General features: G+C 72.6%; 47 protein-coding genes (2 of these 47 running past the window's edge). 26 read left to right on the top strand and 21 right to left on the bottom strand.

All coding sequences use genetic code 11. The features are described from left to right. The 4 genes from cydB to DEJ48_RS06590 form a co-directional block, all read left to right on the top strand. A protein-coding gene (gene cydB, locus DEJ48_RS06605) for a cytochrome d ubiquinol oxidase subunit II (protein ID WP_150215273.1) crosses the window boundary here: on the top strand, positions 1 to 104 show its final stretch. 919 nt of this gene lie to the left of the window's left edge; 104 of the gene's 1,023 nt are visible here — the last part of the coding sequence; its start codon lies off the left edge, out of view; it ends in the stop codon at positions 102 to 104. A gap of 52 nt (positions 105 to 156) precedes the next feature. Continuing rightward, complete coding sequence (gene cydD / locus DEJ48_RS06600) at positions 157 to 1,959, top strand: thiol reductant ABC exporter subunit CydD (protein WP_150215272.1); 1,803 nt, start codon at positions 157 to 159, stop codon at positions 1,957 to 1,959. Beyond that, the gene (gene cydC, locus DEJ48_RS06595) at positions 1,956 to 3,695 is read left to right on the top strand and encodes a thiol reductant ABC exporter subunit CydC (protein ID WP_150215271.1); all 1,740 of its coding nucleotides are present in this window, start codon (positions 1,956 to 1,958) and stop codon (positions 3,693 to 3,695) included. The genes cydD and cydC overlap by 4 nt, the downstream gene beginning before the upstream one ends. 170 nt (positions 3,696 to 3,865) lie before the next feature. Beyond that, positions 3,866 to 4,864: a TIGR03842 family LLM class F420-dependent oxidoreductase gene (locus tag DEJ48_RS06590; protein WP_150215270.1), complete on the top strand. Its 999-nt coding sequence runs from the start codon at positions 3,866 to 3,868 to the stop codon at positions 4,862 to 4,864. A 13-nt stretch (positions 4,865 to 4,877) separates the two neighbouring features. Here DEJ48_RS06590 and DEJ48_RS06585 read toward each other — a convergent pair whose 3' ends face one another. Continuing rightward, positions 4,878 to 5,942, bottom strand: a complete 1,065-nt coding sequence (locus tag DEJ48_RS06585) for a biotin/lipoate A/B protein ligase family protein (protein ID WP_150215269.1) — start codon at positions 5,940 to 5,942, stop codon at positions 4,878 to 4,880. Positions 5,943 to 6,132: 190 nt separating this feature from the next. Between DEJ48_RS06585 and DEJ48_RS06580 the strand changes: the two genes are divergently transcribed. Beyond that, positions 6,133 to 7,506, top strand: a complete 1,374-nt coding sequence (locus DEJ48_RS06580) for a cryptochrome/photolyase family protein (RefSeq protein ID WP_150215268.1) — start codon at positions 6,133 to 6,135, stop codon at positions 7,504 to 7,506. 16 nt (positions 7,507 to 7,522) lie between these two features. On the opposite strand, the gene DEJ48_RS06575 is transcribed toward DEJ48_RS06580, so the two are convergent. After that, entirely contained in the window at positions 7,523 to 8,254 is a 732-nt protein-coding gene (locus DEJ48_RS06575) for an SDR family NAD(P)-dependent oxidoreductase (protein WP_150215267.1), read from the bottom strand. Positions 8,255 to 8,299: 45 nt separating this feature from the next. Next, positions 8,300 to 8,935, bottom strand: a complete 636-nt coding sequence (locus DEJ48_RS06570) for an RNA polymerase sigma factor (protein WP_150215266.1) — start codon at positions 8,933 to 8,935, stop codon at positions 8,300 to 8,302. A 99-nt stretch (positions 8,936 to 9,034) separates the two neighbouring features. On the opposite strand from DEJ48_RS06570, the gene DEJ48_RS06565 reads away from it, so the two are divergent. The 7 genes from DEJ48_RS06565 (at position 9,035) to DEJ48_RS06535 (ending at position 17,023) form a co-directional block, all read left to right on the top strand. Next, positions 9,035 to 10,015 carry a MerR family transcriptional regulator gene (locus DEJ48_RS06565; protein ID WP_150215265.1) on the top strand — a complete coding sequence of 327 codons (981 nt, stop codon included), beginning with the start codon at positions 9,035 to 9,037 and terminating at the stop codon, positions 10,013 to 10,015. Positions 10,016 to 10,077: 62 nt separating this feature from the next. Continuing rightward, positions 10,078 to 11,916, top strand: a complete 1,839-nt coding sequence (locus DEJ48_RS06560; RefSeq protein ID WP_150215264.1) for a gamma-glutamyltransferase family protein — start codon at positions 10,078 to 10,080, stop codon at positions 11,914 to 11,916. Between the two features lie 140 nt (positions 11,917 to 12,056). Further along, a complete protein-coding gene (locus DEJ48_RS06555) occupies positions 12,057 to 12,884 on the top strand; it encodes an inositol monophosphatase family protein (RefSeq protein WP_150215263.1) in 828 nt (275 codons plus the stop codon). An 85-nt stretch (positions 12,885 to 12,969) separates the two neighbouring features. Continuing rightward, positions 12,970 to 14,382 carry a phytoene desaturase family protein gene (locus tag DEJ48_RS06550; protein ID WP_150221008.1) on the top strand — a complete coding sequence of 471 codons (1,413 nt, stop codon included), beginning with the start codon at positions 12,970 to 12,972 and terminating at the stop codon, positions 14,380 to 14,382. Further along, a complete protein-coding gene (locus DEJ48_RS06545) occupies positions 14,379 to 14,900 on the top strand; it encodes an O-acetyl-ADP-ribose deacetylase (RefSeq protein ID WP_150215262.1) in 522 nt (173 codons plus the stop codon). Before DEJ48_RS06550 ends, DEJ48_RS06545 begins: the two co-directional genes overlap by 4 nt. Before the next feature lie 75 nt (positions 14,901 to 14,975). Further along, positions 14,976 to 16,472 carry an AlkA N-terminal domain-containing protein gene (locus DEJ48_RS06540; protein WP_150215261.1) on the top strand — a complete coding sequence of 499 codons (1,497 nt, stop codon included), beginning with the start codon at positions 14,976 to 14,978 and terminating at the stop codon, positions 16,470 to 16,472. 47 nt (positions 16,473 to 16,519) lie between these two features. Further along, entirely contained in the window at positions 16,520 to 17,023 is a 504-nt protein-coding gene (locus DEJ48_RS06535; RefSeq protein WP_150215260.1) for a methylated-DNA--[protein]-cysteine S-methyltransferase, read from the top strand. 1 nt (position 17,024) lies between these two features. Here the strand turns inward: DEJ48_RS06535 and DEJ48_RS06530 are convergent, their stop codons facing one another. The 6 genes from DEJ48_RS06530 to DEJ48_RS06505 all read right to left on the bottom strand — a co-directional run bounded on the left by DEJ48_RS06530 (position 17,025) and on the right by DEJ48_RS06505 (position 26,658). Next, the gene (locus DEJ48_RS06530) at positions 17,025 to 17,525 is read right to left on the bottom strand and encodes an NUDIX domain-containing protein (protein ID WP_150215259.1); all 501 of its coding nucleotides are present in this window, start codon (positions 17,523 to 17,525) and stop codon (positions 17,025 to 17,027) included. Between the two features lie 25 nt (positions 17,526 to 17,550). Continuing rightward, positions 17,551 to 21,285 (bottom strand): SAV_2336 N-terminal domain-related protein, encoded by a 3,735-nt coding sequence (locus tag DEJ48_RS06525; RefSeq protein WP_150215258.1) that lies wholly within the window; start codon positions 21,283 to 21,285, stop codon positions 17,551 to 17,553. Positions 21,286 to 21,287: 2 nt separating this feature from the next. Continuing rightward, a complete protein-coding gene (locus tag DEJ48_RS06520; RefSeq protein ID WP_150215257.1) occupies positions 21,288 to 22,271 on the bottom strand; it encodes an AAA family ATPase in 984 nt (327 codons plus the stop codon). After that, positions 22,268 to 24,460, bottom strand: coding sequence for a trypsin-like peptidase domain-containing protein (locus DEJ48_RS06515; RefSeq protein ID WP_190537237.1), 2,193 nt, complete (start codon positions 24,458 to 24,460; stop codon positions 22,268 to 22,270). The genes DEJ48_RS06520 and DEJ48_RS06515 overlap by 4 nt, the downstream gene beginning before the upstream one ends. 2 nt (positions 24,461 to 24,462) lie before the next feature. Next, positions 24,463 to 24,864, bottom strand: a complete 402-nt coding sequence (locus DEJ48_RS06510; RefSeq protein WP_150215255.1) for a CU044_2847 family protein — start codon at positions 24,862 to 24,864, stop codon at positions 24,463 to 24,465. Between the two features lie 69 nt (positions 24,865 to 24,933). Then, the gene (locus tag DEJ48_RS06505) at positions 24,934 to 26,658 is read right to left on the bottom strand and encodes a BCCT family transporter (RefSeq protein ID WP_150215254.1); all 1,725 of its coding nucleotides are present in this window, start codon (positions 26,656 to 26,658) and stop codon (positions 24,934 to 24,936) included. Between the two features lie 155 nt (positions 26,659 to 26,813). Here DEJ48_RS06505 and DEJ48_RS06500 point away from each other — a divergent pair, with 155 nt between their 5' ends. The 3 genes from DEJ48_RS06500 to DEJ48_RS06490 all read left to right on the top strand — a co-directional run bounded on the left by DEJ48_RS06500 (position 26,814) and on the right by DEJ48_RS06490 (position 29,486). Then, entirely contained in the window at positions 26,814 to 27,998 is a 1,185-nt protein-coding gene (locus DEJ48_RS06500; protein ID WP_411757428.1) for a glycerate kinase, read from the top strand. Between the two features lie 94 nt (positions 27,999 to 28,092). Next, the gene (locus DEJ48_RS06495; protein ID WP_150215252.1) at positions 28,093 to 28,734 is read left to right on the top strand and encodes a hypothetical protein; all 642 of its coding nucleotides are present in this window, start codon (positions 28,093 to 28,095) and stop codon (positions 28,732 to 28,734) included. Beyond that, entirely contained in the window at positions 28,731 to 29,486 is a 756-nt protein-coding gene (locus tag DEJ48_RS06490; RefSeq protein ID WP_150215251.1) for a DUF4239 domain-containing protein, read from the top strand. The genes DEJ48_RS06495 and DEJ48_RS06490 overlap by 4 nt, the downstream gene beginning before the upstream one ends. On the opposite strand, the gene DEJ48_RS06485 is transcribed toward DEJ48_RS06490, so the two are convergent. Next, positions 29,476 to 30,699: a PucR family transcriptional regulator gene (locus tag DEJ48_RS06485; RefSeq protein WP_150215250.1), complete on the bottom strand. Its 1,224-nt coding sequence runs from the start codon at positions 30,697 to 30,699 to the stop codon at positions 29,476 to 29,478. The genes DEJ48_RS06490 and DEJ48_RS06485 overlap by 11 nt on opposite strands. 313 nt (positions 30,700 to 31,012) lie before the next feature. Between DEJ48_RS06485 and DEJ48_RS06480 the strand changes: the two genes are divergently transcribed. The 5 genes from DEJ48_RS06480 to DEJ48_RS06460 are packed head-to-tail and all read left to right on the top strand — an operon-like array spanning position 31,013 to position 35,906. Beyond that, complete coding sequence (locus DEJ48_RS06480) at positions 31,013 to 31,804, top strand: ABC transporter ATP-binding protein (protein WP_150215249.1); 792 nt, start codon at positions 31,013 to 31,015, stop codon at positions 31,802 to 31,804. Then, positions 31,801 to 32,619, top strand: coding sequence for an ABC transporter ATP-binding protein (locus tag DEJ48_RS06475; protein ID WP_150215248.1), 819 nt, complete (start codon positions 31,801 to 31,803; stop codon positions 32,617 to 32,619). The genes DEJ48_RS06480 and DEJ48_RS06475 overlap by 4 nt, the downstream gene beginning before the upstream one ends. Further along, positions 32,616 to 33,506 carry a branched-chain amino acid ABC transporter permease gene (locus DEJ48_RS06470; protein ID WP_150215247.1) on the top strand — a complete coding sequence of 297 codons (891 nt, stop codon included), beginning with the start codon at positions 32,616 to 32,618 and terminating at the stop codon, positions 33,504 to 33,506. Before DEJ48_RS06475 ends, DEJ48_RS06470 begins: the two co-directional genes overlap by 4 nt. Then, positions 33,499 to 34,647, top strand: coding sequence for a branched-chain amino acid ABC transporter permease (locus tag DEJ48_RS06465; protein WP_411757427.1), 1,149 nt, complete (start codon positions 33,499 to 33,501; stop codon positions 34,645 to 34,647). Before DEJ48_RS06470 ends, DEJ48_RS06465 begins: the two co-directional genes overlap by 8 nt. Then, complete coding sequence (locus tag DEJ48_RS06460) at positions 34,644 to 35,906, top strand: ABC transporter substrate-binding protein (protein ID WP_150215246.1); 1,263 nt, start codon at positions 34,644 to 34,646, stop codon at positions 35,904 to 35,906. The genes DEJ48_RS06465 and DEJ48_RS06460 overlap by 4 nt, the downstream gene beginning before the upstream one ends. 110 nt (positions 35,907 to 36,016) lie before the next feature. On the opposite strand, the gene pssA is transcribed toward DEJ48_RS06460, so the two are convergent. The 9 genes from pssA to DEJ48_RS06415 all read right to left on the bottom strand — a co-directional run bounded on the left by pssA (position 36,017) and on the right by DEJ48_RS06415 (position 46,947). Beyond that, entirely contained in the window at positions 36,017 to 36,871 is an 855-nt protein-coding gene (gene pssA, locus DEJ48_RS06455) for a CDP-diacylglycerol--serine O-phosphatidyltransferase (RefSeq protein WP_150174018.1), read from the bottom strand. Continuing rightward, positions 36,858 to 37,514 carry a phosphatidylserine decarboxylase gene (locus DEJ48_RS06450; protein WP_150215245.1) on the bottom strand — a complete coding sequence of 219 codons (657 nt, stop codon included), beginning with the start codon at positions 37,512 to 37,514 and terminating at the stop codon, positions 36,858 to 36,860. Before DEJ48_RS06450 ends, pssA begins: the two co-directional genes overlap by 14 nt. Before the next feature lie 169 nt (positions 37,515 to 37,683). Next, positions 37,684 to 38,889 carry an acyl-CoA dehydrogenase family protein gene (locus DEJ48_RS06445; protein WP_150215244.1) on the bottom strand — a complete coding sequence of 402 codons (1,206 nt, stop codon included), beginning with the start codon at positions 38,887 to 38,889 and terminating at the stop codon, positions 37,684 to 37,686. Between the two features lie 2 nt (positions 38,890 to 38,891). After that, entirely contained in the window at positions 38,892 to 39,416 is a 525-nt protein-coding gene (locus DEJ48_RS06440) for a MaoC family dehydratase (RefSeq protein ID WP_150187061.1), read from the bottom strand. A 5-nt stretch (positions 39,417 to 39,421) separates the two neighbouring features. Further along, positions 39,422 to 40,396 (bottom strand): HpcH/HpaI aldolase/citrate lyase family protein, encoded by a 975-nt coding sequence (locus DEJ48_RS06435; protein ID WP_150174024.1) that lies wholly within the window; start codon positions 40,394 to 40,396, stop codon positions 39,422 to 39,424. Then, positions 40,393 to 42,420, bottom strand: a complete 2,028-nt coding sequence (locus tag DEJ48_RS06430; RefSeq protein ID WP_150215243.1) for a protein meaA — start codon at positions 42,418 to 42,420, stop codon at positions 40,393 to 40,395. The genes DEJ48_RS06435 and DEJ48_RS06430 overlap by 4 nt, the downstream gene beginning before the upstream one ends. Before the next feature lie 22 nt (positions 42,421 to 42,442). Beyond that, positions 42,443 to 43,804, bottom strand: a complete 1,362-nt coding sequence (gene ccrA / locus DEJ48_RS06425; protein ID WP_411757426.1) for a crotonyl-CoA carboxylase/reductase — start codon at positions 43,802 to 43,804, stop codon at positions 42,443 to 42,445. Positions 43,805 to 44,246: 442 nt separating this feature from the next. Continuing rightward, positions 44,247 to 45,053 carry a TetR family transcriptional regulator gene (locus DEJ48_RS06420; protein WP_190537236.1) on the bottom strand — a complete coding sequence of 269 codons (807 nt, stop codon included), beginning with the start codon at positions 45,051 to 45,053 and terminating at the stop codon, positions 44,247 to 44,249. Positions 45,054 to 45,165: 112 nt separating this feature from the next. Beyond that, positions 45,166 to 46,947, bottom strand: a complete 1,782-nt coding sequence (locus DEJ48_RS06415) for a 3-hydroxyacyl-CoA dehydrogenase family protein (protein ID WP_150215242.1) — start codon at positions 46,945 to 46,947, stop codon at positions 45,166 to 45,168. Between the two features lie 355 nt (positions 46,948 to 47,302). On the opposite strand from DEJ48_RS06415, the gene DEJ48_RS06410 reads away from it, so the two are divergent. After that, positions 47,303 to 47,890, top strand: a complete 588-nt coding sequence (locus DEJ48_RS06410) for an adenylosuccinate lyase (protein ID WP_150215241.1) — start codon at positions 47,303 to 47,305, stop codon at positions 47,888 to 47,890. A gap of 31 nt (positions 47,891 to 47,921) precedes the next feature. Here DEJ48_RS06410 and DEJ48_RS06405 read toward each other — a convergent pair whose 3' ends face one another. Continuing rightward, positions 47,922 to 49,475 carry an alpha/beta hydrolase gene (locus DEJ48_RS06405; RefSeq protein ID WP_150215240.1) on the bottom strand — a complete coding sequence of 518 codons (1,554 nt, stop codon included), beginning with the start codon at positions 49,473 to 49,475 and terminating at the stop codon, positions 47,922 to 47,924. A gap of 121 nt (positions 49,476 to 49,596) precedes the next feature. Then, positions 49,597 to 50,631: an Rv2578c family radical SAM protein gene (locus tag DEJ48_RS06400; RefSeq protein ID WP_150215239.1), complete on the bottom strand. Its 1,035-nt coding sequence runs from the start codon at positions 50,629 to 50,631 to the stop codon at positions 49,597 to 49,599. A 249-nt stretch (positions 50,632 to 50,880) separates the two neighbouring features. On the opposite strand from DEJ48_RS06400, the gene DEJ48_RS06395 reads away from it, so the two are divergent. The 5 genes from DEJ48_RS06395 to DEJ48_RS06375 all read left to right on the top strand — a co-directional run. Beyond that, the gene (locus DEJ48_RS06395; RefSeq protein ID WP_223831933.1) at positions 50,881 to 51,429 is read left to right on the top strand and encodes a GNAT family N-acetyltransferase; all 549 of its coding nucleotides are present in this window, start codon (positions 50,881 to 50,883) and stop codon (positions 51,427 to 51,429) included. A gap of 96 nt (positions 51,430 to 51,525) precedes the next feature. Next, positions 51,526 to 52,773, top strand: coding sequence for an arsenic transporter (locus tag DEJ48_RS06390; RefSeq protein WP_150215237.1), 1,248 nt, complete (start codon positions 51,526 to 51,528; stop codon positions 52,771 to 52,773). Positions 52,774 to 52,869: 96 nt separating this feature from the next. Beyond that, the gene (locus DEJ48_RS06385) at positions 52,870 to 53,313 is read left to right on the top strand and encodes an SRPBCC family protein (RefSeq protein ID WP_150215236.1); all 444 of its coding nucleotides are present in this window, start codon (positions 52,870 to 52,872) and stop codon (positions 53,311 to 53,313) included. A 221-nt stretch (positions 53,314 to 53,534) separates the two neighbouring features. Further along, positions 53,535 to 56,051: an MFS transporter gene (locus DEJ48_RS06380; RefSeq protein WP_223831932.1), complete on the top strand. Its 2,517-nt coding sequence runs from the start codon at positions 53,535 to 53,537 to the stop codon at positions 56,049 to 56,051. A 177-nt stretch (positions 56,052 to 56,228) separates the two neighbouring features. Then, positions 56,229 to 57,671: the 5' portion of a SpoIIE family protein phosphatase gene (locus tag DEJ48_RS06375; protein WP_150215235.1), read on the top strand. The gene runs 1,032 nt beyond the window's last position; the window shows 1,443 of its 2,475 coding nt (coding positions 1-1,443); its start codon is at positions 56,229 to 56,231; the stop codon falls past the right edge of the window.

Raw genomic sequence — 57,671 nt, 5'->3', positions numbered from 1 at the left:
GCGGCTTCGGGGTCCTGGTGGTCCCGACGATCCTCGCCTACCAGTTCTGGAGCTGGTGGGCCTTCCGGGGGCGGACGGGCCAACGCCACCCCAGCTACTTCTGAGCCCGGACAGCAGTCACTTCTGAGCCCGGACAGCGACGAGAGGCACCCCACGATGAAGCCCGTCGAACGCCGCCTGATGCGGGAAGTCCCCGCACTGCGGCGCCACGTGACGTACTCCTCGGTACTGGCCCTGACGGGCGCCGGGCTCATCGTCGCCCAGGCGGTCCTGCTGGCGACGGCGCTCGCGGACGGCTTCGCCGGACACGGGATCCGCACCGGCACACTGGCCGCACTGGGCACCGTCATGGCGCTGCGGGCCCTGCTCACCTGGGCCCGCGGCACGCTCGCGCAGCGCGCCGCGGCCGATGCCAAGGCCACCCTGCGCGACCGGATCACCGGACAGCTGCACCGGACCGGACCCCTGCGGCTCGCGGACCGCCGCCACGGGGAGACGGCCACCCTGCTCACCCGCGGCCTCGACGCGCTGGACCCCTACGTCGTCGGCTACCTGCCCACCATGGCGGGCGCCGCGGTCGTCCCCCTCACCGTCGTCGCCTGGGTGGGCTGGACCGACTGGAGCTCGGCGCTGATCATCGCCATCACCCTGCCGCTCATCCCCGTCCTCGGCGCACTGGTCGGCATGCACACCGCCCGACGCACCGCCCGCCAATGGCGGCTGCTCTCCCGGCTCGGCGGGCACTTCCTCGACGTCGTGTCCGGGCTGCCGACGCTGCGCGCCTTCGGCCGCGAGCACCACCAGACCACCGTGGTACGCGACATGGCGGACGCGCACCGGCGTGCCACCATGCGGACCCTGCGCCTCGCCTTCCTCTCCTCCCTCGTCCTGGAGACCGTCGCCACCCTCTCCGTCGCCCTGGTCGCCGTCCCGGTCGGACTGCGGCTGCTGGACGGCGACGTCGGCCTCCAGACGGCGCTCGTCGTCCTCTTCCTCGCCCCCGAGGCCTATCTGCCGCTCCGGGCCATGGGCGCCGCCTTCCACGACAGCTCCGAGGGCATCGCGGTCGCCGAACGGGTCTTCGCCGCCCTCGACGACGCGGACGCGGCCCCGGCCGACGCGGGCCGCACCCCGGTGCCCGACGCCCGCACGGCGTCGCTCGCCCTCCACGGCGTGACCGTCCACTACCCGGGCCGCGCCGAACCCGCTCTGCGCGACGTCTCCCTGACCATCCGCCCCGGCGAGCACATCGCCCTGGTCGGCCCGAGCGGCGCGGGCAAGTCCACGATCCTGTCCCTGCTCCTCGGCTTCGTCACCCCCCTCTCGGGCCGGATCGAGGCCGACGGCACGGACCTCGCCGGCCTCGCCCCCGACGACTGGTGCACCCAGGTGGCGTGGGTGCCGCAGCGCCCGCACCTCGTCGCGGGGACCGTCGCGGACAACATCCGCCTCGGCCGCCCCGACGCGAGCGACGCCGAGGTGCGGGACGCGGCCCGCGCCGCCTCCGCCGACCTCTTCGTGGAGGGGCTGCCCCACGCGTACCACACGCTGCTCGGCGAACAGGGCGCGGGGCTCTCCGCGGGACAGCGCCAACGGATCGCGCTGGCCCGTGCGTTCCTCAAGGACGCGCCCGTGCTGCTGCTCGACGAACCGACCGCACACCTCGACCCCGAGAGCGAGGCCGCCGTGACGGGCGCCACGGTCGCCCTCATGCGCGGCCGCACGGCGATCGTGGTCGCCCACCGCACGAGCCTGCTGCCGCACGCGGACCGCGTCATCACGGTGCGGGCAGGCACGATCAACGACCCCGCCGGTGACCCCGATCCTGCTGGTGAACCCGACCCCGCCGGTGACCCCGATCCCGCACGCGAACCCGATGGCACCCGTGAACCCGGCAGCACCCGTGATCCCGATCCCGGCCCCGAGTGCGCCCCCGCGGAAAGAATGGTGGTCCGATGACCTCGTACGACAGTGGGCGACAGGGGCGGCCCACCGTCCGTCTGCTGCGCCACCTCCTGCCGTACTGGCGCAGGCTGCTGCCCGCCGCCCTCGCCGCGGCCGGCAGCGAGCTCGCCGCCGTCGGGCTCATGGCCACCGCCGCCTGGCTCATCACCCGCGCCGCCGAACAGCCGCCCCTCGCCGCGGTGAGCGTCGCGATCGTCGCCGTACGGGCCCTCGCCCTCAGCCGCGGCGCGCTCCGCTACGTCGACCGGCTCCTCGGCCACGACGGCGTGCTGCGCGCCGTCGCGGGCTTCCGCGCCCGGGTGTTCGAGGCGCTCGTGCCGCTCGCCCCCGCGGGCACCCCCGCCTTCCGCAGCGGTGACCTGCTGACCCGCCTCGTCGACGACGTCGACGCCGCACAGGATCTGCTGCTGCGCGTCATGATCCCGGCCACGGCTGCGTTCGTGGTCGCCGCGGCCGCCACCGGCACGGTCGCCGTACTGCTGCCCGGAGCGGGCGTGCTGCTCGGTCTGCTGCTGGCCGTGGCGGGCATCCTCGTGCCCGCCGGGGTTCTGGTCCTGTCCCGCCGCGCGGGCCGCGCGGAGAAGGCGGCGCGCGCCGAACTCGCCGCCGTCACCGTCGATCTGACCCGGGGCGCCGCCGACCTCGCCGCGTACGGCGCCCGCGGCCGCACCCACGACCGGGCCCGCGCCGTCACCGCACGGATCGCCGCGCTGGAACGCCACAAGGCGCTCACGACATCCCTGGCCCAGGCGCTCGTGCTCGTGCTGCAGGGCGTGGCGACGGTCGGCGTCACCTGGCTCGCGCTGCGCGCCCACGCGGCGGGCGACCTGCCCGCTGTGCAACTCGCCGTCCTCGCCGTCCTCGCGCTCGTCTCCTTCGACGCGCTCGCGCCGCTGCCCGCCGCCGCCCGTCGCTTCGTCGAGGTTCGGGCCTCCGCACAGCGCCTCGCCGACCTCTTCGACACCCCGGCGCCCGTCGCCGACCCACGGACCCCGGACCCGCTGCCCACCGACGTACCGCTCGACGTGACCATCACCGACCTGCGGGTCCGCCACGTCCAGGACGGCCCCCCGGCACTGGACGGCGCGAGCCTGAGCCTGCCTGCCGGCCGCCGGGTGGTGCTCGTCGGGGCCAGCGGCTCCGGCAAATCCACCCTGATCGCGGCACTCATGCGGTTCGTGCCGTACGAGGCGGGGAGCATCCGCGTCGGCGGGCGGGAACTCAGCGACTGCACGGGAGCCGACGCCCGCCGGGCCATCACCGGCATGACGCAGGACGCGCACCTCTTCCACGCCACGATCCGCGCCAACCTCGTCCTCGCCGCCCCCGACGCCACCGACGCCGAACTGCGCGAAGCGGCCCGCAGAGCCAGGATCCTGGACTGGATCGAATCGCTGCCACAGGGCTGGGAGACCGTGCTCGGCGGCGACGGCGCCACCGTGTCGGGGGGGCAGCGCCGCCGTCTGCTGCTGGCCCGCGCGCTCCTCGCCGACCCGCCCGTCCTCGTCCTCGACGAACCCACCGAGGGCCTGGACCCGGACACCGCGGCCGAGGTGCTCGCCGACATCCTCGACGCCACCCGCGGCCGCACCACGCTCCTGGTCACGCACGAGCGCGCGGGCCTCGCGGACGCCGACGAGATCGTCACCGTGGACCGGGGCCGCATCCGTCCCGCCACCCCGGAGGACCTCGAATCCGCGACGGACGGCCTGGCCGCCGCGGCGCTCTGACACACGCTCGGAACCGCAGCCGGATGGCCCGCCGAGTCCCTCTTGCCAAGGCCCGGCGACACGTCCAGGATTGTCCCTCCTCGGACGACCTTCGAGGTGCTCGACCTGTGGGTGCTCGAACCGTGGGCGCGCGACCCGAGGGTGCGCGATCGGAGTGAGGAGCGAAGGCCATGGATTTTGGACTCGTACTGCAGACCGACCCGCCCGCATCGGAGGTCGTCGGGCTCATGAGGCGAGCGGAGCGCAACGGCTTCCGCCACGGCTGGACCTTCGACTCGTCCGTGCTGTGGCAGGAGCCGTTCGTCATCTACAGCCGCATCCTCGAACACACCACACGGCTGACCGTCGGCCCCATGGTCACCAACCCCGGCACCCGCACCTGGGAAGTCACCGCGTCGACCTTCGCGACCCTCAACGACATGTACGGCAACCGGACCGTCTGCGGCATCGGACGCGGCGACTCCGCGATGCGCGTCGCGGGGCGCAAGCCCAACACGCTGGCCAGGCTCGGCGAGGCCATCGACGTCATCCGCGACCTCGCCGAGGGACGCGAGGCCGACATCGGCGGCCAGACGCTGCGGCTGCCGTGGGTCAGGGACGGCAGGCTGCCGGTGTGGATGGCGGCGTACGGCCCGAAGGCGCTCGCCCTCGCCGGGCAGAAGGCCGACGGATTCATCCTCCAGCTCGCCGACCCGTATCTGACCCAGTGGATGATCAAGGCCGTGCGGGACGCGGCCGCCGACGCCGGACGCGACCCCGCGGACGTCAAGATCTGCGTGGCCGCGCCCGCCTACGTCGGCGACGACCTCGCGCACGCCCGCGAACAGTGCCGGTGGTTCGGCGGCATGGTCGGCAACCACGTCGCCGACCTGGTCGCCAAGTACGGCGAGCACTCGTCGATGGTGCCCGAGGCCCTCACCGCGTACATCAAGGCGCGCGAGGGCTACGACTACAGCCACCACGGCCGCACCGGGAACCCCGACACCGCCTTCGTGCCCGACGAGATCGTCGACCGGTTCTGTCTGCTCGGGCCCGTCGAAGCGCACCTCGAACGGCTGCGTGAGCTACGGGAGTTGGGCGTCGACCAGTTCGCCGTGTACGCGATGCACGACGCGCGCGAGGACGTCATCGACGCGTACGGCTCCTCGATCGTCCCGGAGTTCTCCTAGGGACTGTGCCGGATCAGGGCACGCGGGCCGTCCACTCCGCGGTCGTGAACTTGGTCCGCACGAGCTCCTGGGCGCGCGCCATCTCCTCGTCGGTGACCTTCCCCTCGGCGAGGCCGTACCGGCCGCGGAACGAGTCGATCATCCGCTCGATGACCGCCTCGCGGGGCAGCCCGGTCTGGCGGCGCAGGGGATCGACGCGCTTCTTGGCGCTCCGCGTGCCCTTGTCGGAGAGCTTCTCCTTGCCGATGCGCAGCACCTCCAGCATCTTGTCCGCGTCGATGTCGTACGACATCGTCACGTGGTGCAGCACCGCGCCCGGCGCGCCGCCCGGCGCCACCGTCCGCTTCTGCGCGGCGCCCGCGATCTTCCCGGCGTCCGTCGCGATGTCGTTGAGCGGCTGGTACCACGCCTTGATGCCCATGTCGGCGAGGGCGCCGAGCACCCAGTCGTCCAGGTACGCGTAGCTGTCCTGGAAGGAGAGGCCCTGCACGAGGGCGTCGGGGACGGAGAGCGAGTACGTGATGGTGTTGCCCGGCTCCACGAACATCGCGCCGCCGCCCGAGATGCGGCGCACGACGTCGATGCCGTGCCGGGCCGCGCCCTGAGCGTCCACCTCGTTGGCGAGCGACTGGAAACTGCCGATGATCACCGAGGGGGACGCCCACTCCCACACGCGCAGCGTCGGCGGCCGACGGCCCGCCGCGACCTCCTGGGTCAGCACCTCGTCGAGGGCCATGTGCAGCGCGGGCGGCTGCGGGCCCTCGTGGATCAGCTGCCAGTCGTAGTCGGTCCAGTCCGTCGCGTGCGCGAGCGCGCGGCGGACGGCGACCCCGATGCCCTCCGACGTCAGGCCGTACATGACGGTGCCCTCGGGGAGCGCGGCCTCGACACGGGCGGCGAGGCCCGGGGCGTCCGTGTCGGTCGGCGCGCCGTTCAGCGCCCCGTTGATCGCGTCGAGCGCCTCGTCGGGTTCCAGGAAGAAGTCACCGGCCACACGGGTGTTCCGCAGCTCGCCGCCCTCGACGTCCAGGTCCACGACGACGAGCTTGCCGCCGGGAACCTTGTACTCACCGTGCACCGTACCGCCTCCATGCCACGTTCCGAATCATCCCCCAACGCTAGCCGAGGAAGGGAATGTCCCTCTTGTGCGGTCCGTACGGGGAACATGTGCTCCGTGCGGGGGACCGTGCCCCGGACGGCGCATCCGTCGGCCGCCGACCGTCCGAAGAACAGTGGAAGCACCGGCCCGCCCCCCTGGAGTCCGCCCCATGCACATCTCGGTCGTCTTGTTCACCTCCGACCTGCGGGTGCACGACCATCCGCCGTTGCGTGCCGCCGTCTCCGGAGCGGACGCCGTGGTCCCGCTCTTCGTCCGCGACCGGGCCATCGCCGACCTGAGCGACGCGGGCCCCAACCGGGAGGCGTTCCTCGCCGACTGCCTGGCCGACCTCGACCGGCAGCTGCGGGAGCGCGGCGGGCGGCTCGTGGTGCGCGCCGGGGACCTCGTCGAACAGGTGCGGTCGGTCGTCGAGGCGGCGGACGCCGACGAGGTGCACATGGCGGCCGGGGTCAGCAGCTACGCGCACGCCCGCGAACGGCGGCTGCGCGAGGCCCTGGAGCGGGACGGCCGCCGCCTGTACGTCCACGACGCCGTGGTCACCGCCGTCGCCCCCGGCGCCGTGACCCCCACGGGCTCCGACCACTACGCCGTCTTCACCCCCTACTTCCGCCGCTGGACCGCGGAGGGCGTACGGGCCGTGCTCGCCGCCCCGCGCACCGTGCGCGTCCCGGACCACGTGCGCTCCCAGCCGTACCCCTCCCGCGAGGACATGGACGGCCTCTCGACGGGGCTCGCCGAGGGCGGCGAGAGCGCGGGCCGGGCCCTGTGGAAGGCGTGGCTGCGCAACGGCATCGACCAGTACACCGACACCCACGACGACCTGGCGGGCGACGCCACGTCGAAGCTGTCGCCGCATCTGCACTTCGGCACGCTGTCCTGCGCCGAACTCGTCCACGGCGCCCGCAAGAGGTCGTCCCAAGGCGCCGAGGACTTCGTCCGGCAGCTGTGCTGGCGCGACTTCCACCACCAGGTGCTCGCCGCCCGGCCGCGCGCGGCCGCCGCCGACTACCGCACGCGCGGCGACCGCTGGCGCTCGGGGAAGTCGGCGGACGCCGACATCCGCGCCTGGCAGGACGGGGTCACGGGCTACCCGGTCGTGGACGCCGCCATGCGTCAGCTGCGGCACGAGGGCTGGATGCACAACCGCGGCAGGCTCCTGACCGCGAGCTTCCTCACCAAGACCCTCTACGTCGACTGGCGGGTCGGCGCACGCCACTTCCAGCGTCTCCTGGTCGACGGCGACCTCGCCAACAACCAGCTCAACTGGCAGTGGGTGGCGGGCACCGGCACGGACAGCCGACCCAACCGGGTGCTCAACCCCGTGACGCAGGCCAAGCGTTACGACCCCGACGGCACGTACGTGCGCCGCTGGGTGCCCGAACTGGCCGACCTGCGCGGCGCGGCTGTCCACGAACCGTGGAAGCTCCCGAAGGAGACACGCGCGGAGTACGACTACCCCGAGCCGATCGTCGACCTCTCCGACGGACTCCAGCGGTTCAGGCGGGCCCGCGGCTTCGAGTGAGGCCCGGCCCGCGTGGTCAGGCCGCGGCGATGCTGTCCATCAGGCAGTGCACCGCCTTCAGCGCGTCGGCGCCCGGCGGCAGGGCGAGCGCCTGCCCAGCCAGGGGCCGTTCGGTGAAACCGGTGTCCAGATGCGGCGAGCGGATGTCGAGGACCTTCACGGATCGCGGCGCGAGCTCCTCGGACAGCACACCCAGCCAGCCGCTCAACGCCTCCTTGGACGCGGTGTAGTCGGCGGTGCCCGCGATGTGGTCGGTCTGCGCCGGCCCATGCGGCCGGCCGGGGTGTTCCACGGGCACCGGTACGTCGACGGTGGCGTCCGTACGAGCCCGCTCGGGCACTCCTCCCGTCATCGCCAGCACGAACCCCTTGTCCGCGACCAACGGTGCAGCGCCCCGCAACACCGCCATGGGACACAGCGCGTTGACCGTCAGGAGATGCCCCGCCAGCGCGTTCGACACGTCCTCCACCGCGCCGAAGGCCGCCGCCCCGACCGTCACGAGCACCCCGTCCAGGCCCGACAGCGCCCGCTCCGCCCACGGCCCGAGCGTGGAGCACTGGTCCAGGTCGCACGCCTCGAAGCACCGGGCGGGCGGGCCCCCGAGGTCGCGTGCCAGCGCGGCGAGACGCACGGGGTTGCGTCCGGCGAGCGCCGGCCGCGCGCCGCGCTCCGCCAGCGCGCACGCGATGAGGCCGCCCAGCACGCCGGTGGCTCCGACCACGAGGACGCGGGCACCCGAGATTTCCATTCGTCTTCCTCCAGAGGGCGAAGGGTTGAGGGGATGCCCGGTACTTCACGCCGACCGTGCGGATCGGATGCGCTCCCCGCGCACTGTCTCGGGAACGTCGGCTCGTGGCGGCCCGGCCGACGCCAACCCCTCGCGCAGCGCGCGCAATCCGCGCCGCGTATGGCTCTTGACCGTGCCGAGCGGCAGCCCCGTCCGCTCCGAGATCTGGGACTGCGTCAGGTCTCCGTAGAACGCGAGACGCAGCACCAGTTGCTGCGGGGAAGGCAGGAGGGCCAGCTCCCTCTGCACCAGGACCCGGTCCAGCACCTGTTCCGCGCCGGGCCCGCCGACGGGCGGCGTCTCCTGCCAAGCGCCCACGGCGGCCAGGAGGGCGGCGCGCCGCGCCCTCGCCGCGAGCGCGTCGGCGACCTTGTGCCGCGTGATGCCGACCAGCCACCCCGCCACTCCGCCCGCGCCCGGCCGGTACCCGTGCCGGCCGCGCCAGGCGGCGAGGAACACCTGCTGCGTCACGTCCTCCGCGTCAGGACCGTCGCCCAGGGCGCGCCGGGCGAGCTGGTGGACGAGGCGCCCCCAGCGGAGATAGGCCGCGGCGAGCTGATCATCGCCGAGCGGATGGCCGGGGGCCGCGGACTCGTCGGAGGCCCGGGAGTCATCGGAGAAGGCAGAGTCAACCACCACCATGGCACGTACTCCTCGTGCGGGGACCGGAGTTCACCCCAGATTGGTGACAGAACGTGAGAGGCGACAACTCGCAGCGATTGTGCGTCGTATCGTCGCGGCATGGCAGCCGCACGGCAGAGCGAGTTCGAGGGGGTACGGATGGCGGGCACCGCGCTGACCACAGGAACCGTCGCCCGAAGACTGGGCGTCGCCCCTACCACGCTCCGCTCCTGGGAACGGCGGTACGGCATCGGCCCCGCCGACCGCGAGCAGGGCCGCCACCGCCGCTGGAGCCCCACCGACGTGGGGCGCGTGGAGGAGATGTGCCGGCTGACCGCGCTGGGCGTGCCGCCCGCCGAGGCCGCGCGTGCCGCGCTCCATGAGGCGAAGGCCGAGATCCCGCGCCCGCGGCGCGGCGGCGACTCCGGCGCGCTGTCGCTCGGCAACGTACGCCAGGAGTGCCGCGGCCTCGCCCGGGCCGCGGTGCGGCTCGACGCACCCGCCGTCGAGACCCAACTGGCCACCACCGTGGGGGAGTACGGCTACACCACCGGGTGGGAGGAGGTCATGGCGCCGGCCCTGCACGCGATCGGACGGAAGTGGGCGTCATCCGGCGAGCGGTACGTGGAAGTGGAGCACCTCCTCTCCTGGCACGTCTCCTCCGCGTTGCGCCGCGCGCCGGGAGCGGCACCCAAGGACCCCGCGGCGCCGACACCGGCCGGCCCGGTGCTGCTCACCTGCGTGCCGGGGGAGCAGCACACCCTCCCGCTGGAGGCCCTCGTCGCCGTCCTCGGCGAACGACACGTCCCCACGCGGATGTTCGGCGCGGCCCTGCCCGCCGAGGCCCTGTACGAGGCGGTCCGGCGCACCGGCCCCTCGGCGGTGGTGCTCTGGGCACACTCACGGAACACCGCGGACCGCGCGCTGGTACGCCTCATCACGGAGACGGAGTGGGGCATGCGGGGCGCCCGGACCCACCCCGCCGTACTGGTCGCGGGACCCGGCTGGTCACCGGGCGCGGGAACGTACGGCCCGGGGGTGGAACGCCTCACCGGCCTGCGCACGGCGGCGAACCGGATCGAGTCGCTCTTCGCGGCGTGATGGGTGGTCGTGCGCGGTGTGACCGGTCGACCGGCGCGGCGGCGGAAGTTAGCCTGCCGATCATGTTCACGACTCGACCCACCCTCCAGGGCACCTTCGGCATGGTGTCGTCCACCCACTGGCTCGCCTCGCAGTCCGCGATGGCCGTTCTGGAGGACGGGGGGAACGCGTTCGACGCCGCCGTCGCCGCCGGGTTCGTCCTGCACGTGGTCGAGCCGCATCTGAACGGACCCGCGGGCGAGGTCCCCGTCGTCCTCGCGCCCGCGGGCGGAGAGGTGCGCGTCCTCTGTGGCCAGGGCGTCGCACCCGCGGGCGCGACCGTGGACCACTACCGCTCGCTCGGCCTCGACCTGGTGCCCGGCACCGGGCCCCTCGCCGCCGCGGTGCCCGGAGCCTTCGACGCGTGGATGCTGCTCCTGCGGGACCACGGCACGAAATCCCTCGCGGACGTCCTGAAGTACGCGATCGGGTACGCGGAGGACGGGCACGCCCCCGTGGAGCGGGTCTGCGAGACCGTGGAGACGGTGCGGGAGCTCTTCGAGCGGGAGTGGCCGTCCTCGGCCGAGGTCTACCTGCCGGGTGGCACGCCCCCGCGGCCCGGCGAACTCTTCCGGAATCCCGCGCTCGCCGCGACGTGGCGGCGGCTGATAGCGGAGGCAGCGGCGGCCGGTGGTGTGGGTGGCGGTGCGTCGCGCGTGGCGGAGATCGAGGCCGCGCGCGAGGTGTGGCGCCGCGGATTCATCGCCGAGGCGCTCGTGCGGCAGGCCGGACGGCCGACCATGGACACCAGCGGCGAGCGGCACGTGGGCACGCTTGCCGCGGACGACCTGCGCGGCTGGGAGGCGTCGTACGAGGCTCCCGTCACGTATGACTGGGGTGGGTGGACCCTGTGCAAGGCGGGTCTGTGGAGCCAGGGTCCCGCGTTCCTGCAGCAGTTCGCGCTGTTGCCGACGAGCGTCGCGGAGCTCCCGGAGTACGGGTCCGCCGAGTACGTCCACCTCCTGGTCGAGGGCTGCAAGCTGGCGATGGCGGACCGGGAGGCCTGGTACGGCGACGCGGCGGCGGACGGCGTGGCCGCGCGCGAGCTGCTGTCCGCCGAGTACAACGCGGAGCGGCGGCGACTCGTCGGGGAGAAGGCGTCGCGCGACCTGCGGCCCGGAGCGCCCGGCGGGCGCGAGCCGCGGCTCTCCGCGCACGCGCTCGCGGTGGCGGCCGGGGACACGCCGGGGGCGGACGCGTGGGGCGGTACGGCGATGGCGGGGGCCGGGGAGCCGACCGTGGCCGGCGACGGCGGAACCCGCGGCGACACCTGTCACATCGACATCGTCGACCGCTGGGGGAACATGCTGTCCGCCACACCCAGCGGCGGCTGGCTGCAGTCCAACCCCGTCGTGCCCGAACTGGGCTTCCCGCTGGGCACGCGGCTCCAGATGACGTGGCTGGAGGAGGGCCTCCCGAACTCCCTCACCCCCGGCAGGCGCCCGCGCACCACGCTGTCGCCGTCGCTCGCGCTCAAGGACGGGGTGCCGGTGCTCGCCTTCGGTACGCCCGGGGGAGACCAGCAGGACCAGTGGCAGGTCCACTTCTTCCTGGGAGTGGTCATGCGGGACGCGGTGCGCGGCGGACTCGACCTCCAGGGCGCGATCGACGCCCCCAATTGGCACACGGAGGCGTTCCCCGGCTCCTTCCACCCCCGCGAGATGCGGGCGGGCAGCCTCACCGTCGAGTCCCGCACGCCCCCTGAGGTGGTCGAGGAGCTGCGCCGCAGGGGGCACGTGGTGACGGTCGGGGGCGCGTGGTCGGAGGGCCGGTTGTGCGCGGTGGCGCGGGAGCCGGGGTCCGGAGTGCTGTCGGCGGGGGCGAATGCGCGAGGGATGCAGGGGTACGCGGTGGGGCGATGAGGTGAGGGCCCGATGAGGCCCGATGCGGTGAGGGCTCTGTGCGGGGCCCTCAGGGGGGCGCCCCAGGGGTTCCCCTGGGGTTAACCCCACGTTCGGCTCGGGCGTACGGGATGTCAGTGGGGCGTGCTCTCATGGGAGGCATGATCGAAGAGTTTTTGACGCACGGGGTACGCGACGTCGAGGAGGCCCTCCGGAAGGCCGCCGCCGCGGAGGTCACCCCCCGCTTCCGGCAGCTCGCCGAGGGCGACGTCGTGGAGAAGAGCGGCCCGCACGACATGGTGACCGTCGCCGACCGCCGGGCGGAGGAGCAGCTGACCGCCGACCTCGCCGCCCTGCTCCCCGGCTCGGTCGTCGTGGGCGAGGAAGCGGTGCACGCCGACCCGTCGAAGTACGAGGCGATACGCGGAGAGGCGCCCGTCTGGATCGTCGACCCCGTGGACGGAACCCGGCAGTTCGTGAACGGGAACCCGGGGTTCTGCATGCTGGTCGCCCTCGCGGTGGGCGGCGAGGTCCAGGCCTCGTGGACGTACGCACCGATGCTGGACGAGATGGCTGTCGCGGTCCGCGGTCAGGGCGCGTGGCTGAACGGGCGGCGGCTGGTGGCCGGTGCGCCCGCGCCCGGCGCGGACGTGGAGGTGGCGACCTCGCACCCGGACTTCACCACGGAGGAGCAGAAGCAGGCGCTGCTGGGTCTCGTGACCGACGGCGTGCGCCCGCGGCCCTGCGGATCCGCGGGCCTCGAGTACCTCGCCATCGCCCGGGGCGAGCTGGACGCCATCGCCTTCTCGTGGGAGCTCGCCTGGGACCACGCCGCGGGCCTGCTGCTCGTGGCGGAGGCCGGCGGCGCCGACCTGACGCTCACGGGGGAGCCGTTCCGGATAGGCGGGGGCAACGCCCTGCCGTTCACCGCGGCCCGCGACGCCGCCACGGCCCGCCGGATCGCGGGGCTCCTCGCGGCCGGCGGCTGAGAGGGGCTCGACCAGGGCCACAGGTGGTCCGTCCTATCCTGGGCGGCAGAGGCCGTCGGCTGACAAAGGAGTCCGGGTGCCGTCGATGCTTGACGCCGTCGTCGTGGGGGCGGGACCGAACGGGCTGACCGCTGCCGTGGAGCTGGCCCGCCGGGGCTTCTCCGTGGCCGTCTTCGAGGCCAAGGGCACGGTCGGGGGCGGGGCGCGCACCGAGGAGCTGACGCTCCCCGGATTCCGGCACGACCCCTGCTCCGCCGCCCATCCGCTGGGCATCAACTCCCCGGCGTTCCGCGGCATGCCCCTGGAGCGGTACGGACTGGAGTGGCTCCAGCCCTCGCTGCCCATGGCCCATCCCTTCCCCGACGGCACCGCCGCCGTCCTGTCCCGCTCCGTCGCCGAGACCGCCGCCTCCTTCGGGCCGCGCGACGCGGGGGCGTACCGCAGGCTGATCGAACCCTTCCTGCCCAAGTGGGACACGCTGGTGCGGGACTTCATGTCCCTGCCGATGAGCTCGCTGCCGCGCGACCCCGTCACCCTCGCCCGCTTCGGACTCGCCGGGCTGCCGCCGTCGACGTGGCTGATGCGGCGCTTCCGCGACGACCGGGCCCGCGCGCTGTTCGCGGGGCTCGTGGCCCACGTCATCGCGCCGCTCGGCGGCATCGTCACGGGCGGCGTCGGCATGGTCTTCGCGCTGGCCGCGCACGCCCGCGGCTGGCCCCTCCCGCGCGGCGGCTCGCAGTCGATCTCCGACGCGCTCGCCGCCTACCTGAAGGACCTCGGCGGCTCCGTCCACACCGACTACGAGGTGAAGCGCCTCGACGACCTGCCGCCCGCCCGCGCCTACGTCTTCGACACCTCGCCGACCGCCCTCGCCCGGATCGCGGGGCTCGGCCGCGCGTACGAGGGGTACCGGTACGGCGCGAGCGCCTTCAAGATCGACTACGCGCTCGACGGCCCCGTCCCCTGGACCGCCGAGGAGCCGCGGACCGCGGGGACGGTGCACATCGGCCCCAGCAGCAAGGAGATCGGCACCGCGCTGCGCGCCGCCTCGCGCGAGGGGCGGGCACCGGACGCGCCGTTCCTGATCACCGTGCAGCCCAGCGTCGTCGACCCCTCCCGCGCCCCGCGGGGCAAGCACGTCTTCTGGGCGTACGGGCACGTGCCCAACGGCTGGCAGGGCGACCTGACCGACGCCATCGAGCGGCAGTTGGAGCGCTTCGCCCCGGGCTTCCGCGACCGCGTCATCGCCCGCGCCACGGCGGGCCCGCCCGAGCTCGCCGCGCACAACGCGAACTACGTGGGCGGTGACATCGCCTGCGGCGCCGCGAGCGGACTGCAGCTGATGCTGCGGCCCAAGCTCACCCTCTTCCCGTACTCCACACCGCACCCCGCCGTCTTCATCTGTTCGTCCGCGACACCCCCCGGCCCGGGTGTGCACGGCATGTCCGGGCACAACGCCGCGAAGGCCGTGTGGCGCATGCTCAGGAGCAACCCGTGACCGTGCCCATCACCCTGGTCCAGGGCGACATCACCGCACAGCACGCCGACGCCATCGTCAACGCCGCGAACTCCTCGCTGCTGGGCGGTGGCGGGGTCGACGGCGCCATCCACCGGCGCGGCGGGCCCGAGATCCTCGCCGACTGCCGGCGCCTGCGCGCGTCCCACTACGGCAAGGGTCTGCCCACCGGCCGCGCCGTCGCGACCACCGCGGGCCGGCTCGACGCCCGGCACGTGATCCACACCGTCGGCCCCGTCTGGTCCGCCACGGAGGACCGCTCCGAGCTCCTCGCCTCCTGCCACCGGGAGTCGCTCCGGGTCGCCGCGGAGCTGGGCGCGCGCACGGTCGCGTTCCCCGCGATCTCCACGGGCGTCTACCGCTGGCCCCTGGCGGACGCGGCGCGCATCGCCGTCGCGACGGTACGGGAGGCGGCGGACCCCGAGCGCTTCGACGAGGTGCGGTTCGTCCTCTTCGGCCAGGACGCGTACGACGCGTTCGCGGCGGCCGCGGAGCGGTAGCGCCCCGCGGGCAGGGCGACGTCGATGTCGGATTTCCGCCAGCCTCGGGCGTACGGAATCGGCGAAGCTGAGGGCATGCACATCGACACAGAGCGCTGTGTACGCGCCGTTCAGTCGAAGGACGCCCGCTTCGACGGCTGGTTCTTCACGGCCGTCGTGACCACGCGAATCTACTGCCGTCCCAGCTGCCCCGTCGTGCCGCCCAAGGCCGAGAACATGACGTTCTACCCGAGCGCCGCCGCCTGCCAGCAGGCCGGGTTCCGGGCCTGCAAGCGGTGCAGGCCGGACAGCGGCCCGGGCTCTCCCGAGTGGAACCAGCGGGCCGACCTCGTCGCCCGCGCGATGCGCCTGATCGGTGACGGCGTCGTCGACCGCGACGGCGTCCCCGGCCTCGCCGGCCTCCTCGGCTACAGCACCCGCCAGGTCGAACGCCAACTCCGCGCCGAACTCGGCGCGGGCCCACTGGCCCTGGCCCGGGCCCAACGCGCCCAGACGGCCCGCCTCCTCATCGAGACGACCACCCTGCCGATGTCGGACATCGCCTTCGCCGCGGGCTTCGCCTCGATCCGCACGTTCAACGACACGGTCCGCGAGGTCTTCGCCCTCTCCCCGGGCGAGCTGCGATCCCGCGCCCCGAAGCGCCCCGGCACCGGCGCGCCCGAGGACAGCTCACCCGGCCCCACCGGCGGCACCCTCACCCTGCGTCTCCCGTTCCGGGCGCCCTTCAACCCCGACAACCTCTTCGGGCACCTGATCGCCACCGCCGTGCCCGGAGTCGAGGAGTGGCGGGACGGGGCGTACCGCAGGACGCTCGACCTCCCCTACGGGCACGGCATCGTCGCGCTCGGTCCGCGGCCCGATCACATCGCCTGCCGGCTCACCCTCACCGATCTGCGCGATCTCACCATCGCCATCAGCCGGTGCCGCCGGATGCTCGACCTGGACGCCGATCCCACCGCCGTCGACGGACAGTTGAGGGACGACCCGCTGCTCGCGCCGCTCGTCGACAAGGCTCCGGGGCGGCGCGTGCCGCGGACCGTCGACGAGGCCGAGTTCGCCGTCAGGGCCGTCCTCGGCCAGCAGGTCTCCACCGCCGCCGCCCGCACCCACGCCGCCCGCCTCGTCACCGCGCACGGGCGGCCCGTCGAGGACCCCGAGGGCGGGCTCACGCACCTCTTCCCCACGCCGGAGGAGCTCGCCGCCATCGACCCCGAGACCCTCGCCCTGCCCCGCAGCCGCCGTACCACCCTCACGACGCTGGTCCGGCACCTCGCCGACGGCGCCCTCCGCCTCGGCCCGGAGAGCGACTGGGACGAGGCGCGCGCCCGCCTCACCGAGCTCCCCGGCTTCGGCCCCTGGACGGTCGAGGTCATCGCGATGCGCGCGCTCGGCGACCCGGACGCGTTCCTCCCCTCCGACCTCGGCATCCGGCGTGCCGCACAGGAGTTGGGGCTGCCGCACACCCCTGCCGCGCTCACCGCGCGCGCCGCCGCCTGGCGGCCGTGGAGGGCGTACGCGGTGCAGTACTTGTGGGCCACCGACGCCCACCCGATCAACACCATCCCCGCCTGACGGCCTCGCCCGCCGTGCCCGCCTCCGCCCCGCCCAAGGACGTACTCATGGAACGCCTGCACACCCTCATCGACAGCCCCTACGGCCCCCTCACCCTCGTCGCCACCGACGGCGTCCTCAGCGGCCTCTACATGACCGAGCAGCGGCACCGCCCGCCCGAGGAGACCTTCGGTGACCGCGACCCGGCACCCTTCGGCGCGGCGATCAGCCAGCTGGAGGCGTACTTCGAGGGGGAGTTGACGGAATTCGACGTGCCGCTGCGGCTCGAAGGCACCCCGTTCCAGCGCACCGTCTGGGACGAGCTGCGGCGCATCCCCTACGGCGAGACCCGCACGTACGGCGAACTCGCCGAAGCCCTCGGCAAACCGAACGCCTCCCGCGCGGTCGGTCTCGCCAACGGCAAGAACCCCATCGGCGTCATCGTGCCCTGCCACCGCGTCATCGGCGCCAACGGCAGCCTGACCGGGTACGGCGGCGGCCTCGACCGCAAGCAGCGGCTTTTGGCCTTCGAGGGAGGGGCGGGCCGGGCGGCCGAGGACGCCCTGTTCTGAGTCAGCCGGCCCGGTGGCCGTTCTCCAGTTCCGCGGGGCCATGGCCGTGCGCCAGCACGTCGAGCGCGGCGGCGACCCGGTGCCCCAGCTCCTCCGGCAGATACGCCGCGAGGTGCTGGGGAGCCACCAGCCGCCACGACAGAAGCTCCTCCTCCTGCAGCGTGATCGACTCCAGCCGCTCGGCACCGAGCACCCCGCCGTCGTACAGGTACGCCACCAGCGGCGGGCGCGGACGCGAGGGACCCGGCGGCACCCAGTCCACCGCGAGCAGCCTCCCGAGCTCCACGTCGAGCCCGATCTCCTCCAACGTCTCCCTGCGCGCACCCTGCCGCGGCGTCTCTCCGGTGTCCGATTCGACGGTCCCGCCCGGCAGCGCCCACCCCTCGCGGTAGTTGGGCTCGACGAGGAGGACCCGGCCCTCCGCGTCGCGGAAGAGCGCGGCGGCTCCGACGAGGACGCGGGGGAGTCCCGCGATGTACGTGTCGTAGTCCTGGATGGTCACGGGGGAAGGGTAACCGGGGCGGCGGTCAGGATTCGGAGGGCCGGGACTCCCTCACGACACGCAGCGTGGTGAGAGTGGCGAGGTCCTCGGGGCCCAGGACCCGCGCGCGTGCCTCGTGAACGGCCGACGCGACCTCGTGGGCCTCTGCCCGGCGCCGGGCGCCGTCGAGCGCGACCGCCAGTTCGTGACCGCTCGCGAGGGTGTCCGGGTGGTCGTCGCCGAGAGCGGACCGACGCCCCTCGTACGTGGCGCGTGCCTCGGGCACGGCTTCCTCGTGCCGGCCCAGAGCGCCCAGCGCGACGACCAGGTTGTGCCGGCACAGAAGGACATCGGGGTGCTGCTCGTTCCGTAGGTTCACCCACAGTCGCAGCACGGTGCGGCAGATCGTGTACGCCTCTTCGTAGCGCCCCAGCCGGTGGAGCACGTAGGCACGGAGCTGGTGCGCGGTCAGGGTGTCGGCGTGCCCCCTGCCGAGTACCGTGTCGCGGCCCGTCGCGCAGTCCGAGAAGGACTCCAGGGCCTCGTCGAGGCGGTCGAGGGCGAGTTCGACGCGGCCGATCTCGCAGCGGGTCGCCAGCGCCTGCGGATGGTCCCGGCCGAGGTGATCCAGCTCGCGGGCCCTGATCCGTTTCAGGTTGTCGAGGGTGTTGTGCTTGTTCCCCGGCCCCGCGAGGGACATGACCCGGCGGAACTCCTCCGCGCAGCCGGCCTCCTGGGGCAGTCGGCGCGGGAGCGGCAGGCGGAAGGGGGTGCCGTTGCGGGGCGCGCGCGAGTGGAAGAGGGCCGGACCGTCGGCCGCGGCGAGGTCGACGCGGAAGTCGAGGTCGACCGGCCCCCGCCCGGGCCCCTCGACGAGCAGGAGGTGGATGTCGAGGTCTTCGAGCCAGCCGAAGTCCCCTCCGAGACTTGGCGCTTCGAGGACCACGATCAGGCTGGTCAGGGCCGGGCGCGGAGCTCGTGCCGCCCGCGCGGCGGCGATGAGCTCGCGGCGGCGGGCGCGCTCGGCTTCGAGGGCGGACGCCTGTTCCTGTGCGGAGCCGGTCACGATGTGCGGCAGCGTGCCCGTGCTGGCCGAGCGCAGGAACCGGTCGGTCGAGTCGAGCAGATGGAAGTGGAGGGCGCCCGGCGAGTGCCGTGCGGCGAGCCCGCCGACGATCGCCTCCAGGAGCGTGGAGCGGTCGGCGGTCGTGCCCTGGACGACGCCGTGCGGGCCCATGGCACGGAAGTCCAGGAGGACCTCCGTGCCGTGGGGGTCCAGGCCGATGGGCACGGCGAGGGGCGCCTCGTCGTCCGGACCGCGCGGCGCGGGGCCCGGGGTGTGTGCGGTGATGTACGCGTCGAAGAAGGCGGCGACCTCGTCCGCGGCGGGCCGCTCGCCGAGCAGGGGCGAGGAACAGCGTCGCAGCAGCGGGGCGAAGGGGTCGGGGACGGCACCGCCCGCCGCGCTCAGCAAGGTGAGGCCCAGTCCGGAGATGTCGTGCGCGACGCCGTCGGCGTGCTCCTGCACGCACCAGCCGGTCACGCACACGTCGTCCGCGGTCCGCAGCACCCGGTTCGGAGTCAGGTCGCCGTGCAGGAACCCCCGCACATGGGCGTCCGCGAGCACCGTCGCGACGCCCCGGCCGAGCAGCGCGAACTCCAGGGGATCGGTGAACCGGCGGGCGTCCGGGCCGGTACTCGTGAGACAAGGGGTGGGCAGCCCGTCCGTCAGATGCAGTTCGCACGCCATCCAGGACGGTTCCGGGCCCGCGTCGACGTCGATGAGCCGGGGCGCCCGTACGCCACGCAGCATGCGCAGCGCCTCGGCCTGCCGGGGCAGGGAGGCCCGGCGCGCGGAACCGGACCGGATGAGCCTGAGCGCGGCGACCTCTCCCTCCCCGCGCCGCCCGAGGAACATCCCGCCGGTCGTCCGCGCGTCGACGTGCCGGGCGAACAGCCGCCAGGGGCCCGCCTGCCGGGGGTTCTGCGGCAGCAGGGACCGCCACGGCGAGCCCGGCGCGTCGACGTAGGCGGGAAGCGGGGGATCGTCGTCCGGCGCGGGTCCCGTCCCCGTCGTGCCGACCCCCAGCCTCCGCAGCAGCCGCGTGTCGACCCAGCCGAACGGCCGTCCGTCGTGCCCGGCCCGTTCCGGCCCGTTCGGGTGGGCGAGCCAGGCGGGGAAGTCGGCCGACCGACCGGCCAGTTCACCGAGACGCTCCGTCACCGCCCGGCTGGTGCGCAGCAGTTCGCGGACCGGGGCGGTGCCCAGGAGGATGTCGCGGATGCCGGTCGTGACGTCGTAGCTACGGTGCTGCGGCGCGAGAGCGGTGTCGTCGTCGCAGCGCCGCAGCAGACCGCTGAGGAAGACCTCGGCCAGGTGCCCGGTCGTCACGTCCGGGCCGAGTGCGTCCCGCACCAGGCGCATCACCGGCACGGAGACCGGTCCGACGGCGGCGAGGTGGGCGGCGAGCCGGTACGCCTCCGGGGAGGCCGTCTCCCTGAACCGCAGGACCCGCCGCTGCGTGTCCGGTTCGGGAGGCGGCTCCGGGGCCGCGGTGAAGGGCGGGCGCAGCAGCGGCAGCACGGCGCTCGTCCCGGGGGACGCGAGGAGGTCCGCCCAGGCACCGACCGCCCCCGGCTCCGGCGTGAGCACGGGGACCGCCACATCGTCGAACGCGGCGATACCGGGCGGCAGTACCGGATCCGCCACGTCCCAGGCGAGGTTGGGCGCGCCGCGCCGCCTGCTGGTGATCCGCCAGGGCTCGGCCCGGATGCCGGAGCCGTCCCAGAGGTGCGGGGGCAGCGCGTGCAGCACCGCGGTCGGGCCGCACCGCCCCCACTGGTCGAGGAGCGCACGCATGCGTCCGTCGTGCCAGGCGGCGCCGATGCCGTCGCTGAGCACGAGGATCAGTGTGTTGCCGCCGGGGTCGGTCACCGTGGCGGGCGGCAGGACGGCGGTGCCGGGTGTGAAGGGGCGCCGGCCGAGCAGCGGGGCGCCGGGACCGCGGGTGTCCAGGCCGTGCACCCGTACGTCACGGAAGGCGCCGCTGCGTTCCAGGAGAAGCCTTGTCTCCAGGGCGAGTTGCTGCCACAGGAGCATGGAGGCGCCGTCGTCGACGAGCAGCGTCAGATTCAGCCAGCGGGCCCGGGCGGGGCGCAGCACGGCGTCGGTGAGACCGGTGTGGGCCGTCGATTCGGCGGTGGCCGTCTCGTCGAGCTCCCACCGCCCGTGGTCGGCCACGGTCTGTTTCAACGGGCGCAGCGCCCGAGCGAGTTGCAGCTGCCGGGAGCCGGTGGCGCGGGTGCCGGGTGCGCGTACGGGCAGTCCGTTCACGGCGCCGTCGCCGGCACCGTGCCGCGGGCCGGGGGCCGCGCTGCCGAACAGCGGGGAGCGGGCCGGGGCCGCCGTGCGGCGGGCCACCGCACCGGCGGATCTGTCGGGCGCGGTACGTTCGTCCTGGTCCGTGAGTGGTCTGCCGGTGTCGGGGTGGTGCGCCGCGGGCGTGTCCTCCATCGGGTCGCGCGGACGCGGAGCCGTCCTGTCGGCCGCCCGCTCCCCGGGCCGCTCCTCGGCAGGCGGCAGCCACCCGGCTCCGTCGTCGGCCCCTTGGCCGGGCGCGACCGCCCCCGCCACCCGTGCCAGGCCGCTCGACGCGCCCGGGGGCAGCCGTGCCGCCAGCCACAGCGCGTCGAGGAGCTCCTCCCGCGCGAGGCCGACACCGCCCTCCGCGAACACCGCGAGCGCCCGGCGCAGCCGCTCGGCGGGGTCCTCGCCCCGCACGCCTACACCACCCCGCCCAGCCGGTGGAGCACCGCGTCGAGCAGGGCGCCGGGCGGCAGGTCGAGGCCGCCCTTGCGCAGGAAGACGGCGTTCAGGAGCTGGTCGGTGGCCAGCTCGCCGGGCGCGCGGCGGCCCAGGAAGGCGTGCAGGAGGTCGTCGACGCCGTCGAGGGCCGCGTCGCCGAGGTGCGCCGCGACGATGTCGCGCAGCCGCTGCTCATCGGGCTCGGCCAGGTCCAGGCGGACACAGCGGCGCAGGAACGCGGGCGGGAACTCGCGCTCTCCGTTGCTGGTGATGACCACCACAGGGAACTCGGAACAGCGCACCCTGCCGCGCGTCACCGGCGCCCGCACCTGCGGGTCCGCGGTCAGGACGTCGACCCGCGCCCGGTCGTCGGGCAGCCTGGCCAGTTCCGGGATCTCGAACTCGCCCTCCTCGAAGACGGTCAGGAGGTCGTTGGGCAGATCGACGTCCCCTTTGTCGAGCTCGTCGACGAGAAGGACGCGCGGCCGTCCGCTCGGGACCAGCGCGGTGCCGAGCGGGCCGAGCCGGACGTACGACCCGATGTCGGGGTCCTCACCGGCAACGTCGCCACCGGCGCTCTCGCGGCGCAGATTGGATTCGCGCAGCCGGCCGATCGCGTCGTAGCCGTAGAGGGCGTCGCGCAGCGTCGAGCGGCTGTTGACCGGCCACGTCAGCACGCGTCCCAGCGTCAGTTCGTGCGCCACGGCGTGGGCCAGGGAGGACTTGCCGGTGCCGGGGTGGCCGGTGACCAGGAGCGGGCGGCGCAGCAGCAGCGCGGCGTTGACCACCTCGGATTCGTCGGGCCCGATGAGATAGGGGCGGGGTCGTGGCGCGCCGTCCGCGGGGGTGAAGCGGCGCCACGGCGGGGGCTCGGGAAAGTCGACGTGCCGGGCGTCGCCGTCTCCCCGGAACAGCCGCCAGTCGCCCTGCCCGGACGTGGGGAATGCCTGGGATGCCGTCATGAACTGCGTGCTCCTTCGTCGGAAAGCGGGCGCGTCGCATCGGGGTCCGTCAGCCTCGGCTCGTGCTGCCCGCCCGTGCGGTCCTGCCACGCGAGGTCCTCCCACACCAGGGAGGGGCGCGCCGATGGTCCCGCTGAGTCCGGCAGCGCCGAACCCCTGAACATGAGCAGCCTGTGGGGGAGTTCCTGCAGCCGTCCGGTGGGGGCGATTGGGTCGAGGCGGTGGGCGTGGTCGTGGTCCTCCGCCTCGCGGTCCCACAGCACCACGGGGACGCCGAGGGCCAGGCAGAGGTCGAGCAGCTGGGCGCGGAGGGCGGGCGGGCCGTGCAGGACGACGTGGTTGACGTCCCGGTGGCTGGAGTTGAGCAGCGCGGCGACCTGCCGGCTGTCCGCACAGCTGGGGTCGATGACCAGCACTCTGCCGTGCCCGTCGCCCCACCGGCGGCGGTGCTCCACCTCCCGGCGGGGCACGCGGCGGCTCATCTCGGGGCAGCGCAGCGTGAGTTGGAAGGATGCCCCGAGGGGGAGGCTCGGCACGTACTCGATCGATCTGCCCGCGTCCCATTCGTCGACGGGCAGATGGAGCCCTTCGCGGTCGACCTCGATCTCCACGGCGGGCCGCCCGTCGCCGGACCGCTCGGCGCCCTCGCGGATCAGCGCGCCGACCTGCTCCGGCGACAGGGGCGCGTCCCCCGCGGCGGTCTCCAGGCGGCGCACCGAGCCGTCCGTGTGCTGCTGCCAGAGCCTGCACCGGTACCGCGCGGTGGCCTCCGCGCCGTCACCTTCCGGCTCGCTCCTGGTGAGCCGGGCGAGCAGCCGGGTGACCGGCGCCTGTCGCGCGCCCGCCCAGTGCGCGGCGTCGGCCCTGCGCTGGTCGCGCGCCGCGGGGTGCACACCGAGCCGGGTGCAGACCCGCTCGCTCCAGCGGCCGAGTCCTTCGCCGAGCGGGCCGTCCGCGGCCGCGGCGATGAACTCCACCAGGTGGACGAGTACGGGCACGCGGGGCGTCCCCGCCGGCACGCTGCCGCCGTCCTGGTACTCCTCGAGGTCCGCGATGACCTGCTCCAGTGCCTCGGGCGGCAGCCGTGCGGCGCACAGGGCCGCGGGGAGCGTGGTGTAGCGCAGCGCCTCCTGGGCCGCGCGGGCGGGCAGCGTCGGGTCGGAGAGGACGACGAGCTCCAGCTGGCGTACCAGCGAGGCGTGTTCACCACGGGAGAGCAGGCCCGCCGCGTCGACGGCCCGGCCGGTGCCGAGGAGCGCGGTGAGCCGGTCGGGGCGTGCGCCGTAGGGCCCGGCGGTGAGCAGGGACTCGCTGAGCGTGGGCAGGGCACGGCGCCGGGTCAGCAGGACGTCGGTCAGTTCCTCGACGGTGGGCGCCGAACCGTCCCCCGGCCCGGCGAGGCCCAGCTCGTCGGCGAGCCGCCGCGCGTGCTCGGCGCGCGCCGTCGGTTCGGGCAGCAACGACCGCAGCAGGTCGCTCAGTTCGACGGCCACCGGATCGTTCTGCGGCGCGGGCCGCACGGTGCGGCAGTCCGCCACGACCTCGTCCGCCCCGGCCGCGTACAGCTGTTCCCGCACCGCCTGCCAGGACAGGGCCCAGGTGCGCCGCAGCGTCTGGCCGGGGTGGGCGGGGGCGGTCGGCTGCCCGAGCTGTCCGACGACGATCCCGGTCGCGCTGTCCCCCGCGTCGGTCCACAGCGGTCCACCGCTGAACCCGGGGCCGATCGCGGCACCCGACAGCGGCCCGTCCAGGTAGCCGACGTGGCCGTCGAGCAGCTTGAGGGACGTGTCCGCGAAGGTGATCGGGTCCCCGCAGCCGTGCCAGGCCCGCAGCGACTGGCCTTCCGCCATCTCCGTCCAGACGACGGGGGCGGAGCTCGCGGGCGCCGGCTCGGCCAGGAGCAGCACGCACAGGTCGCCCTGCCAGGCCGCGGAGGAGTGCCGGGGCGGCACCCACACCTCTATCTGCGCCTTGATCCGTACCGTACGCCGGGCGAACCCGACCTGGAGCACCTCGTGCGCGGGGCGCGTTCCGCTCAACGGAGGCCGGCCGAGTGCCTCGTTGACCACGTGCGCGCAGGTCAGCACCCGCCCGGGGGAGAGGAGCGCGGCCGCTCCCACGGCCGTGTCGCCGTGCGGCCCGAGCACCGCGACGACCTGCGGGACCCGGGTCCCCCTGAACCACCCCACGGCTACGACCCGGTGGTGCCGCCGGGCGTCCCGTCGGCTCCCGCACCGGACCCTTCCGTACGCCGCCACGTCGCCGACACGGTCATGGTGGCCGACCCCTTCACCCCCGCGATGCCGAGTTTGAGGTCCTTGCCGACCTCGATGCCGAAGTCGACCGTGAACTCCGCGGGCGGGTGCTCGGCCCGGGACACCGACGCGTGCACCTCGTCGAGGAGCGGGCCCAGCGGCCGCAGCGTGGCCCGCAGCGCGTCGGCGGCGAGGGCCGTGACCCGCCCGCCGGCGGAGACGGCCCCCGGCACGCCGAACTCCGGCGGCAGGTCGCCGGATTCGGGGGCCTGCCCCACGTCGGCGAGCTCGACGCGCAGCGCGGCCCCGGCCAGGTCGAGTTCCAGGTACTCAGGCATGGGATCATTGTGCGGCCAACGCGGCCGCACATGACGCCGGTTCACGCATCCCGCACCCTCATCGCCGGTTCAGTCCCCGTCCTGGCTGCGGGACCTGGCGATCCGGCGGAGACGGTGGTGGCGGTCCGGTGTCTGTTCGGTCATCGCCTCGCCGACCATCGTGCGCACCGCGTCCCGCAGCCCGTGCAGCGCCTGGCCGCGTGCCGGGCCGGCGCCCGGGTCCTTGCGCAGCTCCTTCAGGAGCGCCCAGCACAGCGCCAGCATCACCACGACGAACGGCAGCGCCACCAGGATCGTCGCGCTCTGCAGCGAGTCCAGGCCGCCCGCGACCAGGAGCACCGCGGCCACCGCCGCCATGAGGACACCCCAGGTGACGACCAGCCAGGTCGGCGGGTGCAGGGAGCCGCGGCTGCTGAGCGAGCCCATCACCAGCGACGCGGAATCCGCGCTCGTGACGAAGTACGTCATCACCAGGATCATCGCGACCCACGACGTGACCGTGCCGAGCGGCAGCGCGTCCAGCATCGCGAAGAGCGAGGCCTCCGCCCCCTCCTCGATCTTCCCCGCCATGTCGACCTTGCCGGTCGCGTCGAGCCGGATGCCGGTGCCGCCCATCACGCAGAACCAGACGACGGTGGCGCCGCTCGGCACGAGGAGGACGCCGATCAGGAACTCGCGGATGGTCCTGCCGTGGGAGATGCGGGCGATGAACGTGCCGACGAAGGGGGCCCAGGACAGCCACCACGCCCAGTAGAAGACCGTCCAGGCGCCGAGCCAGTCGCTGTCGGTGAAGGCGCCGGTGCGCGAGGCCATCGGGAGGAGCTGGTGGAGGTAGCCGCCGACGCTCGCGGGGATCGCGTCCAGGATGTAGACGGTCGGTCCGAGGACGAAGACGAACAGCATCAGGCAGGCGGCCAGCATGATGTTGAGGGTGCTGAGCCACTTCACGCCCTTGTGCACCCCGGAGAAGGCCGAGAGCACGAAGGCGGCGCCGAGCGAGACGATGATGACGAGCTGGAGGGTGGTCGAATTCTCCACGCCCGTCGTGAGGTTGAGTCCCGTGGCGACCTGGAGCGCGCCGACGCCGAGGCTGGTCGCCGTGCCGAAGACGGTGGCGAAGACCGCGAGCAGGTCGATGATCCGGCCGGGCCTGCCCGCCGCCCGCCGGGCGCCGAGGATCGGTACGAAGACGGAGCTGAGCCGGTTGCCGCGGCCCTTGCGGAAGCCCGCGTAGGCGAGGGCGAGGCCCACGATGCCGTAGATCGCCCAGGGTGTCAGCGTCCAGTGGAAGAAGGAGTACTCAAGGGCGGTGCGGGCCGCGGCGCCGGAGCGGGGCGCGGCGGCCGAGGACGGCAGGGGCTCCAGGTAGTGGGTCAGCGGCTCGCCGACGCCGTAGAACATCAGACCGATGCCCATGCCCGCACTGAACATCATCGCGATCCACGCGAGGTTCGTGAACTCGGGCCGCGCGTCGTCCGTGCCGAGACGGATCCGGCCGAAGCGGCTCAGCGCGAGCACCACGCACAGGACGAGGAAGACGTCCGCGGCGATCACGAAGAGCCAGGCGAAGTTGTCGAGGACCCAGCCGAGGGCGCTGTCGGATGCTCGGTCGAAGGACCGTTTGCCGAGCGCGGCCCAGGCGACCACCCCGAGCACCGCGGCGACGCCGACGCCGACGACCAGGTAGTCGGGGGTGCCGTCCGGAGGTGATCCCTCCGCAGGGTCGCGGTCGCCCGGGGGAGGGCCCGGCGGACCGTCACCGGGACGGGGCTGATCGATCATTTCCGTACTCATGGCGCACCACTATGGGGCGATATCCGGGGATTTTCCGCCGGGACGCGCCGTCTCACGTCCCGGCGGCCATGGGCAGCGGCCCCCGTCTGCGGTTATGGTCGCAGCGGCGCGACTGCCTTGACGCGAGCAAGGCCCGAAAGCAAGGGGAAACCAAGGTGGCGGACGCTGCAGGGACGGCGGGACACGAGCAGCAGGCTCACGACGAGCGTGTGCAGCGCGTGCTCATCGCCGCGGACAAGTTCAAGGGCTCGCTCACGGCCGTGCAGGTCGCGGAGCGGGTGACGGCCGGGCTGCACCGGGTCGCCCCCGGCGTCACGGTCGAGGCGCTGCCCGTCGCCGACGGCGGTGACGGCACGGTCGCCGCGGCCGTCGCGGGTGGCTTCGAGCGCCGCGAGGTGCGTGTCACGGGCCCGCTCGGCAACGAGGTGACGGCGGCGTACGCGCTGAAGGACGGCACAGCCGTCGTGGAGATGGCCGAGGCCTCGGGTCTCCAGCTGCTCCCCGAGGGCGTCTTCGCGCCGCTCACGTCCACGACGTACGGCTCCGGAGAGCTGATCCGCGCGGCGCTCGAAGCGGGCGCCCGCACCATCGTCTTCGGCGTCGGCGGCAGCGCCACGACCGACGGCGGCGCCGGCATGCTGGCGGCGCTCGGCGCGCGCTTCCTGGACGCCGACGGCGAGCCCGTCGCGCCCGGCGGCGGCCCGCTGAAGGACCTGGCGACCGCCGACCTGTCGGGCCTCGACCCGCGCCTGAAGGACGTCGAGATCGTGCTCGCCAGCGACGTCGACAACCCGCTGACCGGGCCGAAGGGCGCCCCCGCGGTCTACGGCCCGCAGAAGGGCGCCGACCCGGCGGACGTCGCCGCGCTGGACGCCGCCCTCGCCCACTACGCCACGGTCCTGGAGAAGGCGATCGGCCCCAAGGCCGCGGAGTACGCGCAGTCGCCGGGCGCCGGAGCAGCGGGCGGCATCGGGTACGGCGCGCTGGTCGGTCTCGGCGCGGGCTTCCGGCCCGGCATCGAGGTCATGCTCGACGTGCTCGGCTTCGCGCCCGCCCTGGAGCGGGCGACGCTCGTCATCACCGGTGAGGGCTCGCTCGACGAGCAGACCCTGCACGGCAAGGCACCGGCGGGCGTGGCCGCGGCCGCGCGGGCCGCCGGGATCGAGGTCGTCGCGGTCTGCGGCCGTCTCGCGCTCGCCCCGGAGGTCCTCGGCAAGGCGGGCATCCGCCGCGCATACGCCCTGACCGACGTCGAGCCGGACGTGGCGCGGTGCATCGCCGAGGCGGGCCCGATCCTGGAGACGGTGGCGGAGGGGATCGCCCGCGACTTCCTGGTCTGAGGGCCCCGGGCCCTGCGAGCCCCGGCCCTGAAAGTCCCACCCGTGTCGAACCGGGAACGTGATCGTTTCTTCTCTACGTGAGAAGGAGTCGATCTTGACCGGGTGGGCGCGGCTCGGCGGCGGTCTCGGCATCGTCGTGAGCCTGTGCCCGGTGCCGGGTCTGACTGTTGACGCGCAGGTCGGCGCGCACGTGGACACGTACGCGGGCGCGCTCGGCGTGGTCCTCTCGGAGCGGCTCGAGATCTGCCGCGAGGACCGCCCGGGCGTCCGCGGCGACGCAGACGCCCACGCCGACGTAGCCGTAGCCGTGAAGACCGATGTCGTACCCGATGTCGTGCCCGAGCGGCATGCCCCGCCGGGCCCCGGCGCCCCGCCCGCCCCGCCCGCGAAAGCGGCCCCCCGCGCGGCCGGACCACCCGCCCCCGCGCCCCCCGCCGACCGCCCGCCCCGCGCCGCGCCCCGCGTGCGGGAACTCCACGTCCCCGTACGCCTGGAATCCCGCCCCGCGCGCCCCGCACCCGGCCCACCGCCCCGCCCCGCCCTCTCGGCGCCCGGCTACCGCCCCGCCGAGAAGCCCGAGCGCGAGGGCGGGCGGTCCATGGTCACCACCACGATGGTCGTCACCACCCCCGCGGTCCTCGCCGCCGCGCTGCTGCGTCCGCGCTCCCGCTCCGCCGCGTCCGGCACGTCCGGCGCCGCTTCCCGCCCCACCCCGCCCTCCGGAGGCCCCTCGTGACGGAATGGTTCGTACTCGGTCTGGCCATGGTGCTGGCCTGCGCGATCGTGCTGGCCGTGACCGTGATCAGACACCGCAGGGTGCCCGAGGACGACGACACCAGCGAGACGCCGGACGTCCTGGAGTACATGGTGATGATGGTCGGCGTCGTGTACGCGATCGTCCTCGGCCTCGCCATCGCCGGTGTCTGGGAGGCCCGCGGCGCCGCCCAGGACGGCACCCGCGACGAGGCACAGGCCCTGCACGAGATCAGCAGGCGTGTGCAGGTCTACCCGGCGGACGCGCGGGAACGCGTCGAGCGCGACGTACGGCGCTACAGCGAGCACGTGACCACCGTCGAGTGGCCGCACATGATCGAGGAGCACCGGCTCACGGACCGGGGCGGCGAACTCCTCGACACGCTGCGCCGGGACATCGCCCGCCGCCCGCCCGCGAGCGAACTGGAGGCGCAGACCTACCAGCCGCTCCTCGACCAGGTGGCCGCCGCCGACGAGGCGCGCAGGGCGCGGGCCGACAACGCGGAGGAGACCCTGCCCGGCGTGGTCTGGTTCGGCCTCGTCGCCGGGGCATTCGTCACGGTCGGACTGATCTTCACGCTGCAGATCAGACGCTCGTCCAGGGAGCTGCTGCTGGCCGGGACCTTCAGCGCCCTGATCGCCTTCCTCCTCTTCCTGGTGTGGAACTTCGACGCGCCGTTCGGCAGGACCGCGTCGGAGACGACGACGGCCTTCCAGGACCTGATCAGTGCGTGACCTGCCGCTGCGTGAGCCGGTGCGCCTCCACCGCGAGCGACACCTCCACCAGGTCCCGCGGGCGGGCCAGTGAGCGCGCGGTCAGCTGTTCCAGGCGGCGCAGGCGGTTGAAGACGGTGTTGCGGTGGCAGTACAGGCGGCCGGCCGCCCGCCCCGCCGAGCCCTCGCACGCCAGCCAGGCGTCGAGCGTCTCCAACAGCACGGCCCGGTCGGCCGGTTCGAGGGCGAGGACCTCACCGAGGACCTCCGACACGAGCCGCCCCGCCAGCTCCGGCTGGCTCACCACCAGCGCCGTCGGCATCCGCTGGTCCAGCCGGACGATGCCGGTCGCGTCCGGCGGACACGTGCGCAGCGCCAGCTCCGCGAGCCGTCGCGCGTGGCCGAGCTCCGCGAGCCCGGCCACGACGGGGCTGATGCCGCCCGGCCCCGGGCACCGCCCGTCGAGCAGCCGGGCCAGACCGTCGAGACCCTCGTCCGCGCCGAGCGCGACCACGCCGACCTCGCAGTCCGTCCGCATCCGCCAGACGAACCGGAACCCGGCCCGCTGGATCTGCCGGTGGAACGCCTCACGTCCGTCGCGCCGCTCCGCGCGGAGCACGATCACCGCGTACGGGCCGTGCTCGGGCAGATCGAGGCCCGCGGCGGCCCGCGCGGCGAGCCCCGGCGCCGACCTGCCCTCCAGGAGCGCGTCGAGCAGCGCCTGCAACTGTTCGTCGGTGCGCCGCCGCAACTCCAGCTCCGTCGCGCGGTACGCGTCCGACGCCACGGCCGCCTGCGCGTCCACCGCCGACCACACCATCGTGGCCGAACGCATCAGGACCGCGAGCTTCTCCGGGTCCTTGCCCGCGGTGCCCTCCAGGAGGGAGTCCCACACGAGGTAGCCCGCGTTGCGGTACGAGTGCACCAACAGGTCCAGGGGAAGCCCCTGTTGAGCACGGCGCCGGCCCGCCTCCTCCGCGTACTCCAGGTCGCGGCGCGGCGAGGCCCGCGGGGCCGAGATCGCCTCGATGCCGATCCGCATGGCCTCCTCGGCCTCCCGCCACTGCACGTCGTACGGCAGGACGCTCCCGTACACCGACGAGTGCTCGCCGAGCTGCCGCAGATGCTGGTCGACCAGCTCGGGCAGCCGGGGCAGGAGCGCGGTGCACGCCTCCTTGAGGAGCTTCCAGTCGTGTCCGGTCCGAGGCCTGCGTCCGTTCGCGAGCCCGCTCATCGTTCCCCCCGTCGCCGCGCGCCAGGGCGCCGTCGGCACGGCGCTGCTGGGGAGGATGCCATTGCTCCGCCCCCTCCGGCAGGCCCCTGACACGGGGTGTTGTGCCCGTGCACAACGGCGGGCCGCCACCGGTGGTCTCCCGCAGCGTTTCCCCCACAGCCCGTGGACGGGCGGCCCTCGCGGTGCTGGGGTGAGCGCCACACGACGGCGGACGTGCCGTACGGGACGAGGGAGGCGGTACGTGGGCGGCTCGGATGCGGAGGACAGGGGAGGGGGCCGGGGGAATCAGCCCGGGCACGGTGGGGGACTTGTCGTGCGGGATGTCTCCGTGGGGTACGGGCCCGTGCGGGCGTTGCGACGCGTCTCGCTCGAACTGCCGCACGGCACCGTCGTCGCCGTGCTCGGCGGCAACGGCGCGGGCAAGTCGACGCTGCTGCGGGCCGTTTCGCGCACCCTCTCCTTCCAGGGCGGGGCGCTCACCTCGGGGTCCGTCCACTTCGACGGGCGCCGCATCGACGGCCTCTCGGCGGACCGGGTCGTCGCCGCCGGGATCTCCCACGTGCCCGAGGGGCGGCAGGTGTTCGCGCGGATGACCGTCACCGACAACCTGCGGGCGGGATCGCTCGGCGCCACCGGATCGCGCGCCGCCAGGGCGGACGCCCTGCGACGCGTCCACGCCCTCTTCCCCGTGCTCGCCGAACGCGGCGCCCAACGCGCCGGACTGCTCTCCGGCGGCGAGCAGCAGATGCTCGCGGTCGGCAGGGCGCTCATGGCCTCGCCGCGCGTGCTCCTCCTCGACGAACCCTCCCTGGGACTCGCCCCGCTCATGGCCGCGCGCATCGCCGACACCATCCGCGAGATCAACGCGCAGGGCACCTCCGTGCTCCTCGTCGAGCAGAACGCCGCCCTCGCACTGCGGCTCGCCACCACCGCGTACGTCCTCGACGTCGGCGAGGTCGCCCTGTCAGGGCCCGCCGACGAACTCGCCGCCTCCGACGAGGTGCGCCGCCGCTACCTGGGCGTGGTCGACGAGGACGCGGCGGCCGACGCGACCCGCGGGATCGGCGTACTGCCGACGCTGCGGCGCTGGGAGGCCGGACGATGACGCAAGAAGCCGTACCCGCCCTCGACGTCCGTGACCTGACCGTCCGGTTCTCGGGGCTCACCGCCCTCGACGCCGTCAGCTTCACCGTCCGCCCCGGCACCGTGCACGCCGTCATCGGACCGAACGGCGCGGGCAAGTCCACCTGCTTCAACGTCCTGTCCGGCGTCTACCGCGCCACCTCCGGCAGCGTCCGCTTCGGCGACCACGAGCTCACCGGACTGCGCCCGCACCGCATCGCGGAGCTCGGCGTCGCCCGCATCTTCCAGAACCTCGCCCTGCCGCCCCGCGCCACCGTCGCCGACAGCCTCCTCCTCGGCCGCCACCGGCTGACCCGCGCCGGCTTCATGGCCGCCGGACTCCGGCTCCCCTCGGCCGCCCGCGAGGAACACCGCCACCGCGAACGCGTCCGCGAGATAGCGGCCTTCGTCGGCCTGGAGGACCGGCTCGACCAGCCCGCGGGCGCCCTGCCCTACGGCCAGCAGAAACTCGCCGAGCTCGCCCGCGCCCTCTGCATGGAGCCGCGCCTGCTGCTCCTCGACGAACCCGTCGCCGGCATGACCGCCGACGAACGGCGCCGCACCGCGGCCGTCATCGCGGGCGTCCGCGACAGCCTCGGCATCTCGATCGTCCTGGTGGAACACGACATGGGGGTGGTGATGCGGCTCGCGGACGCGGTGACCGTACTCGACTTCGGGCGCCGGATCGCCGACGGCGCCCCCGCCGACGTACAGAACGATCCTGCGGTCGTACGCGCCTACCTGGGCGAGGGCGACCGGACCGACCGGACCGGGGACGGAGAGGGACGACGACCGTGACCACCTTCACCGAGCTCCTCCTCAACGGCATCTCCATGGGATCGGTCTACGCCCTCATCGCCCTCGGCTTCGTCGTCATCTTCCGAGCCACCGAGGTGGTCAACTTCGCCCACGCCTCACTGCTCCTCGCGGGCGGCTACATCACCGCGTCCCTCCACGACGACCTCGGCTTCTGGCCGGCCCTGCTCGTCGGCATCGCGGGCGCCGCGGTGGTCGGCGCGGCCGTCGAGTTCCTCGTCATGCGCCGCTACCGGGGCTCCGACCACAGCGTGCTCGCCATCGTCACCATCGGCGTCGACATCCTGCTCACCACCGAACTCACCCGCCGCCTCGGCACCGACGTCCTGCCGCTCGGCGACCCGTGGGGCGACGACGTGCTGACCATCGGGCCGATCTCCCTCGCGCACACCCGCATCGCCGCGTTCGTCGCCGCCGCCCTGCTCATCACCGCCTTCCTCCTCGCCTTCCGCTACACGTCGTGGGGCGTGGCGATGCGGGCCGCCGCCGAGAGCCCGGAGACCGCCGCGCTGATGGGCGTACGGCTGGGCAGGGTGTCGCTCGGCGCATGGGCGGTCGCGGGGGCGCTCGCGGCCGTGGCCGCGCTGTTCCTCACCGTCTTCCCGACGCCAGGCCTTGAGCGCGCCACCTCGCTCGCCGCCCTGAAGGCGTTCCCCGCGGCGATCCTCGGCGGCCTCGACTCCACCACGGGCGCGCTCGTCGGCGGCCTGGTGGTGGGCGTCACCGAGTCCCTCGCCACCGGCTACCAGAGCGAGCTCAGCTTCCTCGGCCGCGGGCTCGGCGACCTCGCGCCCTACCTCGTCATGACCGTCATCCTGCTGATGCGACCCGCCGGGCTGTTCGGCACGAAGGAGCTCGCCCGTGTCTGAGGCCCCCGTCTCCAAGGCCCCCGCCTCCGAGCCCGCCGACGCCGTCACCGCCCCCGCCGCACGCCCCGTCCGCCGTACGCCGCTCAGCCGTCCCCGCACCTACCTGTGGGCCGCCTGCGCGGCACTCCTCCTCGCGCTGCCGTTCTACCTGGACCGTTTCTGGCTCCAGGCGGGCCTCTTCGCGATGGCCGCCGCCATCGGCGCGATCGGCATCAACCTCCTCACCGGCGCCACCGGCCAGCTCTCCATGGGACACGCGTTCTTCCTCGCCATCGGGGCGTACGGCTACTGCGTCCTGGCAGGCGACGGGGGAGACGGCCTGACCGGGCTCGGCCTGCCGACCTGGCTCGCCGCGACCCTCGCCGTGGTGCTCGCCGGGCTCGCGGGCGGCCTCTTCAGCCCCATCGCGGGCCGCCTGAGCGGCGCCTACCTCGGCATCGCGACCCTCGCGCTGATCTTCATCGGGCAGCACGTGCTCTTCAACGCCCACGACCTCACCGGCGGCTCCAACGGACGCGACGTGCCGCCCCTGAACGTCTTCGGCATCGCCTTCGACGAGAGCGAGGTCGTGGTCGCCGCCGTCCCGTTCGGTGCCGTCGAGAAGCTGTGGTACGCGGGACTCGTGCTGCTCCTCGGCTGCGGGCTCTTCGCCCGCGGCGTGCTGCGCGGCCGCCCGGGGCGGGCCATGAACGCGATCCGCGACCACCGCGTCGCCGCGGGCGTGCTGGGCGTCCCGGTGGCCCGCTACCGCGCCGGGGTCTTCGTCCTGTCGTCCATGTACGCGGGCCTCGCCGGGGTGCTCCTCGCCCTGGTCTTCCAGCGCACCGTCCCCGACTACTTCGGCATGACGCTCTCGCTTGAATACCTCGCCATGATCGTGATCGGCGGCCTCGGCTCGGTCGCGGGAGCCGTCGCGGGCGCCGCCCTCGTCTCCCTGCTGCCCCAGCTGCTGACCCGGTACAGCGACGCGCTGCCCCTGGTCTCGGCCCCCGGCACCGGCGGGATCTCACCGGGCGAGGCGTCCCGGTATCTGTACGGCGCCGCCGTCGTGGCGGTGGTGCTCTTCCTGCCCGGCGGCCTGGTGAGCATCGCCGCCCGGCGCGGCAGACAAAGACCAGGCACTCCAGGGGAGGAAGCATGAAAGCACTGACCAGGGCCACCGCGGCCGCCACGGCGCTCGCCGCGCTGCTTGCGCTGTCGGCGTGCAGCTCGAAGGCCAAGGACGACGGGGCCGACGGCGACAAGGGCGCGGGCGGGGTGAAGACCGGCGACGGCGTCACCAGCGAGACGATCGACCTCGGCGTGCTCACCGACATGACCGGCGTCTACGCCACCCTCGGCAAGAGCGTCACCCAGGCCCAGCAGCTCTACGTCGACCAGACCAACGCGGACGGCGGCATCTGCGGCCGCAAGCTGAAGCTGACCGTCCGCGACCACGGCTACGACCCGCAGAAGGCCGTCGCCGCCTACACCGAGCTGGAGCCGAAGGTCCTCGGCTTCGCCCAGTTCATCGGCTCCCCGTTCGTCGCCGCCGTCGAGCAGCGCGTCGACGCCAACAAGGGCCTCGTCCTGCCGCAGGCCTGGTCGGCGAACCTGCTGGGCAGCCCGTACGTGCGCGTGGTCGGCTCCACGTACGACCTGGAGACGATCAACGCGATCGACTTCCTGATGAAGGAGAAGGGCCTCAAGAAGGGCGACAAGCTCGGCCACGTCTACTTCGAGGGCGACTACGGAGAGAACGCCCTCAAGGGCTCGCAGCACATGGCCGACGAGGCGGGCCTCACGGTCGTCGAGCAGAAGATCAAGCCGACGGACAACGACATGACGGCCCAGGTCTCCGCTCTGAAGAAGGCGGGTGTCAAGGCCGTCGTGATCAGCGCGGGCCCGCGCCAGGCCGCCTCACTGGTCGGCGTCGCGGCGGCGGGGCGCTTCGACGTCCCGGTCATCGGCAACAACTCGGCGTTCGCCCCGCAGCTCCTCGCCACGCAGTCGGGCCCTGCCCTGATGAAGAACTACTACGTGGCCTCGCCCACGCTGCCCATCGGCGCGGACACGCCGGAGGCGAAGAAGCTCGTCGCCGACTACCAGAAGGCCCACCCGAAGGACTCCCTCGACAACGGCGTCGTGGCGGGCTGGACGGCCGCGTCCGTCTTCGGCGAGGCACTGAAGGCGGCGTGCGACAGGAAGGACCTCACGCGCGAGGGCGTGGGCAAGGCGCTCCTCACGATCGACGACTTCGACGCGGGCTTCGGCGTCACCCAGAACTTCAGCGACCCGAAGGCCCCCTCGTCGAAGGAGAGCGTCATCCTCCAGCCGGACAAGAAGGCGACGGGCGGCATGAAGGTGGTACGTCAGCCCAGTACTGCGGAGGCAGCGACGGGCTACACCGCCGGGGGCTGATTTTTGAGCCCGTCCGGCGATTGAGGACGAGCCCGAAGGGCGACAGACGGCACGCGAAGGGGGGCCTGAACCAAAAGGTTCAGGCCCCCCTTCACACCGCTCAAGTGCCGCTAAGGCAACTGCGCTGCCCGAGCCTCACGCCGGTTCCCCCGAAAGTTGTTCACCCTCCGAGCCGTGGCGAAGAGGGGAATCACCGCACCCAGGACGAGCTGCAGCGCGCAGCCGGTCTGCAGCAGCAGCTGGCCGCCGGGAGCCTCGAACGCCCACGCCGCGAGCAGCCCCATCGCCGCGACGATCCAGGAGAGCATGGCCACCGCGAGGGGACCGCGCGGCTTCGGGTACTCGACGCGGCTGACCATGAGCCACGCCGTGCCGATGATCGCGAGGAGCGTCGCCACGAAGGGCAGCTCCAGGAGCACGATCGAGACGACCGTCAGCGCCCCGAAGGGAGACGGCATGCCCTGGAAGGTGCCGTCCTTCACGGTCACGCACGAGAACCGCGCAAGCCGCAGCACCACCGCCAACAGCACGACGATCGCGCCGACCGCCGCCACCCGCTGGTGCGCGTCGTCGGCGACCATGCCGTAGACCAGGACGAAGTACGCCGGGGCCAGACCGAAGCTGATCAGGTCCGACAGGTTGTCCAGCTCCGCGCCCATCGGCGACGACCGCAGCTTGCGGGCCACCAGACCGTCGAAGAGGTCGAAGACGGCCGCGCAGAGCATCAGGATCACGGCGGTCGCGGCGGAGTGCCGCGCCATGCCGCTCTCGTTGCTGCCCTGGAGGTGCGGGATGAGGATGCCCGTGGTGGTGAAGTACACCGCCATGAACCCGCACGTGGCGTTGCCGAGCGTGAGGGTGTCCGCTATCGAGAGGCGCAGTGAGAGAGGCATCTCCTCGTCGGCCTCGTCCTCCACCGCCTCGGGCACCCAGCCCGCCTGTGTCTCTGGATCAACCACGGTCAATGCGAGTCACCCCAGCCACGGTCTTCTGACCGACCTCGACGTCCACCTCGATACCCTCGGGGAGGTAGATGTCGACGCGCGAGCCGAAACGGATCAGGCCGATCCGCTCACCCTGCTCCACCTTCGTGCCCTGCGGCACGTACGGAACGATGCGCCGCGCGACCGCGCCCGCGATCTGGATCATCTCGATGTCGCCGAGCTCGGTGTCGAAGTGCCAGACAACGCGCTCGTTGTTCTCGCTCTCCTTGTTGAACGCCGGGACGAACCCGCCGGGGATGTGCTCCACGGACGTCACGGTGCCCGCCAGGGGCGCGCGGTTGACGTGGACGTTCAGCGGGCTCATGAAGATCGCGACGCGGGTGCGCCCGTCCTTCCACGGCATGATGCTCTGCACCACACCGTCGGCCGGAGAGATGACACGGCCCTGGGCGATCTCGCGCTCGGGGTCGCGGAAGAACCACAGCATGCCGGCCGCGAGGGCGGTGGCAGGGACGGCTACGGCCGCGGCGCCCTTGGAACGGCGTGCGCGGGCGAGGCTGAGTGCCGCGGTGGCGACGGTGGGCAGGAGCCACGGCGATGCTCCGCGGGCAAGGCGTCCCTGGAGAATGCCGTCGCGTGGTGCAGAGGTTTGGCTGTGGGGCATGGATGACCTTCGTAGCGGATGAGGCCGCGCAGGGAATGGGGGACGGCGGCTTTTCCGGATGTTATCGGTTGCGAGCCACAACTGGGCAAGCCAGGAAGCCGAGTCCGCGGCTGAAGAGTGTTGACAGGGTGTGATCTTCTTCTCGGCGAAAGTGGCCCAAACCGGGCATCTAGCCCTGGAATCGATACTCTTCGAGTAGCCGTCGGCCAATGATCATTTTCTGGATCTCGGCGGTACCTTCACCGATCAGCAGCATGGGTGCCTCCCTGTAGAGGCGCTCGATCTCATACTCCTTCGAGAAGCCGTATCCACCATGGATCCGGAACGCATCCTCCACGACTTCCTTGCAGTACTCGGAGGCGAGGTACTTCGCCATGCCTGCTTCGAGGTCGTTTCGCTCCCCGGAGTCCTTTTTGCGTGCTGCGTTCACCATCATCGCATGGGCGGCCTCGACCTTGGTAGCCATCTCGGCCAGCTTGAACTGAATGGCCTGGTGCTGTGCGATGGCCTTGCCGAAAGTGTGACGTTGCTGGGCATACGAGACACCCAGTTCGAAGGCACGCTGAGCGACGCCACAGCCACGAGCTGCGACATTGACGCGTCCGACCTCGACGCCGTCCATCATTTGGTAAAACCCTCGGCCGGTGACCCCGCCGAGCACACGATTGGCCGGAATTCGCAGTCCGTCCATGATGAGTTCGGTCGTGTCGACGCCCTTGTAACCCATCTTGTCGATCTTCCCGGGGATGGTGAGTCCCGGCCGGACCTCTCCGAAGCCGGGCTCCTTCTCCACGAGGAAGGTCGTCATCGACTTGTGGGGCGCCGTGCCCTCCGGGTGTCCTTCGTCACTCCGGCACAGAACGGCCACCAGAGTCGACGTTCCACCGTTGGTGAGCCACATCTTCTGACCGTTGAGAACGTACTCGTCGCCGTCCTTGACGCCCTTGGACGTGATGGCCGACACATCGGAGCCGAGCCCCGGCTCCGACATCGAGAACGCGCCCCGCACCTCGCCGGCCGCCATCCGCGGCAGGAAGGTCTCCTTCTGCTCCTGCGTGCCGTGCTGCTTGAGCATGTAAGCAACGATGAAGTGGGTGTTGATGATGCCGGAGACCGACATCCAGCCACGCGCGATCTCCTCGACGCACAGCGCGTACGTGAGCAACGACTCGCCCAGACCGCCGTACTCCTCCGGGATCATGAGCCCGAAGAGGCCCAACTCCTTGAGGCCGTCGACGATCTGCTGCGGGTACTCGTCACGGTGCTCCAGGTCGGTCGCGACAGGGATGATCTCCTTGTCGACGAAGTCCCGGACGGTGGCCAGGATCTCCTGCTGGATGTCGGTGAGACCGGCGGTCTGCGCGAGTCGGCTCATGGCTACTTCTCCGTGCTCTTCGAAGGGGCGTTCAGCTCCGGGCGGCCGGGCTGTTCGCCGCCGCGCTCCTTGATGTACGTCTCTGTGGGAACCATCACCTTGCGGCGGAACACGCAGACCAGCGTGCCGTCCTGCTTGTAGCCCTTGGTCTCCACGTACACGATGCCGCGGTCCGACTTGGACCGGGACGGCGTCTTGTCGAGGACCGTCGTCTCGCCGTAGATCGTGTCGCCGTGGAAGGTCGGCGCCACGTGCTTCAGCGACTCGATCTCCAGGTTGGCGATGGCCTTGCCGGAGACGTCGGGGACGGACATGCCGAGGAGCAGCGAGTAGATGTAGTTGCCCACGACGACGTTCTTCCCGAAGTCGGTCGTCTTCTCCGCATAGTTCGTGTCCATGTGGAGGGGGTGGTGGTTCATGGTGAGCAGGCAGAAGAGGTGGTCGTCGTACTCGGTGACCGTCTTTCCGGGCCAGTGCTTGTACACGGCGCCGACTTCGAACTCTTCGTAGGTGCGGCCGAACTGCATGTGTCCTACGCCTCCGGGGCCTCGAACTTGGACGTGCGGGTCATCCCTGCCGCACGGCCCTTCCCGGAGATGACCAGCGCCATCTTCCGGCTGGCCTCGTCGATCATCTCGTCGCCGAGCATCGCCGAGCCCTTCTTGCCGCCCGCCTCGGACGTGTAGTACTCGTACGCGTCCAGGATCAGCTCGGCGTGGTCGAAGTCCTCCTGCGAGGGCGAGAACACCTCGTTGGCGGCCTCCACCTGGCCGGGGTGCAGGACCCACTTGCCGTCGAAGCCGAGCGCCGCGGCGCGGTTCGCGACCTCGCGGTAGCCGTCGACGTTCTTGATCTGGAGGTAGGGGCCGTCGATCGCCTGGAGGTTGTTGGCGCGGGCGGCCATCAGGATCTTCATCAGGATGAAGTGGTAGGCGTCCGCCGGGTAGCCGGGCGGCTGCTCGCCGACGACCAGGGACTTCATGTTGATGGACGCCATGAAGTCGGCCGGGCCGAAGATGATGGTCTCCACGCGCTGGGAGGCCTCGGCGATCGCGTTGACGTTGTTGAGGCCCTGCGCGTTCTCGATCTGCGCCTCGATGCCGATCTTGCCGACCTCGAAGCCCATCGTCTTCTCGATCTGGGTGAGGAGCAGGTCGAGGGCGACGACCTGCTCGGCCGTCTGCACCTTCGGCAGCATGATGCAGTCGAGGTTCTGGCCCGCGCCCTCGACGACGGTCACGACGTCGCGGTACGTCCACTCGGTCGTCCAGTCGTTGACGCGCACGACCCGCGTCTTGCCCGTCCAGTCGCCCTCGTTGAGGAACTTGACGATGGTGTGCCGCGCCTCGGGCTTGGCGAGCGGCGCGCAGGCGTCCTCCAGGTCGAGGAAGACCTGGTCGGCGGGGAGGCCCTGGGCCTTCTCCAGGAAGCGGGGGTTCGACCCCGGCACCGCGAGACAGGAGCGGCGCGGACGAAGGCGGTTGATGGGCGCGGTGGGCGCAGTCATGCGGGGACCTCCAGGGGGTCGAGGTGGTTCGCTTTCCGGATCTCGTCGACGATACGGCCGATGATCTCGGTGATGCCGAAGTCCTTGGGGGTGAAGACGGCGGCGACACCCGCCGCCTTCAGGTCCTCGGCGTCGCTGTTGGGGATGATGCCGCCGGCGATGACGGGGATGTCGGTGGCGCCGGCCTTGCGGAGCCGCTCCAGCACGTCCGGGACGAGCTCGGCGTGCGAGCCGGAGAGGATCGACAGGCCGACGGCGTGGACGTCCTCGGCGAGCGCCGCGTCGACGATCTGCTCGGGCGTGAGGCGGATGCCCTGGTAGACCACTTCGAAGCCGGCGTCGCGCGCGCGGACCGCGATCTGCTCGGCGCCGTTGGAGTGTCCGTCGAGGCCCGGCTTGCCGACCAGGAAGCGGAGCCGGCCGCCGCCGAGGTCCTCGGCCGTCCGCGCGACCTTCTCGCGGACGAGGGCGAGCGGCGTGCCCTCCTCGGCCGCGACGGCCACAGGAGCGCTTGAGACGCCCGTAGGGGCCCGGAACTCCCCGAAGACCTCCCGGAGTGCCCCGGCCCACTCCCCGGTCGTCACACCGGCGCGTGCGCACTCCAGGGTGGCCTCCATGAGGTTGCCCGTGCCGGCCGCCACCTCCTTGAGCCGCTCCAGGGCCTTGCAGGGGCGGGGGTGGTTGAACGGCGGCTGGTAGCGGGTGTCGCGCCACTGCTTGAGGGCGTCCACGACGCGGGCCTCGACCGCCGGGTCGACGGTCATGATCGCCCCGTCCAGGTCCGAGGTGAGCGGGCTCGGCTCCGTGGACTCGTAGGAGTTCACGCCGACGATCTTCTCCTGGCCGGACTCGATGCGGGCCCGGCGCTCCGCGTGGGAGGAGACGAGCTGCGACTTGAGGTAGCCGGACTCGACGGCGGCCATCGCGCCGCCCATCTTCTCGATGCGGTCCATCTCCGCGAGGGAGTCCTCGACGAGCGCGTCCACCTTGGCCTCGATGACGTGCGAGCCCGCGAAGATGTCCTCGTACTCGAGGAGGTCGCTCTCGTGCGCGAGGACCTGCTGGATGCGCAGCGACCACTGCTGGTCCCAGGGCCGGGGCAGGCCCAGCGCCTCGTTCCAGGCGGGCAGCTGCACGGCGCGCGCGCGTGCGTCCTTGGAGAGCGTGACGGCCAGCATCTCCAGGACGATGCGCTGGACGTTGTTCTCCGGCTGGGCCTCGGTCAGACCGAGGGAGTTGACCTGCACGCCGTAGCGGAACCGGCGCTGTTTCGGGTTCTCGATGCCGTACCGCTCGCGCGTGACCTGTTCCCAGATCCGCCCGAACGCCCGCATCTTGCACATCTCCTCGATGAACCGGACTCCGGCGTTCACAAAGAAGGAGATGCGGGCCACGACGTCCCCGAACTTCTCCTCGGGGACCTGCCCCGAGTCGCGTACGGCATCGAGAACCGCGATGGCGGTGGACATCGCGTACGCGATCTCCTGGACCGGTGTGGCCCCCGCCTCCTGGAGGTGGTAGCTGCAGATGTTGATCGGATTCCACTTGGGGATCCGCGCCACCGTGTACGTGATCATGTCGGTGGTGAGGCGCAGGGAGGGACCCGGCGGGAAGACGTGCGTCCCGCGCGAGAGGTACTCCTTGACGATGTCGTTCTGTGTCGTCCCCTGGAGCTTGGTGATGTCCGCACCCTGCTCCTCCGCGACCACCTGGTAGAGCGCCAGGAGCCACATGGCGGTGGCGTTGATCGTCATCGAGGTGTTCATCTGCTCCAGGGGGATGTCCTGGAACAGCCGCCGCATGTCACCCAGGTGCGAGACGGGCACACCGACCCGGCCGACCTCGCCGCGCGCGAGGATGTGGTCGGGGTCGTAGCCGGTCTGCGTGGGCAGGTCGAACGCGACCGAGAGGCCCGTCTGCCCCTTGGCGAGGTTGCGCCGGTACAACTCGTTGGACGCCTCCGCCGTGGAGTGACCGGCGTACGTCCGCATGAGCCACGGCCGGTCCTTCTGACGCTCTGTCATCTTGCGCTGCTCCTCAGTGCGTTCAGACGTTCCGGAAGCGGTTGATCGCGTCGATGTGCTCGGCGCGCATCTCCGGGTCGCGCACTCCCAGGCCCTCCTCGGGCGCGAGGGCGAGGACGCCGACCTTGCCCTGGTGGAGGTTGCGGTGGACGTCGTAGGCGGCCTGGCCGGTGTCCTCCAGGGAGTAGACCTTGGAGAGCGTCGGGTGGATCTTGCCCTTGGCGATCAGGCGGTTGGCCTCCCAGGCCTCGCGGTAGTTGGCGAAGTGCGAGCCGATGATGCGCTTGAGGGACATCCACAGGTAGCGGTTGTCGTACTCGTGCATGTAGCCCGAGGTCGACGCGCAGGTGGTGATGGTGCCGCCCTTGCGGGTGACGTAGACGCTGGCGCCGAAGGTCTCGCGGCCGGGGTGCTCGAAGACGATGTCGATGTCCTCGCCGCCGGTGAGCTCGCGGATGCGCTTGCCGAAGCGCTTCCACTCCTTGGGGTCCTGGGTCTGCTCGTCCTTCCAGAACTTGTAGCCCTCGGCATTGCGGTCGATGATCGCGTCGGCGCCCATGGCGCGGCAGATCTCCGCCTTCTGCGGGCTGCTCACCACGCAGATGGGGTTGGCGCCGCCCGCGAGCGCGAACTGCGTGGCGTAGGAGCCGAGTCCGCCGCTCGCGCCCCAGATCAGGACGTTGTCGCCCTGCTTCATGCCGGCGCCGTTGCCGGACACCAGCTGGCGGTACGCGGTGGAGTTCACCAGGCCGGGGGAGGCGGCCTCCTCCCAGCTCAGGTGGCCCGGCTTGGGCATCAGCTGGTTGGACTTGACCAGGGCGATCTCGGCGAGGCCGCCGAAGTTGGTCTCGAAGCCCCAGATGCGCTGCTCGGGGTCGAGCATCGTGTCGTTGTGGCCGTCGGACGACTCCAGCTCGACGCTCAGGCAGTGCGCGACGACCTCGTCACCCGGGGTCCAGGCGTTCACGCCGGGGCCGGTGCGCAGGACGACGCCCGCGAGGTCGGATCCGATGATGTGGTACGGCAGGTCGTGGCGCTTGGTGAGCTCGCTGAGCCGGCCGTAGCGCTCCAGGAAGCTGAAGGTCGACAGCGGCTCGAAGATCGAGGTCCACACCGAGTTGTAGTTGACCGAGGAGGCCATGACGGCCACCAGGGCCTCGCCGGGGCCGAGTTCGGGGATCGGCACGTCGTCGAGGTGGAGCGACTTGCGGGGGTCCTTGTCGCGGGTCTCCAGACCCGTGAACATCTCCGCGTCTTCCTTGTGCACGGTGATCGCGCGGTACGAGTCGGGCAGCGGGAGAGCGGCGAAATCTGCGGATGTGACCGTGGCCGAGCCACTCGCGGTCGCGGTTTGAGCCTGAATCGCGTCCAGGATTTCCTTCACGGTTTACCTCCGGCGGAAGCGCTGAGGGGGCGCTCTTCGAAAGGGGATACGTCAGGGTTTGTTGCGATGCTCTGGAGGGGTGTGCCGTCGGTTCGGCGAAGGGTGGTGCTCGGCAACGCCTTGGTGTGGCGCGGGAGGTGCCTGTGACGCAGGCGTCCGGGCGCGCAAGCCGTGGCTTGAGGGGACAGCCGACGTGCGCGAGATCTCTGCACGCCGGCCGCCCGGACAACATCAACGTATGGCACCGCGTGCCAACGGGCAAGACACTGGGTGCCATTAATTTTTGACCGATGATCGATCACCGCAGGTCAGAGGGGGTGGCGGGCATGGCGAAGGGGGCGCTACCGAAAGGTAGCGCCCCCTTCTAAGTCACGCATGAAGGCGGATCAAAACCTGCCTAGGAACACCCGAACGCGCGCGCCGGGAACCCCCTGGAGACCCCCTAGGAACGCTCCCTGAGCGCCTTCTCGATGGTCCGCATGACCTCGTCCAGCGGCGCGTCCGTACGCGCCACGGCGACCAGCACCTCGCCCTGCTCGGACACCGTCGCGGGCGCGGTGGCCGGCATCGTGTCGCGGCCCGCGCCGATCCCCGTGCCGAAGGTGCGCCGGACGATCGCGAACGCGTGGTCCAGATGGGTCTCCACGTCGCCCTGGCCGCCCGCCCGCAGCCACCGCCGCAGGACGTGGTTGTGCGCGGTGACGACCGCGGACGCGGCGACCTCGGCGAGCAGCGGGTCGTCGTTGCCGTCGTGGTGCGCCTGCTCGTCGAAGTGGCCCAGCAGATAGCGCGTGAACAGCCGCTCGTAGCGGGCCACCGAGGCGATCTCGCGCTCACGGAGCGTGGGGACCTCACGGGTGAGGCGGTAGCGCTCCACGGAGACCGCGGGCGACGCCGCGTACATCTTCATGACTTCCTTGATGCCGCGGCACACCGTGTCCAGCGGGTGCTCGTGCGGCGGAGCCGCGTTGAGGACCGCCTCCGCGCGGATCAGGGTGTCGTCGTGGTCCGGGAAGATCGCCTCTTCCTTGGAGCGGAAGTGGCGGAAGAAGGTCCGGCGGGCCACCCCGGCCTGTGCGGCGATCTCGTCGACCGTCGTCGCCTCGTACCCCTTGGACGCGAAGAGCTCCATGGCAGCGGCCGCCAGCTCCCGGCGCATCTTGAGCCGTTGGGCGGCGGCACGGCTGCCCGCGGCACTCTCGGGAGCGTCGGGGGTTGCGTTGCGTGAGGACTTGGCGGCCTTGGACATGCCATGAACGTACTGCATATGCGCGCCACGGTGCTCCTGAGGGACGGGGCTGCCCGAGGGTTCGAGCAGCCCGCCCCAGTCCGTCCGTTCCCCCGGTCGCTCCTCGGCCTGCTCAGCGCCGCGCATATTCGCGGAAGCCACGGCCCGTCTTGCGGCCGAGGCAGCCCGCGGCCACCAGGTGTTCGAGCAGCGGCGCCGGGGCCAGGCCCGGGTCGCGGAACTCGCGGTGCAGGACCTTCTCGATGGCCAGCGACACGTCCAGGCCGACGACGTCCAGGAGCTCGAAGGGGCCCATGGGGTAGCCGCCGCCGAGCTTCATCGCCGCGTCGATGTCGTCCAGCGAGGCGTAATGCTCCTCGACCATCTTGATCGCGTTGTTCAGGTACGGGAACAGCAGCGCGTTCACGATGAAGCCGGCACGGTCGCCGCAGTCCACCGGGTGTTTGCGGATCTTCGTGCACACCTCGCGCACCGTGGCCCGCACGTCGTCCGTCGTCACCACCGTGCGGACCACCTCGACCAGCTTCATCGCGGGGGCCGGGTTGAAGAAGTGCATGCCGATCACGTCGCGCGGCCGCGAGGTGGCGCGGGCGCAGGCGACGACCGGCAGCGAGGACGTCGTGGTCGCCAGGATCGCGCCCGGCTTGCAGACCTTGTCGAGCGTCGCGAAGAGCTGCCGCTTGATGTCCAGGTCCTCCGCGACGGCCTCCAGCGCCAGATCGACGTCCGCGAACGCCTCGTACGACCCCGCGGGCGTGATCCGCTCCAGCGTCTGCGCCGCCGCCTCCGCCGTCATCCTGCCCTTGTCCACGGAGCGGGACAGGGACTTCCCGATCCGGGACTTCGCGGTCTGCGCCTTCTCCTCGGTCCGCGCGGCGAGGACCACGGAGAAGCCCGCCTTGGCGAAGACCTCCGCGATGCCGGACGCCATCGTCCCCGAGCCCGCGACGCCGACCGAGCGGACCGTGCGTCCCGGCGCGCGCTCCTCGTCCTCCACGGGGGTCAGCGCGTCGCGCACCACCTCCGGGCTGCCCGCCTCCGCGTACGTGTAGAAGCCGCGGCCCGCCTTGCGGCCGGTCAGCCCCGCCTCGCTCAGCTGCCTGAGGATCGGCGCGGGCGCGTGCAGGCGGTCCTGCGACTCGGCGTACATGGCGTCCAGGACCGTGCGGGCGGTGTCCACGCCGATCAGGTCGAGCAGCGCGAGCGGCCCCATCGGCAGACCGCAGCCGAGCCGCATCGCCGCGTCGATGTCCTCGCGGGACGCGTACTTCGCCTCGTACATCGCGGCGGCCTGGTTGAGGTAGCCGAAGAGCAGTCCGTCGGCGACGAAGCCCGGCCGGTCGCCGACCGCGACGGGCTCCTTGCCCAGCGCGAGCGCCAGGTCGGTCACCGCGGCGACGGCGGCGGGCGCGGTCAGCACGGACGACACGACCTCGACCAGCTTCATCGCGGGCGCCGGGTTGAAGAAGTGCAGGCCCAACACCCGCTCCGGGCGCTGCGATTCTGCGGCGAGACGGGTCACGGAGAGCGCGTTGGTGCCGGTCGCGATGATGGTCCCGGGGCGCACGACGGCGTCGAGCTCGCGGACGACCTGCTGCTTGACCTCGTACGACTCCGGGACGACCTCGATGACCAGGTCGGCGTCGGCCGCGGCACGCAGGTCGGTGAAGGTGCGGAAGCGGGTGAGGATGCCGCGGCGCTCCTCCTCGGTGAGGCGCTCTCGGCGCACGGCGCGGGCGGTCGAGGCCTCCAGGGACTCGACGGCGCGGGAGGCCGCGGCCTGGCAGATGTCGATGCCGATGACCTCGCGGCCCGCCCGGGCCAGGACCTCGGTGATGCCGGTGCCCATCGTGCCCAGGCCGATGACGGCGACGGTGTTCAGGGGAGCGTCCATGCGTGGACTCCAGGAAGAGAGTGACGACTGAGGGGCGCGCGGGTACGGCTGTGTCAACTGCCGCACGGCGAGCGGGAAGTGGTGTCGCGTCCGGGCGGCGCGCAGGGCACGCCCGGTGAGGGGGAGTCGACCGGCTCTGTCCCGGAGCCACGTCGTACTGAGGTACGTGATGTACCGAACCGACCAGACACTCACGGCGGCTGCGTCACCAGGCCACCGCGAGAAAGGAACTGCTACGAGGAGTGTGCCCCGCTCACATGAGACTAACCGGCGAGTAACGAGCGCGCCAGCCCGCGATGTTTTCCCGTGTCTGTGATCTACATCGCGACCACGGATAAGGCTTAGGCTCGCGACCATGGATGAGGAGTCGCGGACGGTGACGGAACGCTTACGGGCGGAGGCGGGCGGATCCAAGGAGTACGAGAGGCTGCTCGCCGCGGAGGATCCCGACGAGCTCGCCGAGGTGCTCGTCTCACCGGGGCAGCCTCTGTGGGCCCGGGAGTTGGCCGCCTTCAGACTCGGCGTCGCGGGTGACCGCAGGGCCTTCGAGTCGCTCGTCCTCCTCCTGAACCACCGGGACCCACCACGCTGCGCCGCCGCGGCCCACGCCCTGGCCCGCCTCGGCGACCCGCGCACGGCACGCGCGGCCGCCGCCCTCGCGACGAACGAACTCCGCGTCGCCTACGCCTTGTACCCGGTGCGTCTGCTCACCGAGCTCCGCGCCCCGGAGTCCGCGCCCGCGCTGATCACCACGCTGCAGCGCAGACTGGCGCCGCACGACCCCTTCGGCAAGATCGCGCTCGCCTGCGTGGAGGGCCTGGGAGCACTCGGCGACGCCCGCGCCAGGCCGGTCCTGACGGCCGCCCGAGGCCACCCCCGCCTCGCGGCGGCGGCGTCGGCGGCCCTGGCCCGCCTCCCGCAGGACGACGGCAGGACCGGCTGACGGGGACGGCGCCGGTGGCGGGTGCGTCGGCTCATGCACCCATCGTGGACCACGGGTGTGACAGTGCCCTCGGCTTCGCCTTCGTCGGGGCCTGCGGCTTCGGGTCGGGGCCGGCCTCGCAGACCGCGTCGACGCCGCCGTCGCCGGTCGGTACCTTGCCGGTCGTCAGGTACACCGCCAAGTGCCGGTCCAGGCACTTGTTTCCGCTGAGGGTGACGCCGTGGTTCCCGCCGCCCTCTTCGACCACCAGGCGGGAGCCCCGCAGCTTGCGGTGGAGGTTGACGGCTCCGTCGTACGGGGTGGCCGGGTCGTCCGTGCCCTGGAACAGCAGGACGGGCGGCAGTTCGGAGTTGGCGACGTCCGGCTGGCTCAGGTGGTGCGTCGGCCAGAAAGCGCACGGAGCGTTGTACCAGGCGTTGTTCCAGGTCGTGAACGGTGCCTGCGCGTGCGTCCGGTCGTTGTCCTCGCGCCACGTCCGCCAGTCGCGCGGCCACTGCACGTCCCGGCACTGCACGGCGCTGTAGACGCTGTAGCCGTTCTCGCCCGCGGCGTCGACCGCGCCGAACGTGTCGTACGCGGCGACGAGCGGTTTGCCGTTCCCGTCGTTCACGTACGCGGCGAACGCCTTGGCCAGGCGGGGCCAGTAGCCGTTGAAGTAGCCGCCGGGCAGGAAGGTGTCCTCCAGTTCGGCGGCGCCCACCTTCTTGCCCGCGGGCTTCTCGGCGAGCGCCTCGCGCATCTCGTACCACTTGGCCTCGACGCCCGAAGGGTTCTCGCCGAGTCCGTAGGCCGCGTCATGACGGGCGATCCAGGCCATGAACGCCTTGTGGCGCTCGTCGAAGGCCCGGTCCTGGCGGAGGTTGGAGTCGTACCAGACGCCCGTGGGGTCGACGAGGGAATCGAGCGCCATGCGCCGCACCCGGTGCGGATAGAGCCTTCCGTAGAGGGCTCCCAGATACGTGCCGTAGGAGTAGCCGAAGAAGCTGATCCGCTCGGCGCCGAGAGCCGCGCGGATGTCGTCCATGTCCTGGGCCACGCTCACCGAGTCGATGAAGGGCAGGACGTCGCCGTACTTCTCGCCGCACGCCTTCGCGAAAGCCCGCGCCCTGCGCAGGTTGGCGCGCTCCAGGGCGGCGGTGGCGGGGACGGCGGCAGGGCGCACCGGGTCGAAGTGGCCCGGCCTGCAGTTGAGCGCGGGCCTGCTCCTGCCGACCCCGCGCGGGTCGAAGCCCACGATGTCGTACTGCGCGGCCGCCTTCTCGGGCAGCGACTTCGCGACGAACCCGGCCATCGACAGTCCGCTGCCGCCGGGGCCGCCGGGGTTCACCAGGAGCGGCCCCTGGGAGGTGTCGGCGGTGTGCGGGACGCGGGTCAGGGCGAGGGTGATCTGCCGTCCGTGGGGCTCCTGGTGGTCGAGTGGCACCTTCAGGGACGCGCACTGGAGCGTGGGATGGTCCTTGGTGGCGCACTTCTTCCATGCCAGCGGGCCGCGCTCGGCCGGGACTCCCGACGCGGGCGGCACCGCCGCGGCCAGCGCCGCCGTCACGGCGGCGACCGTGCACAGTACGAGGGCATGTTTCTTCATCCGGCCTCCCAGAGCGGCGGGTTCGGGGCCCGGGGGGCCGCGATCTCCGGCGCATCCTGCCGGACCGCCCTCCTCCTGAGCGCCCGTCCCGGCCGGGAACAACCCGAACGGGCCAAGCCGGTCAGAGAAGCGTGAGCTGAGTGGGTCCCGCGGCGGGCTCGGGCGCGTGGGGGACCCGGATCCGTCGGGCGGCGCCCGCGCGCGAGGGCCCGATGCCGAACTCCTCGGCCAGTTCGTGCACTTGGCGGGTGATGCGGCGCTGGTACCACTTGGGGGCGTAGGCGCCCTCCGCGTACAGCCGCTCGTACCGCCGCACCAGGTGCGGGTGGTGGCGGCCGAGCCACGCCATGAACCACTCCCGTGCCCCGGGCCGCAGATGCAGCACCAGCGGCGTCACCGAGGTCGCCCCCGACTCGGCGACGGCCCGCACCGTGGCGCGCAGCTGGTCCGGGTGGTCGCCCAGGAAGGGGATGACCGGTGCCATCAGGACGCCGCAGCCGATGCCGTGCTCGGTGAGGGTGCGCACGGCGTCGAGGCGGCGCTCGGGCGCCGGGGTGCCCGGCTCGACGGTGCGCCACAGCCCTTCGTCGACGAAGCCCACCGAGACGGAGATCCCGACGTCCGTCACCGCGGCGGCCTGTCGCAGCAGGTCCAGGTCGCGCAGGATCAGCGTGCCCTTGGTCAGGATGGAGAACGGGTTCCCGCGGTCGCGCAGGGCCGCGATGATCCCCGGCATCAGCCGGTACCGGCCCTCCGCGCGCTGGTAGCAGTCCACGTTCGTGCCCATGGCGATGTGGTCGCCGTGCCAGCGCGGCGAGGCGAGCTGGCGCCGCAGCAGTTCGGCGGCGTTGACCTTGACGACGATCTGGCTGTCGAACCCGAGGCCGGTGTCCAGGTCCAGATAGCTGTGCGTCTTGCGCGCGAAACAGTAGACGCACGCGTGCGTGCACCCCCGGTAGGGGTTGACCGTCCATTCGAACGGCATGCGGGACGCGCCCGGCACGCGGTTCACGATCGACCTGGCACGTATCTCGTGGAACGTGATCCCTCTGAACTCGGGGGTGTCGAACACCCTCGTCGTCACCGCGTCCGCGCCGAACAGCGCGGCGTCCGCGGTGCCACGGCGCGGCCCGTCGGAAAGGTTCTCCCAGCGCATGACGCCTCCTCGGTAGCACTGACCACAGAATAGAACATACGTTCCCTTGATCGTGCGACCCCCGGTCTCTTGATAGCGTTCCGTCAAGCGCGACCCGCGCGACACCGCTGCGACGAGGGAGGTTGATGAATATGGCCCGCCGTACGCGTCATCAGCATGCCCTTGGCCGGGTCGCGCGAGCCTGAGAACGAGCCCGAGGAACAGGCCGTCACGAGCGACCCGGTCGTCGAAAACGACCTGGAGAGTCGCGTGTCTTCTTCTCTTTCCAGCAGCACCGCCACCACCACCGCCGCCGAGCTGTCGACCGAACGCCTCACCCTGCGGGCCTGGACGGCCGACGAGGTCGCCGACGTCCTCGCGGGCCGGCGCCCCACGCACTGGGCGCAGGACTTCCCCGCCGACGGCGACCGCGTCATCGCGAGCGTCATCGCCCAGCAGATCGCCGACGGGCCGCAGGACCCCGGAGCGCACGGCCACCGGCTGATCGTCGAACGGGACGGCGGTACCGTCGTCGGCTCTCTCAGCCTGCTGTGGCCGCCGAGCGAGGGCTCGGTCGAGTTCGGCTACGGAGTCGTGCCCTCGCGCCGCGGCCGCGGCTACGCCCCCGAAGCCGTACGGGCCCTCGTCGCACACGCCCTGACCTCACCCGAGGTCACCGTCGTGTACGCCGAGGTGGAACTCGGCAACGAGGCCTCCGTCCGCGTCCTGGAGAAGGCGGGCCTGCACCGCTGGAGCAGCGACGGGACGACGGCCCTGTACCGCACGGACGCGCCGGAAGCGGCACCGTCCCCGGAGTAGCGGACCCCGGGCCCGGCGGCGGCACGGACCGCCGCCGGGCCCCTTCCACCCGATCCGCTGTCGGGCGCCACCGCCGCGCGATGGATGATCGGAAGCATGCTCGTCGAGTCCCTGTCCGTCGCAGCCCTGGCCGTCGTCCTCGTCTGCGCCGTCGTCCGCCCCTTCCGCTGGCCCGAGGCCGCCTTCGCCGTGCCCGCCGCCGGTGTCGTGATCCTGGCCGGGGCCATCCCCCTTGACGACGTACGGGAGGAGGCCGCCCGGCTCGGACCCGTCATCGGATTCCTCGCGGGCGTCCTCGTGCTCGCCAAGCTCTGCGCCGACGAAGGGCTCTTCCACGCCTGCGGCGGCTGGATGGCACGCCGTGCCGCCGGACGGCCCACCACCCTGCTCGGCGCCGTATTCGCCCTGGCCTCGGTGATCACCGCGACCCTGAGCCTGGACGCCACCGTGGTCCTCCTGACACCGGTCGTCTTCGCCACGGCCGCCCGCATGGGCGCCCGCCCCGCCCCGCACGTCTACGCGAGCGCCCACCTGTCCAACACCGCGTCGCTCCTGCTGCCCGTCTCCAACCTGACGAACCTGCTCGCCTTCACCGCGACCGGGCTGAGCTTCACGCGCTTCGCGCTGCTCATGACGCTGCCCTGGCTGGTCGCCATCGCGGTCGAGTACGCCGTCTTCCGACGCTTCTTCGCCGCCGACCTCGCCGCACCCGCCGAGGGCACCGAGCCCGCACGACCGCCGCGGATGCCGAAGTTCGCCCTGGTGACCGTCGCGGCCACCCTCGCCGGCTTCGCCGTCGCCTCCGCGCTCGGCATCGAACCGGCCTGGTCGGCCGCGGCCGGTGCGGCCGTCCTCGCGGTCCGGGCCCTGCTGCGCCGTCGTACGACACCCGTGGCGATCCTGCGCTCGGCCTCGCTGCCGTTCCTGGCCTTCGTCCTCGCCCTCGGCATCGTCGTCAGGGCCGTCGTGGACAACGGCCTCGGCGACGCCCTCGGCCGGGTCCTGCCCGACGGCACCGCGCTGCCCGCGCTGCTCGGCACCGCCGCCGTCGCCGCGCTGCTCGCCAACCTGATCAACAACCTGCCCGCCGTCCTCGCCCTGGTCCCGCTGGCCGCCCCCGCCGGACCCGGAGCCGTGCTCGCCGTGCTCATCGGCGTGAACATCGGACCCAACCTCACCTACGCCGGGTCGCTCGCCACGCTCCTCTGGCGCCGCATCGCCCACCAGCACGAACACGACGTGAGCCTCGGTCGGTTCACCCGCCTCGGACTCCTCACCACCCCCGCCGCCCTGGTCCTGTCCACGCTCGCGCTGTGGGTCTCCCTGCGGGTCCTGCCCGGCTGAGCGCGCCCCTTGCCGGGGACCCGATTTGGGAGGCCGGTGCACCGGGTGGTTGGCTTTCCGCGAAGCCCCCGAGTCACAACTGCTGGAGGAAGTGCAATGGCGCAGGTCGAGGCGGTCACCGAGCGGATCATCACGGCGCAGCCGGACGATGTCTTCGACGCGCTGGCCGACTACAACGGCACGCGGGAGAAGCTCCTTTCGGAGCACTTCAGCGAGTACGAGGTGCGCGAGGGCGGCGACGGAGAAGGCACCCTCGTCCAGTGGAAGCTGCAGGCCACCAGCAAGCGCATCCGCGACTGCCTCCTGGAGGTCAGCGAGCCCACCGACGGCGAGCTGGTCGAGAAGGACCGCAACTCCTCCATGGTCACGACCTGGACGGTGACCCCGGCGGGCGAGGGCAAGTCCCGCGTGGTCGTCACCACCGTGTGGAACGGCGCGGGCGGCATCGGCGGCTTCTTCGAGAAGACCTTCGCGCCCAAGGGCCTCGGGCGCATCTACGACACCGTGCTCGCCAACCTCGCCGCCGAGGTGGAGAAGTAGTTCCCACGACGGGCGGGCGGCCAACTCCCGCCTAGGCCATCAGGGTTGTTGTCACGCTCACCGTTTCGAGTGGTTTTCTGTTCGGCTCCGTTGTACGCCGTAGGGCTCCGACCGGCGCATACGCCCGCGAGGCCCCACACGACGCCGACTCGTCGCGCTTGCTCCCAGTTGTCGCGTAATGCGAGAAATGGGCGGCGCAAGCGCGACGAGGGGAGCAGTACGTGGGCGGGACGACGCTGGTGCAGGTCGCCGAGCAGGACGAACGGCAGCACGAGGTGGCCGGCACGGCCCCGGCGCCGGACGGCCGGGCGAACGGCCGGAGGGACGGCCGAACAGAATTCGGGGCGGGCGGTCCGGGCTCCGGAGAGGCGTCACCCGCGCCCCCCGACCCATCACCCGCGCCCCACGCCCCCGCGGCCGAGCACCTCAGCCCCGGCCGCGTCCGGATGGTGTTCGTCGGGCTGATGCTCGCGCTGCTCCTCGCCGCGCTGGAGCAGATGATCGTCGCCACCGCGCTCCCGAAGATCGTCGGTGAGCTGCACGGCCTCGACAAGATGTCCTGGGCGATCACCGCCTACCTGCTCACCTCCACCATCGGCCTGCCCATCTACGGCAAGCTCGGCGACCTCTTCGGGCGCAAGGGCGTCTTCCAGTTCGCGATCGTCATCTTCATCATCGGCTCGGCGCTCGCCGGCTGGTCGCGGACGATGGAGCAGCTGATCGCCTTCCGCGCGGTCCAGGGCGTCGGCGCGGGCGGCCTCATGATCGGCGTCCAGGCGATCATCGCGGACATCGTGCCGCCCCGGCAGCGCGGCCGCTACATGGGCCTGATCGGCGCCGCGTTCGGCCTCGCGTCGGTCGCGGGCCCCCTGCTAGGCGGCTTCTTCACCGACCACGCCTCCTGGCGCTGGTGCTTCTACTTCAACGTGCCCTTCGGGCTGGTCACCCTCCTCGTCGTCTCGCTGGTCCTGAAGCTGCCGAGGCCCACCGCGAAGGCCCGGATCGACGTCCTGGGGGCGCTGCTGCTCGCCGCCGCCTCCACCTGCCTCGTCCTGCTGACCAGTTGGGGCGGGACCGAGTACGCGTGGGGCGACCGTGTGATCCTCGGGCTCGGCGCCGGTGCGGTCGTGGCGAGCGTGCTCTTCCTCGTCGCCGAGAAGTTCGCGGCAGAACCGATCATTCCGCTGCGCCTGTTCCGTGATCCGGTCTTCAACATCACCAGTCTTGTAGGCATGGTCATCGGAATCGCCCTCTTCGGAGCGGCCAGTTACCTGCCGACCTTCCTGCAGATGGTGGACGGCGCGAGCGCCACCGAGTCCGGCCTCCTCATGCTGCCGATGATGGGCGGCATCGTCGGGGCGTCGATCATCTCCGGGCAGCTCATCAGCCACACCGGCCGCTACAAGATCTACCCGATCGTCGGCGGGGTCCTCTCCGTCATCGGCATGTGGCTGCTCTCGCGCCTCGAAGTGGACACGTCCCGCCTGGAGTACAGCATCTGGATGGCGGTGCTCGGCGCGGGCATCGGCCTGGTCATGCCGGTCCTCGTGCTCGCCGTGCAGAACGCGGTCCGCCCCACCGACCTCGGCACCGCCACCAGCGCCAACAACTACTTCCGGCAGATCGGCGGCAGCGTGGGCGCCGCGATCTTCGGCACGCTCTTCGCGGACCGCCTCGCCGACGCCCTCGCCGACCGGCTCCCCGCCGCCTCCGGTGCGGCCCTGCCCGACGCCGAGTCCATCACCCCGCAGCTCGTCCACACGCTGCCCGCGCCGCTGCGCGACGGCTACATCCAGGCCTACGCGGACGCGATGCCGCGGATCTTCCTCTACTTGGTGCCGGTGCTCGTCCTCGGCATGCTGCTCGCCTTCTTCCTCAAGGAGACCCCCCTGTTGTCCAGCGCCACTTCCACCAACGCACCCGCCGCCGACGCCGCGACCGCCGGGGCCGTCCCGCAGGCCCGCACGGCGACGTACACCGCAGGGGTCCCGGTCTGCGGCACCGTGCAGCACCCCGACGGCACCGTGGTGCCGCGCGCGGCCCTCACCCTCATCGACGTGGCGGGACAGCAGATCGGGCGCGGCGCGAGCGGCGAGGACGGGCGGTACGCCCTCGCGACGCCGGGCGCCGGTTCGTTCGTACTGATCGCCGCGGCCGGCGGGCACCAGCCGCAGGCCGTCACCGTCACCGTCGGGGAGCGGCCCGTCGAGCTCGACGTGGTCCTCGGCGGGGCGGGCCGCCTCGCCGGGACCGTGGTGACCGCCGACGGGACGCCCGTCAGGGACGCCGCCGTCACCCTCACCGACGTCCGCGGTGAGGTCGTCGCCACCACCCGCAGCGGGCGCGAGGGCAGTTACGTCATCACGGAGCTGGTGGCCGGCGAGTACACCCTGGCCGCGAGCGCCCCCGCGTTCCGCCCCGCCGCGCTCCCCGTCACCGTGCAGGCCTCGCGCGAGACGCGGCAGGACGTCGAGCTCGCGGGCGGCGCCGTGCTGCGCGGCACCGTCCGCGCCGGCGGCGGACGGCCCGTCGAGGACGCGCGGGTGACCCTGCTCGACGCGGCGGGGAACGTCGTCGACACCCTGACCACCCAGGCGGACGGCACCTTCCGCTTCGTCGACCTGTCGTCGGGCGAGTACACCGTGATCGCGGCGGGTTACCCGCCGGTCGCCACCGTCCTCCAGGTCGCGGGCGGCGGCCGCACGGAGCGGGACCTGCAGCTCGGTCACGAGGACTGAGGCGTTGTGGCGGCGGGGCGCGGCGACGGGCACCGGCGGGGCGCCCCATGGGGGCGTGCGCCGGTGCCCTGGCGGTCCGGGCCAATTCCCGCAATGCCCCGCACGGCAACCTGCGACCGCCGTACGGTGGTTGGTGGCGGCTCAGATCTTGCGCTGCCGCGGGAAGGAGCATGAGCCATGGAGCAAGGCACTCCGGGCGAGCCGCCGACGCAGAGTGCCGCGTCCGGCCGCATCCCACTCGCCGTGGTCGTCGTGGACGGAGCCGGACTCGTCTCGCACTGGAGCATCGGTGCCCGCCGCCTCTTCGGGTACGAGAAGGAGGAGGCCGTCGGCCGTCCGGTGGGCGACCTGCTCCCGGTGCACGGCGCCATCCCCGAGGACCGCGAGTCCTACGGAGCGTTCGACGGGCTCGGACCCGACCTGGAGACCTCCCTCGACCGGCGCATCTCCTACCCGGCCGCCGGGCGCGCGCGGCTCACCGGATCGAGGAGCGGTGGCGACTGCCGCGTCGACGTGCTCTGGTGGGCGTACCCGCTGATCGGGCCGGGACCCGAGCGGCTCCTCGTGCTCGCGGCGGACGCCGCGCGTCTGGCGGCGGCCGACGAGCCCGGGAGCGGCCCGGACGGAGACACGGAACGGAACGCGCGGAGCGAGCGGGACGTGCGGGTCGAGCGCATCGCGCCCGGCTTCGCCCTGCACACGGACTTCCCCGGCGCGGACGAGCTCGCCGGCCGCCTCCCCGAGATCCTGCCGAGCATGAGCGTGGGGGAGAGCGCCCGCATCGTCGCCCAGGTGCTCGAACTCGGCTATCCCGTCCTGGAGTTCAGCCACCACGACCGGGTGCCGGTCACCCCGGACTGGGGCGTCGCCCGCCGGGCCGAACGCAAGGAGCGCAGGCAGCGCGCCGCGCAGGCCGCCGCCCGAGGGCTCCCGGTGGCCCCCGACGCCGTCGACGACGAGGGCGAGGACCTCGAGTACGCGGCCGTGCGCGAGCACCTCGAATTCCTCAACGAGGTGAGCGGGCGGATCGGCTCGTCGCTCGACCTGTCACGGACCATCCTGGAGGTCAGCAGGGCGGTCGTGCCGCGCTTCACCGACGTCGCGGGCACCTATCTGCGCGAGCAGGTCGTCGCCGGTGAGGGCTTTCCCGAGGGGCCGCCGGACGAGACCACGATGTGGCACCGGGTCGCGGTGGAGCACACCGACGAGCCGGGCCGCTGGGACGACGTGGTGCCGGTCGGCGAGTCCATGCCGTTCCCCGCCCACACGCCGTTCTTCCAGTGCATGACGTCCGGCGACCCGGTGCTCGTGCCCCGCATCTCAGAGGAGATGGGCAATGCCATCGCCTCGCAGTTCGAGAAGCGGGACATCCGGCCGCTGATCAACCACCGCTCGATGCTCGTCGTCCCGCTCAAGGCGCGCAACGTGGTGCTCGGCTTCATGATCCTGCTGCGCCACCGGGAGCGGCCGGTCTTCAACGACATGGACCGCGTCACCGGCGCCGAACTGGCCGCCCGCGCGGGCCTCGTGCTCGACAACGCCCGCATGTACACGTACCAGGAGAGCGTCGCCGACACCCTGCAGGACAGCATGCTGCCGCACATCCAGCCCCGGATGCCC

Source organism: Streptomyces venezuelae, from assembly GCF_008642315.1.
GTDB classification, from domain to species: Bacteria; Actinomycetota; Actinomycetes; order Streptomycetales; family Streptomycetaceae; genus Streptomyces; species Streptomyces venezuelae_D.
This window is presented reverse-complemented; position numbering and strand designations above follow the sequence as displayed.

Excerpts from the sequence above, each read along its gene's own strand:
- cydD (WP_150215272.1), top strand. The coding sequence starts at position 157 with ATGAAGCCCGTCGAACGCCGCCTGATGCGGGAAGTCCCCGCACTGCGG.
- cydC (WP_150215271.1), top strand. The coding sequence starts at position 1,956 with ATGACCTCGTACGACAGTGGGCGACAGGGGCGGCCCACCGTCCGTCTG.
- DEJ48_RS06590 (WP_150215270.1), top strand. The coding sequence starts at position 3,866 with ATGGATTTTGGACTCGTACTGCAGACCGACCCGCCCGCATCGGAGGTC.
- DEJ48_RS06580 (WP_150215268.1), top strand. The coding sequence starts at position 6,133 with ATGCACATCTCGGTCGTCTTGTTCACCTCCGACCTGCGGGTGCACGAC.
- DEJ48_RS06575 (WP_150215267.1), bottom strand. The coding sequence starts at position 8,254 with ATGGAAATCTCGGGTGCCCGCGTCCTCGTGGTCGGAGCCACCGGCGTG.
- DEJ48_RS06570 (WP_150215266.1), bottom strand. The coding sequence starts at position 8,935 with ATGGTGGTGGTTGACTCTGCCTTCTCCGATGACTCCCGGGCCTCCGAC.
- DEJ48_RS06565 (WP_150215265.1), top strand. The coding sequence starts at position 9,035 with ATGGCAGCCGCACGGCAGAGCGAGTTCGAGGGGGTACGGATGGCGGGC.
- DEJ48_RS06560 (WP_150215264.1), top strand. The coding sequence starts at position 10,078 with ATGTTCACGACTCGACCCACCCTCCAGGGCACCTTCGGCATGGTGTCG.
- DEJ48_RS06555 (WP_150215263.1), top strand. The coding sequence starts at position 12,057 with ATGATCGAAGAGTTTTTGACGCACGGGGTACGCGACGTCGAGGAGGCC.
- DEJ48_RS06550 (WP_150221008.1), top strand. The coding sequence starts at position 12,970 with ATGCTTGACGCCGTCGTCGTGGGGGCGGGACCGAACGGGCTGACCGCT.
- DEJ48_RS06540 (WP_150215261.1), top strand. The coding sequence starts at position 14,976 with ATGCACATCGACACAGAGCGCTGTGTACGCGCCGTTCAGTCGAAGGAC.
- DEJ48_RS06535 (WP_150215260.1), top strand. The coding sequence starts at position 16,520 with ATGGAACGCCTGCACACCCTCATCGACAGCCCCTACGGCCCCCTCACC.
- DEJ48_RS06520 (WP_150215257.1), bottom strand. The coding sequence starts at position 22,271 with ATGACGGCATCCCAGGCATTCCCCACGTCCGGGCAGGGCGACTGGCGG.
- DEJ48_RS06510 (WP_150215255.1), bottom strand. The coding sequence starts at position 24,864 with ATGCCTGAGTACCTGGAACTCGACCTGGCCGGGGCCGCGCTGCGCGTC.
- DEJ48_RS06505 (WP_150215254.1), bottom strand. The coding sequence starts at position 26,658 with ATGAGTACGGAAATGATCGATCAGCCCCGTCCCGGTGACGGTCCGCCG.
- DEJ48_RS06485 (WP_150215250.1), bottom strand. The coding sequence starts at position 30,699 with ATGAGCGGGCTCGCGAACGGACGCAGGCCTCGGACCGGACACGACTGG.
- DEJ48_RS06475 (WP_150215248.1), top strand. The coding sequence starts at position 31,801 with ATGACGCAAGAAGCCGTACCCGCCCTCGACGTCCGTGACCTGACCGTC.
- DEJ48_RS06460 (WP_150215246.1), top strand. The coding sequence starts at position 34,644 with ATGAAAGCACTGACCAGGGCCACCGCGGCCGCCACGGCGCTCGCCGCG.
- DEJ48_RS06450 (WP_150215245.1), bottom strand. The coding sequence starts at position 37,514 with ATGCCCCACAGCCAAACCTCTGCACCACGCGACGGCATTCTCCAGGGA.
- DEJ48_RS06445 (WP_150215244.1), bottom strand. The coding sequence starts at position 38,889 with ATGAGCCGACTCGCGCAGACCGCCGGTCTCACCGACATCCAGCAGGAG.
- DEJ48_RS06440 (WP_150187061.1), bottom strand. The coding sequence starts at position 39,416 with ATGCAGTTCGGCCGCACCTACGAAGAGTTCGAAGTCGGCGCCGTGTAC.
- DEJ48_RS06435 (WP_150174024.1), bottom strand. The coding sequence starts at position 40,396 with ATGACTGCGCCCACCGCGCCCATCAACCGCCTTCGTCCGCGCCGCTCC.
- DEJ48_RS06430 (WP_150215243.1), bottom strand. The coding sequence starts at position 42,420 with ATGACAGAGCGTCAGAAGGACCGGCCGTGGCTCATGCGGACGTACGCC.
- DEJ48_RS06420 (WP_190537236.1), bottom strand. The coding sequence starts at position 45,053 with ATGTCCAAGGCCGCCAAGTCCTCACGCAACGCAACCCCCGACGCTCCC.
- DEJ48_RS06415 (WP_150215242.1), bottom strand. The coding sequence starts at position 46,947 with ATGGACGCTCCCCTGAACACCGTCGCCGTCATCGGCCTGGGCACGATG.
- DEJ48_RS06410 (WP_150215241.1), top strand. The coding sequence starts at position 47,303 with ATGGATGAGGAGTCGCGGACGGTGACGGAACGCTTACGGGCGGAGGCG.
- DEJ48_RS06405 (WP_150215240.1), bottom strand. The coding sequence starts at position 49,475 with ATGAAGAAACATGCCCTCGTACTGTGCACGGTCGCCGCCGTGACGGCG.
- DEJ48_RS06400 (WP_150215239.1), bottom strand. The coding sequence starts at position 50,631 with ATGCGCTGGGAGAACCTTTCCGACGGGCCGCGCCGTGGCACCGCGGAC.
- DEJ48_RS06390 (WP_150215237.1), top strand. The coding sequence starts at position 51,526 with ATGCTCGTCGAGTCCCTGTCCGTCGCAGCCCTGGCCGTCGTCCTCGTC.
- DEJ48_RS06385 (WP_150215236.1), top strand. The coding sequence starts at position 52,870 with ATGGCGCAGGTCGAGGCGGTCACCGAGCGGATCATCACGGCGCAGCCG.